Source organism: Cupriavidus taiwanensis, assembly GCF_900249755.1.
Lineage (GTDB): Bacteria > Pseudomonadota > Gammaproteobacteria > Burkholderiales > Burkholderiaceae > Cupriavidus > Cupriavidus taiwanensis_D.
Window position 1 is genome coordinate 650496 of record NZ_LT976853.1, and the last position, 56263, is coordinate 706758.

General features: G+C 68.3%; 50 protein-coding genes and 1 pseudogene (2 of these 51 only partly in view). 22 read left to right on the plus strand and 29 right to left on the minus strand.

Annotated elements, in window-relative coordinates; all coding sequences use genetic code 11:
* From hprK to CBM2594_RS03015, 8 genes are all read right to left on the minus strand, one after another.
* Positions 1-683: the 5' portion of an HPr(Ser) kinase/phosphatase gene (hprK, locus tag CBM2594_RS02980; protein WP_012351664.1), read on the minus strand. 289 nt of this gene lie to the left of the window's left edge; only the first 683 of its 972 coding nucleotides appear in the window; its start codon is at positions 681-683; its stop codon lies beyond the left edge, outside the window.
* An 81-nt stretch (positions 684-764) separates the two neighbouring features.
* A complete protein-coding gene (ptsN, locus tag CBM2594_RS02985) occupies positions 765-1220 on the minus strand; it encodes a PTS IIA-like nitrogen regulatory protein PtsN (RefSeq protein WP_010814385.1) in 456 nt (151 codons plus the stop codon).
* Positions 1221-1573: 353 nt separating this feature from the next.
* Positions 1574-1924 (minus strand): ribosome hibernation-promoting factor, HPF/YfiA family, encoded by a 351-nt coding sequence (gene hpf, locus CBM2594_RS02990; protein WP_010814386.1) that lies wholly within the window; start codon positions 1922-1924, stop codon positions 1574-1576.
* Between the two features lie 48 nt (positions 1925-1972).
* On the minus strand, positions 1973-3445 hold the full coding sequence (locus CBM2594_RS02995; RefSeq protein WP_116355535.1) for an RNA polymerase factor sigma-54: 1473 nt from the start codon (positions 3443-3445) through the stop codon (positions 1973-1975).
* A gap of 123 nt (positions 3446-3568) precedes the next feature.
* On the minus strand, positions 3569-4369 hold the full coding sequence (gene lptB, locus CBM2594_RS03000) for an LPS export ABC transporter ATP-binding protein (RefSeq protein ID WP_116355536.1): 801 nt from the start codon (positions 4367-4369) through the stop codon (positions 3569-3571).
* A gap of 8 nt (positions 4370-4377) precedes the next feature.
* The gene (gene lptA / locus CBM2594_RS03005) at positions 4378-5025 is read right to left on the minus strand and encodes a lipopolysaccharide transport periplasmic protein LptA (protein WP_116355537.1); all 648 of its coding nucleotides are present in this window, start codon (positions 5023-5025) and stop codon (positions 4378-4380) included.
* 125 nt (positions 5026-5150) lie between these two features.
* Positions 5151-5780, minus strand: coding sequence for an LPS export ABC transporter periplasmic protein LptC (lptC, locus tag CBM2594_RS03010; protein WP_116355538.1), 630 nt, complete (start codon positions 5778-5780; stop codon positions 5151-5153).
* A gap of 46 nt (positions 5781-5826) precedes the next feature.
* Positions 5827-6810, minus strand: coding sequence for a KpsF/GutQ family sugar-phosphate isomerase (locus tag CBM2594_RS03015; protein ID WP_116357666.1), 984 nt, complete (start codon positions 6808-6810; stop codon positions 5827-5829).
* A 144-nt stretch (positions 6811-6954) separates the two neighbouring features.
* On the opposite strand from CBM2594_RS03015, the gene CBM2594_RS03020 reads away from it, so the two are divergent.
* On the plus strand, positions 6955-8934 hold the full coding sequence (locus tag CBM2594_RS03020; RefSeq protein WP_116355539.1) for a monovalent cation:proton antiporter-2 (CPA2) family protein: 1980 nt from the start codon (positions 6955-6957) through the stop codon (positions 8932-8934).
* A gap of 24 nt (positions 8935-8958) precedes the next feature.
* Here CBM2594_RS03020 and CBM2594_RS03025 read toward each other — a convergent pair.
* Both CBM2594_RS03025 and CBM2594_RS03030 read right to left on the minus strand, forming a co-directional pair.
* Positions 8959-9333 (minus strand): annotated as a pseudogene (locus CBM2594_RS03025) (ribbon-helix-helix domain-containing protein).
* Between the two features lie 101 nt (positions 9334-9434).
* A complete protein-coding gene (locus CBM2594_RS03030) occupies positions 9435-10013 on the minus strand; it encodes a DJ-1/PfpI family protein (protein WP_116355540.1) in 579 nt (192 codons plus the stop codon).
* Positions 10014-10160: 147 nt separating this feature from the next.
* Here CBM2594_RS03030 and CBM2594_RS03035 point away from each other — a divergent pair, with 147 nt between their 5' ends.
* The 3 genes from CBM2594_RS03035 to CBM2594_RS03045 all read left to right on the plus strand — a co-directional run bounded on the left by CBM2594_RS03035 (position 10161) and on the right by CBM2594_RS03045 (position 13202).
* Positions 10161-10733: an adenine phosphoribosyltransferase gene (locus CBM2594_RS03035; RefSeq protein WP_116355541.1), complete on the plus strand. Its 573-nt coding sequence runs from the start codon at positions 10161-10163 to the stop codon at positions 10731-10733.
* A 40-nt stretch (positions 10734-10773) separates the two neighbouring features.
* Complete coding sequence (locus tag CBM2594_RS03040) at positions 10774-11385, plus strand: LysE family translocator (protein ID WP_116355542.1); 612 nt, start codon at positions 10774-10776, stop codon at positions 11383-11385.
* 134 nt (positions 11386-11519) lie between these two features.
* Positions 11520-13202, plus strand: a complete 1683-nt coding sequence (locus tag CBM2594_RS03045) for a Na/Pi cotransporter family protein (RefSeq protein ID WP_116355543.1) — start codon at positions 11520-11522, stop codon at positions 13200-13202.
* A gap of 260 nt (positions 13203-13462) precedes the next feature.
* Here the strand turns inward: CBM2594_RS03045 and CBM2594_RS03050 are convergent, their stop codons facing one another.
* A complete protein-coding gene (locus CBM2594_RS03050; RefSeq protein ID WP_116355544.1) occupies positions 13463-13948 on the minus strand; it encodes an adenosine-specific kinase in 486 nt (161 codons plus the stop codon).
* A gap of 142 nt (positions 13949-14090) precedes the next feature.
* Between CBM2594_RS03050 and CBM2594_RS03055 the strand changes: the two genes are divergently transcribed.
* The gene (locus CBM2594_RS03055) at positions 14091-14657 is read left to right on the plus strand and encodes a histidine phosphatase family protein (RefSeq protein WP_232346547.1); all 567 of its coding nucleotides are present in this window, start codon (positions 14091-14093) and stop codon (positions 14655-14657) included.
* 4 nt (positions 14658-14661) lie between these two features.
* Here the strand turns inward: CBM2594_RS03055 and uvrA are convergent, their stop codons facing one another.
* Positions 14662-17526, minus strand: coding sequence for an excinuclease ABC subunit UvrA (uvrA, locus tag CBM2594_RS03060; RefSeq protein ID WP_116355546.1), 2865 nt, complete (start codon positions 17524-17526; stop codon positions 14662-14664).
* A gap of 225 nt (positions 17527-17751) precedes the next feature.
* Between uvrA and CBM2594_RS03065 the strand changes: the two genes are divergently transcribed.
* From CBM2594_RS03065 to CBM2594_RS03075, 3 genes are all read left to right on the plus strand, one after another.
* Positions 17752-19002 (plus strand): MFS transporter, encoded by a 1251-nt coding sequence (locus CBM2594_RS03065; RefSeq protein WP_116355547.1) that lies wholly within the window; start codon positions 17752-17754, stop codon positions 19000-19002.
* A gap of 239 nt (positions 19003-19241) precedes the next feature.
* Positions 19242-19787 carry a single-stranded DNA-binding protein gene (locus CBM2594_RS03070; protein ID WP_116355548.1) on the plus strand — a complete coding sequence of 182 codons (546 nt, stop codon included), beginning with the start codon at positions 19242-19244 and terminating at the stop codon, positions 19785-19787.
* A gap of 261 nt (positions 19788-20048) precedes the next feature.
* Positions 20049-21293 carry a TetR/AcrR family transcriptional regulator gene (locus tag CBM2594_RS03075; RefSeq protein ID WP_116355549.1) on the plus strand — a complete coding sequence of 415 codons (1245 nt, stop codon included), beginning with the start codon at positions 20049-20051 and terminating at the stop codon, positions 21291-21293.
* Positions 21294-21339: 46 nt separating this feature from the next.
* Here CBM2594_RS03075 and CBM2594_RS03080 read toward each other — a convergent pair whose 3' ends face one another.
* The 7 genes from CBM2594_RS03080 to CBM2594_RS03110 all read right to left on the minus strand — a co-directional run bounded on the left by CBM2594_RS03080 (position 21340) and on the right by CBM2594_RS03110 (position 29748).
* Positions 21340-22431, minus strand: a complete 1092-nt coding sequence (locus CBM2594_RS03080; RefSeq protein ID WP_116355550.1) for a dipeptide ABC transporter ATP-binding protein — start codon at positions 22429-22431, stop codon at positions 21340-21342.
* Positions 22418-23395, minus strand: coding sequence for an ABC transporter ATP-binding protein (locus tag CBM2594_RS03085; protein ID WP_116355551.1), 978 nt, complete (start codon positions 23393-23395; stop codon positions 22418-22420). Before CBM2594_RS03085 ends, CBM2594_RS03080 begins: the two co-directional genes overlap by 14 nt.
* Before the next feature lie 54 nt (positions 23396-23449).
* Positions 23450-25150: an ABC transporter substrate-binding protein gene (locus tag CBM2594_RS03090; protein WP_198048146.1), complete on the minus strand. Its 1701-nt coding sequence runs from the start codon at positions 25148-25150 to the stop codon at positions 23450-23452.
* Between the two features lie 96 nt (positions 25151-25246).
* Entirely contained in the window at positions 25247-26182 is a 936-nt protein-coding gene (locus CBM2594_RS03095; RefSeq protein WP_232346549.1) for an ABC transporter permease, read from the minus strand.
* Positions 26182-27138 (minus strand): ABC transporter permease, encoded by a 957-nt coding sequence (locus CBM2594_RS03100; RefSeq protein ID WP_116355552.1) that lies wholly within the window; start codon positions 27136-27138, stop codon positions 26182-26184. The genes CBM2594_RS03095 and CBM2594_RS03100 overlap by 1 nt, the downstream gene beginning before the upstream one ends.
* A 228-nt stretch (positions 27139-27366) precedes the next feature.
* Positions 27367-28506: an acyl-CoA dehydrogenase family protein gene (locus tag CBM2594_RS03105; protein WP_116355553.1), complete on the minus strand. Its 1140-nt coding sequence runs from the start codon at positions 28504-28506 to the stop codon at positions 27367-27369.
* A 57-nt stretch (positions 28507-28563) separates the two neighbouring features.
* The gene (locus tag CBM2594_RS03110) at positions 28564-29748 is read right to left on the minus strand and encodes an acyl-CoA dehydrogenase family protein (protein ID WP_116355554.1); all 1185 of its coding nucleotides are present in this window, start codon (positions 29746-29748) and stop codon (positions 28564-28566) included.
* A gap of 532 nt (positions 29749-30280) precedes the next feature.
* Here CBM2594_RS03110 and CBM2594_RS03115 point away from each other — a divergent pair.
* Together CBM2594_RS03115 and CBM2594_RS03120 are read left to right on the plus strand one after the other, a co-directional pair.
* Positions 30281-31645 (plus strand): MFS transporter, encoded by a 1365-nt coding sequence (locus CBM2594_RS03115; protein WP_232346550.1) that lies wholly within the window; start codon positions 30281-30283, stop codon positions 31643-31645.
* A gap of 60 nt (positions 31646-31705) precedes the next feature.
* On the plus strand, positions 31706-33787 hold the full coding sequence (locus CBM2594_RS03120) for a 3-hydroxyacyl-CoA dehydrogenase NAD-binding domain-containing protein (RefSeq protein WP_116355556.1): 2082 nt from the start codon (positions 31706-31708) through the stop codon (positions 33785-33787).
* 66 nt (positions 33788-33853) lie between these two features.
* Here CBM2594_RS03120 and CBM2594_RS03125 read toward each other — a convergent pair whose 3' ends face one another.
* Positions 33854-35026, minus strand: a complete 1173-nt coding sequence (locus CBM2594_RS03125) for a GGDEF domain-containing protein (protein ID WP_116355557.1) — start codon at positions 35024-35026, stop codon at positions 33854-33856.
* Positions 35027-35452: 426 nt separating this feature from the next.
* On the opposite strand from CBM2594_RS03125, the gene CBM2594_RS03130 reads away from it, so the two are divergent.
* Positions 35453-35794, plus strand: a complete 342-nt coding sequence (locus CBM2594_RS03130) for an RcnB family protein (protein ID WP_116355558.1) — start codon at positions 35453-35455, stop codon at positions 35792-35794.
* An 83-nt stretch (positions 35795-35877) separates the two neighbouring features.
* Here CBM2594_RS03130 and CBM2594_RS03135 read toward each other — a convergent pair whose 3' ends face one another.
* Positions 35878-36126 (minus strand): hypothetical protein, encoded by a 249-nt coding sequence (locus CBM2594_RS03135; RefSeq protein ID WP_116355559.1) that lies wholly within the window; start codon positions 36124-36126, stop codon positions 35878-35880.
* A gap of 469 nt (positions 36127-36595) precedes the next feature.
* Between CBM2594_RS03135 and CBM2594_RS03140 the strand changes: the two genes are divergently transcribed.
* The 5 genes from CBM2594_RS03140 (at position 36596) to CBM2594_RS03160 (ending at position 41574) form a co-directional block, all read left to right on the plus strand.
* Positions 36596-37627: a collagen-like protein gene (locus CBM2594_RS03140; RefSeq protein ID WP_116355560.1), complete on the plus strand. Its 1032-nt coding sequence runs from the start codon at positions 36596-36598 to the stop codon at positions 37625-37627.
* 215 nt (positions 37628-37842) lie between these two features.
* Entirely contained in the window at positions 37843-38346 is a 504-nt protein-coding gene (locus tag CBM2594_RS03145) for a two pore domain potassium channel family protein (protein WP_116355561.1), read from the plus strand.
* 107 nt (positions 38347-38453) lie between these two features.
* Positions 38454-39938 (plus strand): HdeD family acid-resistance protein, encoded by a 1485-nt coding sequence (locus CBM2594_RS03150; protein WP_116355562.1) that lies wholly within the window; start codon positions 38454-38456, stop codon positions 39936-39938.
* A gap of 48 nt (positions 39939-39986) precedes the next feature.
* Entirely contained in the window at positions 39987-40334 is a 348-nt protein-coding gene (locus CBM2594_RS03155) for a hypothetical protein (RefSeq protein ID WP_116355563.1), read from the plus strand.
* Positions 40335-40635: 301 nt separating this feature from the next.
* Positions 40636-41574 (plus strand): glutamate/aspartate ABC transporter substrate-binding protein, encoded by a 939-nt coding sequence (locus CBM2594_RS03160; RefSeq protein WP_198048088.1) that lies wholly within the window; start codon positions 40636-40638, stop codon positions 41572-41574.
* Positions 41575-41589: 15 nt separating this feature from the next.
* Here the strand turns inward: CBM2594_RS03160 and CBM2594_RS03165 are convergent, their stop codons facing one another.
* Positions 41590-42498, minus strand: a complete 909-nt coding sequence (locus CBM2594_RS03165; RefSeq protein ID WP_116355564.1) for a MurR/RpiR family transcriptional regulator — start codon at positions 42496-42498, stop codon at positions 41590-41592.
* 403 nt (positions 42499-42901) lie between these two features.
* Here CBM2594_RS03165 and CBM2594_RS03170 point away from each other — a divergent pair, with 403 nt between their 5' ends.
* Genes CBM2594_RS03170 through CBM2594_RS03195 form a run of 6 tightly spaced genes read left to right on the plus strand, consistent with a single transcriptional unit; the run spans position 42902 to position 49402 of the window.
* Positions 42902-43318: a type IV pilin protein gene (locus CBM2594_RS03170; RefSeq protein WP_232346551.1), complete on the plus strand. Its 417-nt coding sequence runs from the start codon at positions 42902-42904 to the stop codon at positions 43316-43318.
* 2 nt (positions 43319-43320) lie between these two features.
* The gene (locus CBM2594_RS03175) at positions 43321-43815 is read left to right on the plus strand and encodes a GspH/FimT family pseudopilin (RefSeq protein ID WP_116355566.1); all 495 of its coding nucleotides are present in this window, start codon (positions 43321-43323) and stop codon (positions 43813-43815) included.
* Positions 43812-44444 (plus strand): type IV pilus modification protein PilV, encoded by a 633-nt coding sequence (pilV, locus tag CBM2594_RS03180; protein WP_116355567.1) that lies wholly within the window; start codon positions 43812-43814, stop codon positions 44442-44444. The genes CBM2594_RS03175 and pilV overlap by 4 nt, the downstream gene beginning before the upstream one ends.
* Positions 44441-45502 (plus strand): PilW family protein, encoded by a 1062-nt coding sequence (locus tag CBM2594_RS03185; RefSeq protein WP_116355568.1) that lies wholly within the window; start codon positions 44441-44443, stop codon positions 45500-45502. The genes pilV and CBM2594_RS03185 overlap by 4 nt, the downstream gene beginning before the upstream one ends.
* A 32-nt stretch (positions 45503-45534) precedes the next feature.
* Entirely contained in the window at positions 45535-46092 is a 558-nt protein-coding gene (locus CBM2594_RS03190) for a pilus assembly PilX family protein (RefSeq protein WP_116355569.1), read from the plus strand.
* 40 nt (positions 46093-46132) lie between these two features.
* Positions 46133-49402 carry a pilus assembly protein gene (locus CBM2594_RS03195; protein ID WP_116355570.1) on the plus strand — a complete coding sequence of 1090 codons (3270 nt, stop codon included), beginning with the start codon at positions 46133-46135 and terminating at the stop codon, positions 49400-49402.
* An 18-nt stretch (positions 49403-49420) separates the two neighbouring features.
* On the opposite strand, the gene CBM2594_RS03200 is transcribed toward CBM2594_RS03195, so the two are convergent.
* The 7 genes from CBM2594_RS03200 to ilvA all read right to left on the minus strand — a co-directional run.
* Positions 49421-50905, minus strand: coding sequence for an efflux transporter outer membrane subunit (locus CBM2594_RS03200; RefSeq protein ID WP_116357670.1), 1485 nt, complete (start codon positions 50903-50905; stop codon positions 49421-49423).
* An 11-nt stretch (positions 50906-50916) separates the two neighbouring features.
* The gene (locus CBM2594_RS03205; protein ID WP_116355571.1) at positions 50917-52074 is read right to left on the minus strand and encodes an ABC transporter permease; all 1158 of its coding nucleotides are present in this window, start codon (positions 52072-52074) and stop codon (positions 50917-50919) included.
* On the minus strand, positions 52071-53033 hold the full coding sequence (locus tag CBM2594_RS03210) for an ABC transporter ATP-binding protein (RefSeq protein WP_116355572.1): 963 nt from the start codon (positions 53031-53033) through the stop codon (positions 52071-52073). Before CBM2594_RS03210 ends, CBM2594_RS03205 begins: the two co-directional genes overlap by 4 nt.
* A complete protein-coding gene (locus CBM2594_RS03215; protein ID WP_116355573.1) occupies positions 53030-54001 on the minus strand; it encodes an HlyD family secretion protein in 972 nt (323 codons plus the stop codon). The genes CBM2594_RS03210 and CBM2594_RS03215 overlap by 4 nt, the downstream gene beginning before the upstream one ends.
* Complete coding sequence (locus CBM2594_RS03220; RefSeq protein ID WP_116355574.1) at positions 53998-54735, minus strand: TetR/AcrR family transcriptional regulator; 738 nt, start codon at positions 54733-54735, stop codon at positions 53998-54000. Before CBM2594_RS03220 ends, CBM2594_RS03215 begins: the two co-directional genes overlap by 4 nt.
* Positions 54736-55325: 590 nt before the next feature.
* Entirely contained in the window at positions 55326-56159 is an 834-nt protein-coding gene (gene queF, locus CBM2594_RS03225) for an NADPH-dependent 7-cyano-7-deazaguanine reductase QueF (RefSeq protein WP_116355575.1), read from the minus strand.
* 29 nt (positions 56160-56188) lie between these two features.
* Positions 56189-56263, minus strand: partial view of a threonine ammonia-lyase, biosynthetic gene (gene ilvA, locus CBM2594_RS03230; RefSeq protein ID WP_116357671.1) — the final stretch only. 1464 nt of this gene lie beyond the right edge of the window; only the last 75 of its 1539 coding nucleotides appear in the window; its start codon lies beyond the right edge, outside the window; the stop codon is at positions 56189-56191.

Genomic DNA, 56263 nt, shown 5'->3' on the forward strand with positions numbered 1-56263 from the left:
ACCGCGGTCTCGCCGAAGATGGTCTTGATATCGAGCAGCCCCAGGCCGCGCACTTCCAGCAGGTTCTGCAGCAGCGGCGGGCAGCGGCCTTCGATGAAATCCGGCCCCAGCCGCACGAAATCGACGGCGTCGTCAGCCACCAGCCCGTGGCCGCGCGAGATCAGTTCCAGGCCCAGTTCGCTCTTGCCCAGGCCGGACTCGCCCATGATCAGCACGCCCATGCCGAGGATGTCGAGAAACACGCCGTGCATGGTCACGCGCGGCGCCGAGATGCGCGACAGGTACAGGCGCAGGTGGTCGATCACCGCGGCGGAAGATACCGGCGTGGTGAACAGCGGCGTCGACGAGCGCGTGCAGCGCAGTTCCAGGTCGGGCGGCGGCTCCATGCCGTCGGCGATCACCAGGAACGGCGGCTCGAGCAGGATCAGCTCGCCCATCTGGCGCTTGCGGGTCTCGTCGTCCAGCCGCTGGTAGTACGTGATTTCGGGTTTGCCGAGCACCTGGATCCGGTTCGGGTGGATCAGGTTGAGGTGGCCCACCAGGTCTGCGGCGGAGGTCGCCTCGCGGGCGAATTCGACGTCAAAGGCGCGGTCCGCGCCCTCCAGGCCGGCGACCCAAGAGAGTTTGAGGTCGGCTGCGTTGTCGTCGAAGATGGACTGGGAGGTGACGCCGGTGAGTTCCATGCGGGTTGACTGGTAAGGCGGACTGCGAAGCGCGTGGCGCCTGCCCGGTCTGGTGCCGGCCGCTTCGGGGGAATCAGTGGATCAGGGATGCCATGCGATCAGCAGCTGGTGCACGGCATCGGGCGTGGGCAGGGTCGCCAGGCCCTCGCGCATGTCGCGGTCCGACAGCAATTGCGCGATCTCGGACAAAATTTCCAGGTGCTGCTGCGTGGCCTGTTCCGGCACCAGCAGGAAGATCAGCAGCGACACCGGCTTGCCGTCCGGCGATTCGAACGGGATCGGCTCGGCCAGGCGCATGAAGGCGGCCAGCGGCTGCTTGAGTCCCTTGATGCGCCCGTGCGGAATCGCCACGCCGGCGCCCAGTCCGGTCGAGCCCAGCGATTCGCGTGCGAACAGGTTGTCGGTTACGATCGCGCGCGCCACGCCGTGATTGTTCTCGAAGAGGAGCCCGGCCTGCTCGAATACACGCTTCTTGCTGGTGACGCTGACGTCGAGGGTGATGTTGCCGGGTGGCAGCAATTTGGCCAAACGATTCATGGGCGATGCGCAGGATTTCAGTTAGCGGGCGGACCGTTCCGCCGGGCAACGGCTGGCTCCCTGACCGCACTGCCGGCGCGGCAGGGAAACATCCGGCCCATTATAGAGCAGCGGCTACCCTCGCATTGTGCGGTGCAGCGCGGGCAGGCGCGGCCACGATTTCTCTCTCTTTGTATGGCGCAGCATACACCTTGGCACTGCGCTTGCGAACACCCTCGTCTTTGCATGCGCGACAGCTTTGCCCCGCTGTCACGGCCACACCGGCGGCAGGGCGCAAAAAAGCCGCGCCCGGTTGGCGCGGCTTGCCTGTGGAATCCTGGTTCAGCAGCCCTCTGCGGGGCTGCCGGGCATGGTTACTGCTGCATTTGCGCTGCGGCCATCTGGTACTTGACCGCTTCGCGGTCGTGGCCTTGCACGCGATCCTTGTAGCGAATCACCTGACGGTCCAGCTTGTCGACGAGTGCGTCGATGGCCGCATACAGGTCTTCATGATGCGCTTCGACAAAGATGTCCTTGCCCTTGAGATGCAGATTGATTTCCGCGTACTGACGCCGGTCCTTTTCCTTGTGATTGTCGACAGAGAGCAGCACGCTAACGCCAATGACTTGATCGAAATGCCTGACGATTCGCTCCAGCTTCGTTTCCACGTACTCACGCAGAGGGGGCGTGATGTCCAGGTGGTGTCCACTGATCTTGAAGTTCATAGCGCTTCTCCTTCTGAAAGAGCCTCACCAGGCAGGCGGTGGGCTCGGCTACAAAGACTTGCGGAGATTCACTGCGGGGATTTTCAGGGCTTCGCGATATTTGGCAACGGTGCGGCGTGCGACAACGAAGCCTTGCTCACCCAGCAGTTCGGCGATGCGACTGTCGGAAAGGGGATTCCTCGGGTCTTCGGCTCCTATCAGTTGCTTGATCAAGGCGCGGATGGCCGTTGATGAAGCCGCGCCACCGGTTTCGGTGGACACGTGGCTGCCGAAGAAGTACTTCAGTTCGAAAGTACCCATCGGCGTGGCCATGTATTTATTGGTCGTCACCCGGGAGATGGTTGACTCGTGTAAACCCAGTGTATCGGCAATCTCCCGCAAAACCAAGGGGCGCATGGCGATTTCACCGTGGGTGAAAAAGTTCTTTTGACGCTCGACAATGGCCTGCGAAACACGCAGGATGGTGTCGAACCTTTGCTGGATGTTCTTGATCAGCCAGCGCGCCTCCTGCAGCTTCTGCTGCAGCCCCGCGGTGCCGGTTTCGCCCTTCGCGCCGCGCAGGATCTGCGCGTACATATCGTTGATGCGCAGCCTCGGCATCACATCCGGATTGAGCTGCGCGAGCCAGCCGCCGCTGCCCTTGCGCACGAATACATCGGGCACGACGAAATCGGCCTCGGGGCGGCTGTACGCGTGCCCCGGATAGGGCGCAAGCGAGCGGATCAGGTCATGCGCGGCCTTCAGCGCGACTTCATCAACCTGCAGTGCCTTCTTCAGCCGCGTGTAGTCGCGTACCGCGAGCAATTCCAGGTGGTGGGTGACGATGGTCAGCGCCAGTTCGCGCTGCGGGTGCGTCAGGCGGCGCAATTGCAGCGCCAGGCATTCGGCGGCATTGCGCGCGCCCACGCCGGGCGGGTCGAAGCTCTGCAGCAGCGTCAGGATGGCGTGGACTTCGTCGGGGTCGAACTCGAGTTCTTCGGGCAGTTCGGTGCAGATCTCTTCGAGCGAGGCGCTCAGGTAGCCATCGTCGTCGAGGGACTCGATCAGGAAGATGGCGAGGCCCTTGTCGCGCGCCGAGATCTTCAGCGGCGTCAGCTGCTCCATCAGGTATTCGCGCAGCGTGGGCTCGGCATCGCGCAGCTGCATCGGCGTCTTTTCGTCCTCGTCGCCTTGCGGGCGGCGGGCGAAGTCGTCCAGGCTCCAGTCGCCGTTGCTGTAGTCGTCGCCGCTGCTGTTGTCGTAGCCGTCATCGGCACCGTCGGTGCGGGCGTCGCCGTTGCCCTGGGGCTCGGCGGGGGCGGGGGCGGGAGCGCTCTGGACGTTGACCGAGCCGTCGGCCGCGACCCGCAGCGGGCTTTCGATCCAGTCGTTCTCCCGCTCGAGCAGCGGGTTTTCCGTCAGCGCCTGTTCGACTTCCTGCTGCAGTTCCAGCGTGGAAAGCTGCAGCAGCCGGATCGACTGTTGCAGCTGCGGGGTCAGTGCCAGGTGCTGGGAGAGGCGGAGCTGTAGCGACGGTTTCATGCGACCTATTTTATGCGCATCTTCCCGATGTTGGAACGGAAATTGCTATCGCTGATGCGCCGTGATCGCCGCTGGCTGTCCTGGCCGCGCAGCCGGGGCTGCCCGCGCGGGGCAGCCGGCTTGTCACATGCGGAAGTTCTCGCCCAGGTAGACGCGCCGCACGGCGTCATTGGCAATGATGTCTTCCGGCTGGCCCGAGGCCAGCACCGTGCCTTCGCTGATGATGTAGGCGTGGTCGCAGATGCCGAGCGTCTCGCGCACGTTGTGGTCGGTGATCAGCACGCCGATATTGCGCGCCTTGAGGAAGCTGACGATGCGCTGGATCTCGCCCACGGCGATCGGGTCCACGCCGGCGAACGGTTCGTCCAGCAGGATGAAGCGCGGCGACGACGCCAGCGCGCGCGCGATTTCCACGCGGCGGCGTTCGCCGCCGGACAGCGACAGCGCCGGGTTGTTGCGCAGGTGCGCGATCTGCAGGTCGTCGAGCAGGGAGTCGAGGCGGCGCTCGATCTCGGCCTTGGCCAGCGGCTTGCCGTTGTTCAGCTGCAGCTCCAGCACCGCGCGGATGTTTTCCTCGACGTTGAGCTTGCGGAACACCGACGCTTCCTGCGGCAGGTACGACAGGCCCATGCGCGCGCGCTCGTGGATCGGCAGGCCGCTGATGTGGTCGCCGTCGAGCACGATGTCGCCTTCGTCCAGCGCCACCAGGCCGACGATCATGTAGAACGACGTGGTCTTGCCCGCGCCGTTGGGGCCGAGCAGCCCGACCACCTCGCCGCTCTTCACGTCGAGCGAGACGTCCTTGACCACCGTGCGCGAGCCATAGCGCTTCTTCAGGTGGCGCACGACCAGCGTGCTGCCGCCGGGCAGGACGGCGTTGGCTTCGACGGAAGGCTTGTCGGCAATGGTGGCGGTATCGGTCATGGGTACGGTCAGGGTTTGTTGGCGGGCGCGGGGGCGGGCTTCAGGTCCAGCGGCGAGCCGCCGCCCGTGCTGCCGGACTTCTGGTCCTGGCGCGGCGACAGCACCGCGCGCACCCGGCCGGACGGGTTGGCGGCCGCGGCGTCGCCGCTGCCGCCGCCGGCAGCGGTGTACAGCTCCTTGCGGCTGTCGTAGGTCAGCACCGCGCCGCGGATCTCGTCGACCACCTTGGCGCCCTGCAGCCGCGCCATGCGCGCATTGCCGATCAGCTTGGAGAATTCCTGCTTGCCGTCGTATTCGATGCGGTCGCCCCAGCCGTCGATGTATTCGTCGACGCCTTCGCGCTTCTGGCGGATATAGGCCTGCTTGCCCGGCTTCGAGGTGGCGACGGCGAACTGGTAGCCCTCGGGGTCGGTGCGCAGCTCGGCGGCGTCGGACTTCAGGATCATGGTGCCCTTGGTCAGCACCACGTTGCCGGTCAGCGTATAGATCTGCTTGACGTCGTCATAGCTGGCGTTGTCCGCCTCGAGCACCATCGGCTTGTCGCGGTCCGCGCGCTCGGCAAGGGCGGGCTGGGCCAGCAGGCCGAAGGCCAGGGCCAGCGCGAGCAGGGCCGGGGCGGTGCGTCGACGGGACGATGTCGTCAGGGAAGCGGTCATGTTGGCAGGGTTGCTTGAGGGCGTCTGGATGCGTGATGGTGCGGTTTGCGCGGCAATCGGTGCGCGCGGCGCACGGTGCGGGCCGTGCCGGCCGGCGCCGCGTGCGCCGATTGCCGGAGCGGGGCTCAGGACCCCGGCGCGCGGCCCGGCGACGGCCCGGTGATGATGGTGCCGCGTACATTGCCGAGCAATTGTACTTCGCGGGTGACGTTGTTGAAGATCAGGCCGTTGGCGGTCATCACCGACGGGCCGCGCGTCAGCCTGACCGGCTTGTCGGTCTTGACGATGTCGTCATTGACCAGCAGCTGGAAATAGCTCGACGCCGCGGTCAGCTGCGGGTCCTTGGACGGGTCCGCGCCCTGCTGGCGCAGCACGTAGCCGTTGCCGTACAGGTCGATCACCGTGCCTTCGGCGTTCATGCGGCCGAGGTCGGCGCGCGCGGTCACCGGCGGGCGGTCCGGCTCGTAGGCGCGCATCGCGGGACGCGTGACCTCGTAGGTCTGGTCGTCCTCGAAATGGACCATGCGCTCGCCGGTGAAGCGGATCTTGGTGCTGCCGTCGGGCGCCAGCTCAGTGGCCGAGAAGCGGTCCATGAAGTAGTCAGGCTCGTGCTTCTTGGTGGTCTGCGCGGCCTGGTCTTCCTTGGGCGAGTTGATCTGGACCAGCCAGAACGTGCTGCCCGCCACGATGGCCATCAGCAGCAGCGGCATCAGCCGCATGACGATGCCGCTGAGGGAGGCGAGAAGTGCCTGCATGGTGTCCTTGGCGTTGTGCTGCTTGTGCCGTCGGTGGCGCGCGCGCTCAGATGACCTTGGCGCGGGTCAGGTCGTGGATATGCAGCGCGCCGGTCAGGCGCCCTTCGTCGTCCACCACCAGCAGCTGGTTGATGCGGTTGGCTTCCATCACCTGCACGGCTTCCACGGCCAGCCGGTCCTGGTTGACCACGTGCGGGTTGCGGTGCATGACCTCGCCGATCGGCACGGTCTTCCAGTCGCGCGGGGTTTCGAGCAAACGGCGCAGGTCGCCGTCGGTGAACACGCCGATGGCGCGCCCGTCGGTATCGACCACCGCGGTCATGGCCATGCCCTTGCGCGTGATTTCCATCAGAGCCTGGGCCAGCGGCGTGCTTTCGCGCACCTCGGGCACCGCGTTGCCGGTGCGCATCACGTCGCGCACGTGGGTCAGCAGCTTGCGCCCGAGCGCGCCGCCGGGGTGCGAGCGGGCGAAGTCTTCCTCGCCGAAGCCGCGCGCATCGAGCACCGCCACCGCGAGCGCGTCGCCCAGCGCCAGCGCGGCGGTGGTGCTGGCGGTCGGCGCCAGGTTCAGCGGGCAGGCTTCTTTCTCGACCGCCGCGTCCAGGTGGACGTCGGCCAGTTTGGCAAGGTTGGACTCCGGATTGCCGGTGACCGAGATCAGGCGCGCGCCGATGCGCTTGACGATCGGGATGATCGCCAGCAGCTCGCCGGTCTCGCCGGAATTGGAGAAGGCGATCAGCACGTCGTCGCGCGTGACCATGCCGAGGTCGCCGTGGCTGGCTTCGGCCGGGTGCACGAAGAACGCGGGGGTGCCGGTCGAGGCCAGCGTGGCCGCGACCTTGCGCCCGATATGGCCGGACTTGCCGATGCCGGAAACGACCACGCGCCCGGTGCATTGCAGGATCAGCTGCACGGCATGGGCAAAGTCGCCGTTCAGGCGGCCGGAAAGTGCGGAAACCGCATCGGCTTCGATCTGGAGCGTGTCGCGGGCGAGCCTGAGTGCTCGATCCGCATCGAAATTAGCTATCATGGCGACGAAGTATACCAACGAATGCGATGGCCCCTGGGACGACCCACGGCGCGCGTCGTGCTCGTCCTTGCCCGCCGTATGTCCGCCGGCAGGGTGCCCGTGCCGGGTCGGCCGCGCGCCTTGCCGGTCACCCCTGACCGCCTGATGCATTCTCCGCTGGAACTGACCCTGGTGCTGCTGGCCGCCGCCGTGTTCGGCGTGGTCGCGTTCCGCATGCTGCAATTGCCGCCGATGCTGGGCTACCTGGCGGTGGGCATCCTGATCGGCCCGCATGCGCTGGGGCTGGCCAGCGATACCGCGCAGACCAAGTACCTGGCCGAATTCGGCGTGGTCTTCCTGATGTTCTCGATCGGGCTGGAGTTCAGCCTGGCCAAGCTGCGCGCGATGAAGCGGCTGGTGTTCGGCCTGGGCGGCTCGCAGGTGGTGCTGTCGATGCTGGCGGTGGTGCCCGCCAGCTGGGCCTTCAACTGGCTGTTCCCGTTGTCGTGGCAGGCCTCGGTGGCGCTGGGCGGGGCCCTGGCGATGTCTTCCACGGCGATCGTGTCCAAGATGCTGTCCGAGCGCATGGAGCTGGAGAGCGAGCACGGGCGCAACATCATCAGCATCCTGCTGTTCCAGGACCTGGCGGTGGTGCCGCTGCTGATCGTGATTCCGGCGCTGTCGCGCGACCCCGGCGACCTGATGATGGCGCTCGGCCTGGCAGTGCTCAAGATCGTGGTCGCGCTGGGCGCCATCTTCTTCCTGGGCCAGCGCCTGATGAGCCGCTGGTTCCATGTGGTGGCGGCGCGCCGCTCGCAGGAACTGTTCATGCTGAACCTGCTGCTGGTCACGCTGGGCATGGCGGCGCTGACCGAGCGGCTGGGCCTGTCGATGGCGCTGGGCGCCTTCATGGCGGGCATGCTGATCTCCGAGACGCCGTACCGCCACCAGGTGGAGGAAGACATCAAGCCGTTCCGCGACGTGCTGCTGGGGCTGTTCTTCGTCACCATCGGCATGCTGCTCAATATCCGCGTGGTGCTGGACCATGCCTGGCTGGTGCTGGCGCTGCTGGTGGTGCCGGTGCTGTTCAAGCTGGTGCTGATCGCGGCGCTGGCGCGCGTGTTCGGCTCGCGCCAGGGCGTGGCCATCCGCACCGGGCTGGGACTGGCGCAGGCGGGCGAGTTCGGCTTCGTGCTGCTGAACCAGATCGACGGCCTGAACCTGGTCGACCCGGTGCTGATCCAGGTGATCCTGGCGTCGATGCTGCTGTCGATGCTGGCGGCGCCCTTCCTGATCCAGTACAGCGACGCCATCGTGCTGCGCTTCGCCGCCAACGAATGGCTGATGCAGTCGCTGAACATGACCCGCATCGCCGCGCAGAGCCTGCAGACCGAGAAGCACGCCATCATCTGCGGCTTCGGCCGCAGCGGGCAGAACCTGGCGCACATGCTGGAGCGCGAGGGCATCAACTACGTCGCGCTGGACCTGGACCCCGACCGCGTGCGCGAGGCCGCCGCCGCCGGCGATACCGTGGTCTACGGCGACGCCGGCCGGCGCGAGGCGCTGATCGCCGCCGGCATCCACCGCGCCGCCGCGCTGATCGTCACCTATGCCAACACGCCATCGGCGCTCAAGGTGCTGCACCACGTGCAGGAACTCGCGCCGGCGCTGCCGGTGATCGTGCGCACGGTCGACGATTCCGAGCTGGACACGCTGCAGAAGGCTGGCGCCACCGAGGTGGTGCCGGAGATCATCGAGGGCAGCCTGATGCTGGCCTCGCACGCGCTGGTGCTGCTGGGCGTGCCGATGCGCCGCGTGGTGCGCGGCGTGCAGCAGGCGCGCGACGCGCGCTACAGCCTGCTGCGCGGCTATTTCCATGGCCGCGACGATGATGAAGACATGATCGAGCGCGACTCGGTGCGGTTGCACTCGGTGTCGCTCGGGCCGCAATCCACCGCGGTGGGCAGGCGCCTGGGCGTGCTCGGGCTGGAGCGCATCGGGGTCGAGGTAACGGCGGTGCGCCGGCGCGGCATCCGCGCCTTCGACCCGCAGCCCGAGACCGTGCTGGAGCCGGGCGATATCGTCGTGCTGCGCGGCCCGCCCGAGGCGCTGGAAGCCGCCGAGATGCGCATCCTGAACGGCTGAGCGCCGGCGGCGGCGCGCCGGGCTTCAGTGCCGCCGCGGCTCGACCCAGGATTCCGGCAGGTTGTCGAGCACCGCGCGCGGGTCCAGCGAGCGGATCGGCACGTCGCGGTCGGCCGGAATGCGGCCCTCGCCCTGCAGCATCAGGTAGCGCAGGCAGCACACCCGCAGGAAGGACGAGAAATTGCCCGCCACCGCCTCGCTGCCGCGGTGTTCGCTCAGCTCGTCGTGCAGGCGCGTGATCAGCTGGTTGACGGTCATGCCGTCGCGCTGCGCCAGTTCTTCCAGCACTTCCTAGAACAGGCTTTCCAGCCGGATGCTGGTGGCGGCGCCGTGCAGGCGCAGCGAGCGCGACTGGCTCTGGTAAGACGCCGGGTTGGCGCGGATAAAGATTTCACACATGAAGGGCTCCCTGGCGGGCGGCGCGGCCGGCAGGCCTGTGCATGGGCCGGCCGGGTCGGCCAGCCATGCATCACGCGTGGGGGCGCCGCGTGCGGAAAGCACTAATGTACGATCCGCGTGCCCAGCACGGCAAGGAACTGCGCCAGCCAGGCCGGATGCGCCGGCCACGCCGGGGCGGTCACGAGGTTGCCGTCGGTGTGGGCCTGGTCGACCGGAATCTCGGCATAGGTGCCGCCGGCCAGCTTCACTTCCGGCGCGCAGGCCGGGTAGGCCGAGCAGGTCTTGCCTTCCAGCACGCCCGCGGCGGCCAGCAGCTGGGCGCCGTGGCACACCGCGGCAATCGGCTTGCCGGCCTGGGCGAAGTGCCGCACGACCTCCAGCACGCGCGCGTTCAGGCGCAGGTATTCGGGGGCGCGGCCGCCGGGGATGACCAGCGCGTCGTAGCCGGCCGGGTCGATCTCGGCAAAGGTGGCGTTGAGGGTGAAGTTGTGGCCGCGCTTTTCGCTGTAGGTCTGGTCGCCCTCGAAATCATGGATCGCGGTGGCGCACGCGTCGCCCGCCCGCTTGTCGGGGCACGCGGCGTGGACGGTGTGGCCCACCATCTGCAGCGCCTGGAACGGCACCATGGTTTCGTAGTCCTCGGCGTAGTCGCCCACCAGCATCAGAATCTTTTTCGCCATCGTGGTCTCCTGTATGGTTACGGGTGTTCCGGCAGGGCCATTGTGCTGGTCGCCCCGGCGGCGCGGGTGGTAACTGGTTACCGCGCCATCCGCATGCCGCTGCCACCGCTTTCTTACCGGCGCCGCGCGCCCATCTCCCCGATCCCTATGGCTGATTCCCTGATCCAGTCCCCCGAGCTCGGCGACGTCACCGGCTACCTGCGCGAGCGCATCCGGACCGTGCCGGACTGGCCCCAGCCGGGCGTGATGTTCCGCGACATCACGCCGCTGCTGCAGAACCCCAAGACCCTGCGCGTGCTGATCGATGTCTTCGTGCACCGGTATATGGACGCGCAGCTGGACCTGGTCGCCGGCATCGATGCGCGCGGCTTTATCCTGGGCGCGATCGTTGCGTATGAGCTGAACCTGGGCTTCGTGCCGATCCGCAAGAAGGGCAAGCTGCCGTTCCAGACCGTGGCCGAGGAATACGAACTGGAATACGGCAGCGCCACTGTCGAGATCCACGCCGACGCCTGCCAGGCCGGCGACCGCGTGCTGCTGGTCGACGACCTGATCGCCACCGGCGGCACCATGATGGCCGGACGCAAGCTGCTGGAGCGCCTGGGCGCGACGGTGGTGGAGGGCGCCGCCATCGTCGACCTGCCTGAGCTGGGCGGATCGAAGCTGCTGCACGACGCCGGGCTGCCGCTGTTCACCGTGTGCAAGTTCGAGGGGCACTGAGCCATGCCCGCCCGCAAACAGATCCACGCCAGGAGCGCCCATGCCTGACCTGCTGCTGTTCCTGCTGGCCTCCGTCGCCGTGACCGTGGCCCCGGGGCCTGACAACCTGCAGGTGCTGGCGCGCGGCATGGCGCAGGGGCGCCGCGCGGGGCTGGTGGCGGCGCTGGGCTTTTCGGTCGGCTGCCTGTTCCATACCGTGATTGCCGCGGTCGGGCTGGCCGCGGTGCTGCGCTCGTCGCCGCTGGCGTTCCAGCCGATCAAGTACGCCGGCGCCGCCTACCTGATCTGGATCGGCATCCAGGCGCTGCGCGCCAGGGGCGGGCTGGCGCAGGGCGGCGCGGTCGACGCGGTGCCGCTCGCGCGGGTATTCCGCCAGAGCGTGCTGGGCAACATGCTGAACCCCAAGGTGACGCTGTTCTTCCTGGTGTTCCTGCCGCAGTTCGTGCGCGCCGATGCCGCGCATCCGGGGCTGCAGTTCCTGCTGCTGGGCGTGGTCTTCATGCTGCAGACCGCGGTGGTGTTCTCGCTGTTCGGGCTGTGCGCGGGCTGGCTGGGTGCCTGGCTGCGCCGGCGGCCGGCCACCGGGCGCTGGCTGGACCGGGCGGCCGGGGCCATCTTCGTCGGGCTCGGCATCAAGGTCGCGCTGCCCTGATCCGGGCCTTCGCAACGCCGCACCATGCCGTTGCCGGTGCCGGGGGCCAGGCGCATAATGAGCCCTTGACAACGACACGATGACCGGGCGGAGCCTCGATTCAATTTTCGGCACCGGTCACACAAAGGCGCACCATGGGCGTACTCCTTCACCTGTTATCGGGCGTTGCCCTGCTCGTCTGGGGCACCAACATCGTCAAGGTCGGCATCCTGCGCGTCTACGGCGCCAACCTGCGCCATGTGCTGTCGACCAGCGTCTCCAACCGCTTCACCGCCTTCCTCGCCGGCCTGGGCGTCACCGGGCTGGTCCAGAGCAGCAACGCCACCGCGGTCATCGTCAGCTCCTTCGTCGGCCAGGGCCTGATCGCCGTGGCGCCGGCGCTGGCGATCATGCTGGGCGCCAACGTCGGCACCGCGCTGATGGTGCAGGTCTTCTCGCTGGACCTGTCGTGGCTGTCGCCGCTGCTGATCTTCGTCGGCGTGATCTGCCACCTGACCTGGAAGGGCAGCAAGCCTGGCCACGTCGGGCGCGTGCTGATCGGCCTGGGCCTGATCACGCTGGCGCTGGAGCTGATCTCGATCGCGACCCGGCCGGTGGTGCAGGCCGCCGGGGTCAAGGTGCTGTTCGCCTCGCTGACCGGCGATGCGGGGCTGGACATGCTGGTCGGCGCGTTCCTGACCATCCTGTGCTATTCCAGCCTGGCGGTGGTGCTGTTCTGCGGCGCGCTGGCGTCGGCCGGGGTGGTGTCGATCCACGTGGCGCTGGCGCTGGTGCTGGGTGCCAACCTGGGCTCGGGCGTGTCGGCGCTGCTGACCACCTCGGGCAACAACCAGCCGGGCAAGCGCGTGACGCTGGGCAACCTGCTGTCGCGGCTGCTGGGCTGCCTGATCGCGCTGCCGCTGCTGGGCCAGGCCGAGGAACTGCTGGCGCTGGTCGACCATGAGCCGCAACGGCTGATCGTCAACTTCCACCTGCTGTTCAACGTCGCGCTGGCGCTGCTGCTGCTCGGCGCCACCGCGCCGCTGGCGCGCCTGTGCGAGAAGGTGCTGCCCGGGCGCAATACCGGCGACAGCCAGGTCACGCCGCGCCATCTCGATACCGCCGCGCTGTCCACGCCCGCGCTGGCGCTGTCCAACGCCGCGCGCGAAGTGCTGCGCATCGGCGACCGCATCGAGCAGATGCTCGACAACATGCTGCGCGTGCTGCGCACCAACGACGCCAAGCTGGCCACCGCCACCTGCCGCATCGACAACGAGGTCGACGACCTCTACACCGCGATCAAGCTCTACCTGACCCGCATCAGCCTGGAAGCGCTGGACGAGCGCGACGGCCAGCGCTGGACCGAGATCATCTCGCTCACCATCAACCTGGAGCACGCCGGCGATATCATCGAGCGCATCCTGCTCGACACCAAGGACAAGAAGATCGCCCACAACCTGATGTTCTCCGAGGCGGGCATGCAGGAGATCGCCGAAATGCATGCGCGCCTGGTGGCCAACCTGCGGCTGGGCTTGTCGGTGTTTCTCAATGGCGATCTCAAGAGCGCTCAGGCGCTGATGGCGGAGAAGGCCAACTTCCGCGAACTCGAGCGCAAGTACGCGCGCACCCATCTGCAGCGCGTGGCGGTGCAGACCGCGGAAAGCATCGAGACCAGCTCGCTGCACCTGGACGTGATCAGCGAGCTGAAGCGGCTGAATTCGCTGTTCTGCGCGACGGCCTATCCGGTGCTGGAGCAGGCGGGGGTGCTGAATCGCAGCCGGATGAAGGAAGACGAGGTGCCGGCGGTGTCGGCGACGGTGCAGGCGGCGCAGCACTAAGCTCTGGCCTGCCGATCCCCGCTTGTTTGCTCCCCTCTCCCGCCTGCGGTAGTGGGGCCGGGGGTGAGGGCAGGAGGGTCAAGGGCTGACGCTAGTGGGTTAAAACCGTTGGCCCTGCTTGATGTGGTTCCTTGCTAGCCCACCCCTCACCCCGGCCCTCTCCCCATGAGGGAAGAGGGAGAACACCTTGCTTGGGCGAGTTCGGGCGGCTTTGGGGCACCCGACACCGCGCTCCTCTTTTGTGTTTGTGGGGGGCGCGTTCAAAGCTTGTACCCGAACTTCCGCAGCAACGCCTTTCGTTCCGCCACATCGGCTTCCGTCTCGATCCCCAGCGGCGAAGCGCCGTCGATCACCCCCACCACGCCGCGCCCGGCATCGGTCTGCGCGATGATCACCTGCGTCGGGTTCGCCGTCGCGCAGTAGATCCGGCACACTTCCGGCACCGCGCGCACCGCGCCCAGCACGTTCACCGGAAAGAAGCCGTCGCCCAGGAAGATCAGGAAGCTGTGGCCCGCGCCGATGGCGCGCGCGTTCTCGCAGGCCATGTCGATCAGGTGCTCGTCGGTGCCCGACCATCGCACCAGCCGCTTGCCCGAGGCCTCGCAGAACGCCAGCCCGAAGCGGATGCCGGGCACCGTGCCGACCAGCGCCTCGTGCAGGTCTTCCACGGTCTTGATGAAGTGCGACTGGCCGAAGATAAAGTTGGTGGCTTCCGGCTTGGTGACCGGTACGACCGTCAGTTCCATGGCGTGGCTCCTGTGCGATGGGGTATCGCTGTCCGCTTCATGGTAGGGCGCGAGGTAGCGAAAGCAAGCCGGCGCCTGCTATACCGGAGGGGTTGGCCCACCACCGGAGCCGCCCATGGCCGCCTTTTGCAGATGGCTGTCTGTGCTTGCCATCGTCCCCCTGCTTGCCGCCGCACAGGTCGCTGCGGCATCACAACGCGAGATCGCGGTCAGCGAGCTGCGGCATCCGAACGTCGTGGTGGTATTGCGCCATGCCAGCGCACCCGGCGTGGGCGACCCGCCCGGGTTCCGGCTGGCCGATTGCGCCACCCAGCGCAACCTCGACGCGCGCGGACGCGAGCAGGCGGCGCGCCTGGGCGCGAGCTGGAAGGCAGCCGGCTTCCGGCCGACGCAGGTGTGGAGCAGCGCCTGGTGCCGCTGCCAGGACACGGCGCGGCTGATGGGCGTGGGGCCGGTACAGGTGCAGCCGCTGCTCAATTCGTTCTTCGGCGCCGACGCACAGCGCCGCGACGCGCAGGTCGCGCAGCTGTCGCGGCTGATCGACGGGCTCGACCCGCGCGGCGGTCCTTACCTGATGGTCACGCACCAGGTGGTGATCACCGCGCTGACCGGCCATGGCGCCGACAGCGGCGGCGGCGTGGCAATCGAGTTGCCGCAGGGTGGCACGGCGCGGCGCACGCGCGTGCTGCCGGCTGCGGGGCTGGACTGAAGCTTCAGGCGCGCTTGAGCAACGGCTTCAGGTACTTCCCCGTAAAACTCGCCTTGTTCCGGGCGACATCCTCCGGCGTGCCGCGCGCAATCACCTGGCCGCCGCCGGCGCCGCCTTCCGGCCCCATGTCGATCAGCCAGTCGGCGGTCTTGATGACGTCCAGGTTGTGCTCGATGATGACGACGGTATTGCCCTGGTCGCGCAGCTTGTGGATGACCTTGAGCAGCAGTTCGATATCGTGGAAGTGCAGGCCCGTGGTGGGTTCGTCCAGGATGTAGAGCGTGCGCCCGGTATCGCGCTTGGACAGCTCCAGCGACAGTTTCACGCGCTGCGCCTCGCCGCCGGAGAGCGTGGTCGCCGACTGCCCCAGCCGGATATAGCCCAGGCCCACGTCCAGCAGCGTCTGCAGCTTGCGCCGCACCACCGGCACCGCGCTGAAGAACTCGTGCGCCTGCTCGACGGTCAGGTCCAGCACCTCGGAGATGTTCCTGCCCTTGTACAGGACTTCGAGCGTCTCGCGGTTGTAGCGCTTGCCGTGGCAGACGTCGCAGGGCACGTAGACGTCCGGCAGGAAGTGCATCTCGACCTTGAGCACGCCGTCGCCCTGGCACGATTCGCAGCGCCCGCCCTTGACGTTGAACGAGAAGCGGCCCGGGTCGTAGCCGCGTTCCTTGGCCGCCGGCACGCCGGCGAACAGCTCGCGGATCGGCGTGAACAGGCCGGTGTAGGTGGCCGGGTTGGAGCGCGGCGTGCGGCCGATCGGGCTCTGGTCGACATTGATGACCTTGTCGAAATGCTCCAGTCCCTCGATGCGGTCGTGCGCCGCCGGCTCCGGGGTCGAGCCGTACAGGTGGCGCGCCACGGCGTGGTACAGCGTGTCGTTGATCAGCGTCGACTTGCCCGAGCCCGACACGCCGGTGATGCAGGTCAGCAAGCCCACCGGCACTTCGGCGGTGACATTGCGCAGGTTGTTGCCGCTGGCGTTGACGATGCGCAGCAGCCGCTCTTCGTCGGGCGCGGTGCGCTGCTTCGGCACTTCGATGCGGCGCTGGCCCGACAGGTATTGCCCGGTCAGCGAGGCCGGCGCAGCCTCGATCTGCTGCGGCGTGCCCTCGGCCACGATCATGCCGCCGTGCACGCCGGCGCCTGGCCCGATATCGACCACGTAGTCGCAGGCGCGGATCATGTCCTCGTCATGCTCGACCACCAGCACCGAGTTGCCAATATCGCGCAGGTGCTTGAGCGTGCCGATCAGGCGGTCGTTGTCGCGCTGGTGCAGGCCGATCGACGGCTCGTCCAGCACGTACATCACGCCGGTCAGGCCCGAGCCGATCTGCGACGCCAGCCGGATGCGCTGGGCCTCGCCGCCCGACAGCGTATCGGCGCTGCGCTCCAGCGACAAATAGTCCAGCCCCACGTTGTTGAGGAAGTTCAGCCGCGCGGTGATCTCCTTGACGATCTTGTCGGCGATCTCGCGCTTGGCGCCGTGCATGTCCAGCGTCAGGAAATAGGTCAGCGCATCGCGCAGCGGCCAGCCGTTGATCTCGAAGATCGCGCGCGCCTGCTCGCCGTCGCCCAGCTTGACGTGGCGCGCCTCGGTGCGCAGCCGGGTGCCGTGGCAGGCCGGGCAGGGCTGGTTGTTCTGGTACTTGGCCAGTTCCTCGCGCACGGCGACGGAATCGGTCTCGCGGTAGCGGCGTTCCAGGTTGGGGATGATCCCCTCGAACACATGCTCGCGCACCGTGGTGCGGCCGCGCTCGTTGATATAGGTGAACGGGATTTCCTGCTCGCCCGAGCCGTGCAGCACCACCTGCTGCACGTTCTCGGGCAGCTCTTCGAACGCGGTGTCGGTGTCGAACTCGTAGTACGCCGCAAGGCTTTGCAGCATCTGGAAGTAAAACTGGTTGCGGCGGTCCCAGCCCTTGATCGCGCCCGACGCCAGCGACAGGTTGGGAAACGCCACCACGCGCCTGGGATCGAAGAACGTGATCTGCCCCAGCCCGTCGCAGCTCGGGCACGCGCCCATCGGGTTGTTGAACGAGAACAGCCGCGGCTCCAGTTCCTGCAGCGAATACGAGCAGATCGGGCAGGCAAAGCGCGAGCTGAAGGTGTGCTCCTTGCCGCTGTCCATCTCCAGCGCCAGCGCGCGGCCGTCGGCCAGGCGCAGCGCGGTCTCGAACGACTCGGCCAGGCGCTGCTTGATGTCGGCGCGCACCTTGACGCGGTCGACCACCACGTCGATGCTGTGCTTCTCGGTCTTCTTCAGCTTGGGCAGCGCGTCGACCTCATAGACCCTGGCCTGCGCCTCGTGCGCGGTGCCGCCGCCGGAGCGGATGCGAAAGCGCACGAAGCCCTGCGCCTGCATGCTGTCGAACAAATCCGAATGCTCGCCCTTGCGGTCGACCACCACCGGCGCCAGGATCATCAGCTTGGTGTCTTCCGGCAGCGCCAGCGCCGCGTCGACCATCTGCGACACGCTCTGCGCCTGCAGCGGCAGGTTGTGGTCGGGGCAGTAGGGCGTGCCGGCGCGCGCGTACAGCAGGCGCAGGTAGTCGTGGATCTCGGTGACGGTGCCGACCGTCGAGCGCGGATTGTGGCTGGTGGCTTTCTGCTCGATCGAGATCGCCGGCGACAGCCCTTCGATCAGGTCGACATCGGGCTTCTCCATCAGCTGCAGGAACTGGCGCGCGTAGGCGGACAGCGATTCCACGTAGCGGCGCTGGCCCTCGGCATAGAGCGTGTCGAAGGCCAGCGAGGACTTGCCCGAACCGGACAGCCCGGTGATCACGATCAGCCGGTTGCGCGGCAGGTCGAGATTGATGTTCTTCAGGTTGTGGGTACGCGCCCCACGGATCTTGATTTCTTCCATATGCCGAAAAGTCGTCGCCAGGCAGGCCGCCCCGGCCGGAATGCGCGCCCGGGCGCACCTCCGGGGGGCAGCCGGCATGGCCAGGTGACCCGGGAAGCGCGAAGGAGCAAACCTGTTAATATACCCAACTTCGGTTTCCGGGGTTGTCCGGCCACCAGCGGACCCGACCATTGCCGCCCACCGGCAACCAGCCCGACCCCGAATCCACACGATCCCACGATCGCAATGCCGTCGATCCAGTCTTCTTCCCCGGATACGGGTGCCGCCGACGCATCCCAAGCCCCCGCGCGCGAACGCATGACGCGCGCCGAACTGCGCGCCGCGGTGTCGCTGGCCAGCATCTTTGCGCTGCGCATGCTGGGCCTGTTCCTGATCCTGCCGGTCTTTGCCGAATACGCGCGAACGCTGCCCGACGGGCAGGACGCCCAGCGCGTAGGCCTGGCCATGGGCATCTACGGCCTGATGCAGGCCTTCCTGCACATCCCGCTGGGCTGGCTGTCCGACCGCGTCGGGCGCAAGCCGGTGATGGTGGGCGGCCTGCTGCTGTTCATCGCCGGCGGCCTGGTTGCGGCGTTTTCCGACACGCTGACCGGCATCATCGCCGGGCGCGCGCTGCAGGGCATGGGCGCGATCTCCGCGGCCATCACCGCCTGCATCGCCGACCTGACCCGCGAGCGCCATCGCACCAAGGCCATGGCGATGGTGGGCGGCAGCATCGGGCTGACCTTCGCGCTGTCGCTGGTGATTGCCTCGCCGCTGCTGCACAGCATCGGCATGTCCGGCATCTTCGGGCTGATGTCGGTGCTGGGCCTGATCGCCATCGGCGTGACCGTGTTCCTGGTGCCGACCCCGCCGCCGCCGCACCCGGTGCGGCTGCCGTTCCGCAAGGTGCTGCTCAATGGGGACCTGGCGCGGCTCAACGTCGGCGTGCTGGCGCTGCACGCCTCGCAGGTGGCGATGTTCATGGTGGTGCCGGCGATGCTGGCCGATGCCGGCATGCCGCTGGACCAGCACTGGAAGGTCTACCTGCCGGTGGTGCTGGTGTCCTTCGTGCTGATGCTGGGGCCGATGATGGCGGCCGAGCGCTATGGCCGCGTGCGCCCGGTGCTGCTGGGCGCGGTCGCGCTGATGACCGCGGTGCAACTGCTGTTTGCCGCCGTGCACGGGCTGTGGGCGATCGTCGGGGTCTTGCTGCTGTTCTTCGTCGCCTTCAACGTGCTGGAGGCGATGCAGCCTTCGCTGGTGTCGCGCTACGCCGCGGCCGCGCGCGGCGCGGCGCTAGGCGTCTACAACACGACCCAGGCGCTGGGCCTGTTCCTGGGCGGTGCCGTCGGCGGCTGGCTGCTCAAGCACGAGGGCCGCAGTGCCGTGTTCGTGGGCTGCGCGGCGGTGCTGTTGCTGTGGCTTATAATCGCCTGGAGCATGAAGGCGCCGCCGGCGCGCGGGCAGGAAGCCGCACCGGCTCCCGCGGCCTGAGCCGGCAGCTGGTTTCGCATCATTTGGTAAAGCATTTGGGCTGGAAAGCGGCCTAGTATCATCGCGCCACCCGGCATCCTGGCGGGGGCGCGATGTTCGTTTACGTGGCCGGCCTATAGCGTCAAACTACGGCGTCAAACCACGGCGTCAAACCACGGCATCACCCCTGCAACCCGCTTTTACCGTCATCGTATTGCCACGCTTTTCAACACAGCGCGTGGCTTTTGGAGAACATTCACATGGCATCGGTCAACAAAGTCATTCTCGTCGGCAACCTCGGCGCAGACCCGGAAACGCGCTACATGCCCAGCGGCGACGCCGTCACCAACCTGCGCCTGGCCACCACCGACCGCTACAAGGACAAGCAGTCCGGCGAGATGAAGGAAGCCACCGAATGGCACCGCGTGGCGATGTTCGGCAAGCTGGCCGAGATCGCCGCGCAGTACCTGCGCAAGGGCTCGTCGGTCTATATCGAGGGCCGCATCCGCACCCGCAAGTGGCAGGACCAGTCCGGCCAGGACAAGTACTCCACCGAGATCGTCGCCGACCAGATGCAGATGCTGGGTTCGCGCCAGGGCGGCGGCGGTGGTGGCGGTGACGAAGGCGGCTTCGGCGGCGGCGCGGGCGGTGGCGGCGGCTATAGCCGCGAAGCGTCGGGCGGTGGCGGCTATGGCGGCGGCCGTGGCGCACAGGGCGGCGGTGGCCAGCAGGGCGGCGCCGCGCGCCGTCCGCAGCAGCCGGCGTCGAACGGTTTCGAGGATATGGACGACGATATTCCGTTCTGACCCGCCTCTCCGGGAAACCGGAGAGAAAGACCCACGCATGGCCCTCTTTACAGAGGGCTTTTTTGTTTTCCCGTGGACGGGGCCGCAGCCCGGCCCATCGATCGATTTCCCGTTCCGCAGCCGTTTCCCGGACGCTTCGGTCATACGGTACGTGCGGCAAAGCGGGAACATCCCAATGTCTCTCGCGCCATACCCGCGCCTATAATCGCTGGCCGGATCTTCGAAAAACCCGGTTCGCACACCCGCGCAGCCGGACCCCTCATGCTCACGGACCAGTCGGAAGCCAGGCAGACCCGCCGTTATGTCGAAAAGCGCGAAGGCATCCTCGATGCCGCCGCGGCGCTGTTCAACCGCAAGGGCGTGCGCGGCACGACCCTGTCGGACGTCGGCCAGCTGGTGGGGCTGAACACCAACAGCATCACGTACTACTTCCGCAAGAAAGAAGACCTGGTGCTGGCCTGCCTGATGCGCACCATCGAAGAGATGCGCGCCCTGGCCGGCGCGGCTTCGCAGCACGGCAGCGCCGGCGAGCGCGTCGCCGCCTTTATCGCGCTGTTTGTCGCGCGGCTGGCGCGCACCGCGGCGCTCGAGCGGCCCGAGCTGATGAGTTTCCGCGAGATCCGCGCGCTGCCGGCCAGCCATGCCGACGTGGCGTTCTCCGCCTACAACGACATGTTCCGGCAGATCCGCGGGCTGCTGCGCGATGCCGCGCCCGCCGATCCGATACAACACCCGGCACAACGCAGCGCGCTGAGCGCCCGGGCCCACCTGCTGCTGTCGCTGACCAGCGGCGCGATGAGCTGGATCGAGCGCTACGAGCCGGCGGACTACCCAAAGGTCGCGCAGACGCTGGCGGACATCGTGCTCAACGGCATTGCCGCGCCCGGCACCGCGTGGCAGCAGGAACTGGATGTCGACGCGCTGCTGCCGGCGCTGGGGCAGCCCGAAACGACGCAGCAGGCGTTCCTGCGCGCTGCCACGGAGCTGCTCAATGAGCAGGGCTACCGTGGCGCCTCGGCGGACCGGATCTCGGCCCGGCTGAACCTGACCAAGGGTGCGTTCTACCACCACAACGAGAACAAGGACGACCTGATCTCCGCATGCTTCGATCGCATGTCTGCGGTGATCCGCGACACCCAGGCGCTGGTCGACGAGATGCCAGCCACCGGCTGGGACAAGCTGTGCGCGGTGTCGCGCGCGCTGGTGCATTACCAGTTCTCCAGCCAGGGGCCGCTGCTGCGGCTGACCATCTACGGCGCGCTGCCGGAAGAGATGCGCATCGCCAAGATGCAGGACATGGCGCGGCTGTCCACGCGCTTTGTGCGCTTCCTGGTGCAGGGCATGCAGGACGGCTCGATCCGGCCGCTGGACCAGTCGATCGCGGCGCTGCAGGTGCATGGCATGATCAACGCCGCGGTCGAGCTGCGCCGCTGGGTTCGCGACGCCACCTCGGACAATGCCGCCGAGTTGTTCGTGCGGCCCATGATGATGGGACTGCTGAGCTGAACCGCGCTGGTCGCGAGCCTGCTGTCTGCCGTACGTCAGCCGTACGTCAGCCGTCCAGGTGGCAGGCCACCATCTGCCCGTCACCGTGGTCGCGCAGCACCGGGTCGGCACTGCGGCACTGGGGCATGGCCGAAGGGCAGCGCGTATGGAAGCGGCAGCCCGAAGGCGGATGCATCGGGCTGGGGACTTCGCCCTGCAGCACGATGCGCTGGCGCTGGCGTTCGGCGCGCACGTCGGCCACCGGCACGGCGGACAGCAGCGCGCGCGTGTACGGGTGGCGCGGCTGCGTGTAGAGCTGGTGCCGACTGGCGATCTCGACGATGCGGCCCAGGTACATGACCGCGATGCGGTCGCTGATATGGCGCACCACCGCCAGGTCATGGGCGATGAACAGGTAGGACAGGCCCAGGCTGCGCTGCAGCGCCATGAACACATTGACCACTTGCGCCTGGATCGACACGTCCAGCGCCGACACTGGCTCATCGCAGACGATCATGCTCGGTTGCAGCGCCAGCGCGCGCGCGATGCCGATGCGCTGCCGCTGGCCTCCCGAGAATTCGTGCGGGTAGCGGTCGGCCATGTAGGGCAGCAGGCCGACCATGTCGAGCAGCTCGGCCACGCGCGCCTGCAGCGCGGTTCGATCGCCGGCCAGGCCGTGCACCTGCAGCGGCTCGGCGATGATGTCGCGCACCTTCATGCGCGGGTTCAGCGACGCGAACGGGTCCTGGTAGACCATCTGCACGCTGCGGCGGAAGCGTTTTTCGCGCGCGCCGTTGAAGCCGGCCAGGTCTTCGCCGTCGAAGGCGATCCGTCCCGCGCTGGCCGGCAGCATCTTCATGATGGCAAGCCCGGTGGTGGACTTGCCGCAGCCGCTTTCGCCCACCAGTCCCAGGGTCTCGCCGCGGCGCAGCGTGAACGAGACGCCGTCGACCGCCTTGACCGAGCCGACCTGGCGCTTGAACAGCACGCCGCGCGTCACGGGGAAATGGACCTTCAGGTCTTCGACCTTCAGGATCAGGTTGTCGGCCTGAGGCGGTTGGCGCGTTTCCGGCGCCTCGGCGCCTGCGCTGCCATCGGTGCGATCCGGGCGCTCAGGCGGCGCGACGCTGCGCGCCAGGGGCGTGTCAATGTGCGTCATGGAGAAAGCAGGCCTTGAGATGTTGGTCGGAAACCGCGCGCAGTTCGGGAGGCGCCTGCCGGCATTGGTCCTGCGCCAGCCGGCAGCGCGGCAGGAAGGCGCAGCCCGGTCCCAGCGCGGTCAGGTCGGGCGGCTGGCCGTCGATCGGCACCAGCGGCTGGCTGGTGTCGCCGTCCAGGCGCGGCACGCACGCCATCAGGCCGCGCGTGTAGGGATGCGCGGGATGGCGGTACAGATCGTCCGCGGTCGCCGTCTCCACCAGCCGCCCGCCGTACATCACCGCGACCCGGTCGGCATAGCGCGCCACCACGCCCAGGTCGTGCGTGATCAGGATCAGCGCCGTGCCCGCCTGCTGCGCAAGCCCCTTCAGCAAGTCCAGGATCTGCGCCTGCACGGTGACATCGAGCGCGGTAGTCGGTTCGTCCGCGATGATCAGCTTCGGCTTGCAGGCCAGCGCCATCGCGATCATCGCGCGCTGCCGCATGCCGCCCGAGAACTGGTGCGGATAGGCATGGACGCGGCTGCGCGGCTCCGGGATCTGTACCTGCGCCAGCAGTCCGGCGGCCTCTTCGTAGGCGTCGCGCCACGCGCGGCCCTGGTGCACGCGGATCGGCTCGGCGATCTGCTTGCCCACCGTCAGCGCCGGGTTCATCGACGACATCGGCTCCTGGAACACCATCGCGATGCGGTTGCCGCGGATAGCACGCATGGCCGCCGGCCTGAGCTTGAGCAGGTCCTGTCCTTCGAAGCGGATCTCGCCGGACTCGATGATGCCGGGCGGCCGCGGAATCAGGCCGAGGATCGACAGCGCGGTGACGCTCTTGCCCGAACCCGATTCGCCGACGATCGCCAGCGTCTCGCCGGCGGCCACGTCGAACGAGACCCGGTCCACCGCGGTGACCACGCCGCGATCGGTGCGAAAGCGCGTGGTCAGGTTCCTCACCTGCAGGAGTGGCTCTGTCATGGCTGCATCCCGGTTGACGGTGCGCGTTGATGGTGCGGACTGACCTTGCGGAGGTCAGAACCCGAGCTTCTTCTTCATCTCCTGGTCGATCCATGCCCTGGCATAGATGGGCCCGTTGCGCACGGCGCCGGCACGCAGCTCGCCGTCGTAGTTCTTGACCCACGGCCACCACGCGGTGAACAGGTAGGGCGTGGGCAGCCAGATATACGGGGCTTCGGCCAGGATGTCGCGGGTCATGGCGCGCAGCGCTTCCTGGCGCTTGCCCAGGTCGCGCATCTGGAAGGCCTGGTTGACGCGGGCATCGAACCTGGGATCGTTCCACTGCGAGGCGTTCCACACCTGTCCCGCGACAAAGCTCTTGCGGATCGTCGTGGTCGGGTTGGTGTGGCCGTTGCTCATCATGTAGCCCGGCGCATTGGTCTTGGTGGTCATTGCCGACAGGAAGGCGCCGTACTCCATCGGCTGGATCTCGATGCGCACGCCGACCTGCTCCAGGTAGGCGCCGATCAGCGGCAGCATCTCCATATGGTCCTGGCTGCAGGCGCAGACCTGGACCTTGAACTTGAAGCCCTTCGGGTAGCCCGCTTCGGCCAGCAGTTTCTTCGCCTTCTCGGGGTTGTAGGTGAACAGTTCCCTGACCGATTCCGGCATCGCGCTCAGCGGCTCGAAATAGCCGGTGTAGTCCGGGTGCTGCGGATAGGCGAACAGCTCGGCATTGCCGCCGTAGTACTGCTTGACGATCTCCTGCTTGTTCACCGCCATGTTGAGCGCGCGGCGCACGCGGATATCGTTGAACGGCTTGGTGTCGACGCGCAGCGCCAGGTACTGCCCGGTGTAGGACAGCCAGCGCGACCACTTGAGTTGCGGCGCGCTCTTCTTCAGTTCATCGACGGCGGTCCAGCGCACCATTTCCAGCACGTCGAGCTTGCCGGTGCGCAGCATGGTGTTGCGGGTGGCCTCGTCCTTGACGGTGCGCAGCACGACCTTGTCGGCAAAGGGCAGCTTGTAGTCCTTGCCGCCGATCTTCTCGGTGTCCCAGTACTGCGTGTTCTTCGCATACGTGCTGGAGTTGCCCTGCACGAACTGACTCAGCGTGAACGGGCCGGAGCCGGTGACGTTCTTCCAGTTCGCGGCACCCGCGGCGGCAACCTCCTTGGGCATGATGCCGGAGTAGTAGCCCCAGCCGAAGCGGTAGTCCCATTCCGCATTGAATTCCTTGAAGCGGAATACGACCGTATGCTTGTCCACGGCCTCGACCTTGCTCAGGTGGTCGAAGTAGGTGGGGATTTTCTTGGCGCTGGCGTTCTGGCGGCTGTAGCTGAAGACCACGTCTTCAGCAGTCAGCTCGCGCTCTTCCATCACGCCCGGCTTGGCCGGGAAGCGGACGTTCTTGCGCAGCTTGACCTCGAGCGTGAGCGGGTCGGTCCATTTCCAGCTTTCGGCAAGTTCGCCGCGTATGGCATCCTCGGGCAGCCAGGCGTCGGCCTGGAAGGCGTACTTGCCGCCGTTGCGGCGGGCCTTGGACAGGTCGGCGGCGAAGAGCTGCTCATAGACCTGTCCGGTGTCATAGTTCTGCTTCCAGTTCCAGTCGCCCAGGTCCCACGACAATGCCGAGATGGTGGGGTAGACCGAGCCGACTTCGATGGTGCCGCCATACTTCGGCGCTTCCGCCTGCGCGGCCGCCGTGCCGCAGGCGAAGGCCGCGGCCATCGCCAATGCCGTCGCCGCCATTGCCAGGGACGCCTGCCCCGGCATCGTGCCGTTCGTGTTCACGCTGCGCACCATCGTCTGCTCCTTTGGGGATCATGATGTGCCGGCTCGTCATGCCGGCCGCTCGTCAATCTGCTGTTCTCAGCGGCTGCCCCGCATGCGCGGGTCAAGCAGGTCGCGCAGCGCATCGCCGTACACGTTGATCGCATAGACCACGATCGTGAGGCAGGCGCCCGGCGCCAGCGCCAGCCACGGGCCCTGGAACATGAAGGTGCGGCCGTCGCCCGACAGCATCCCGCCCCAGGTCGGGGCCGGCGGCGGCACGCCGAGGCCGAGGAAGGACAGCCCGGATTCGGCCAGGATCGCGGTGCCCACGCGCGTGGTGAACAGCACGATCACCGGCGGCAGCACATTGGGCAGGATGTGGCGCCACAGGATGCGGCCGGTCGACGCGCCCATCGACTGCGCCGCATGCACGTACATGTTCTCGCGCACCGACACCACCGCGCTGCGCACGATGCGCGAGCCGCCGATGCCCAGCAGCAGGCCGAGCGTGCAGACGATCTGCCAGCTGCCCGGGCCCAGCACCGACACCACCACGATCAGGATCACGAGGTCGGGAAAGCTCATCCACGCATCGACCATGCGCTGCACGACCAGGTCGAACTTGCCGCCCAGGTAGCCGGTCAGGATACCCAGCACCAGCGAGATCGCCGTGGCCAGCGTCGCCGCCGACAGCCCGATCACCACCGACAGCCTGGCACCGTACAGGCAGCGCGAGAACATGTCGCGGCCGAGGTTGTCGGTGCCGAACGGATGCGCCCACGAGGGCGGCTGCAGCCGTGCCATCATGTTGATCTCGTTCATGCCATAGGGCGCAAGCAGGTCGGCGAACACGCCGCAGAACAGGAACACCGCGCAGATCACCGCGCCGGCGGCGCCCAGCGGCTTGTCGCGGAACAGTCGCCGCAGCAGCGCAAAGCGAGGCTGGCGTTGCCGGTCGGAGCGGGGCAGGGCGCCAGGCAGCGTGGCGGGCAAGGTGGCGGCGGCTTGCGGATCGACGGTCTGGGGTGCCATCAGCGGTGCCTCACTTTGGGGTCGAACAGGCCATAGCTCAGGTCGACGAGCAGATTGATCAGCATCACCGCGACGCCGACCACGAGGAAGACGCCGGTGATCAGCGGATAGTCGCGCTGGTGCACGGCATCGAGCAGCAGCAGGCCCATGCCCGGCACCACGAAGATCTGCTCGATCACCACGGCGCCGCCGATCAGCAGCGGTGCCTGCAGGCCGATCAGCGTCACCACCGGGATCAGCGCATTGCGCAGCGCATGCCGCAGGATCACCAGCGGCTCGTTCAGGCCCTTGGCCCAGGCGGTGCGGATATAGTCCTGGCGCAGCACTTCCAGCATCATGGTCCGCGTCATGCGCATGGTGATCGCCGACAGCGCCATGCCGAGCACGATGGCCGGCACCAGCATCTGCCGGACATGCTGCACGGGATTTTCCAGGAAGGGGACGTAGCGCACTTCCGGCGACCAGCCCCACCAGACCGAAGGGAATACCATCACCATGGTGCCGAGCCAGAAGCTGGGCACCGCCAGCATCAGGATCGAGAAGGAGCGCGCGACATAGTCCGCCGCGGTGTCCTGCCGGATCGCCGACAGCACGCCGATCGGCAGCGCCACCGTCAGCGCCACGGCCAGGGCCAGCACGCCCAGCGAGAAGGTCGCGGGGATGCGCGCCATCACCATCTTCAGCACGGGTTCGCCTTGCCACAGCGACTGGCCCAGGTCGCCGTGCAGCACGATGTTGCCGGCCCAGTGCAGGTACTGTTCCCACATCGGGCGGTCGAGACCGAGCGCACGCACCAGGTCTTCACGGGTGCGCGTATCGGCGCTGATGTCGTTCTGGCTCAGCATCAGGTCGACCACGTCGCCCGGCACCAGCCGCACGATGGCGAACACGATGATGCTGGCGAAGACCAGCGTTGGCAGCAGCGCCAGCAGGCGGCGCAGGACATAGGCACTCATGGCCGGCCTCCGTGCGCATGCCGGCCACGTGGCCTGCCGGCAGCCGCTGCGGTCGCTGTCGAAAATGCGGGGAATGCGGGTACCCAGGGACTTGCCGACATGCTGCCTCCTTGCTGGCGGTCGGTCCGGTGCGCGCGCGTGGCGCCGCAACCGGGGCATCCGTTGCCGCCTCGGTGTTGCGTGATGTCTTGCAGGCCCCTGCGGACGGGGGCCGCCTGTCTCAGTCGCTCAGTAGCCGCGCAGCGTGGCCCAGCGGTCGAGCTGCCAGTTCGAGTCGCCCAGCCATTCCTGCGCGGTGCGGGCGCGCTTCATGAAGAAGCCGATATCGAATTCGTCGGTCATGCCGATGCCGCCGTGCATCTGCACGCCCTCCTGCACCGCCAGCGTGGCGGTATCGCCGGCCTTGGCCTTGGCCATGCAGACCAGGGGCTCGGGGCCGTCGGCATCGCCTTCTTCGAGCCGCTGCTGGCAACGCAGCACGGCGGCGCGCGCCAGTTCGATCTCGGCAAAAAGATGTGCGGCGCGGTGCTGCAGGGCCTGGAATTCGCCGATGGCCTTGCCGAACTGCCTGCGCTCCTTCAGGTAGGCCAGCGTACGCGCGAAGCTGGCATCGGCAATGCCGAGCAGCTCGGACGACAGCACCGCGCGGGCGATGTCGAGCACGCGCTCCAGCATATGCGCACCGGAGCCCTGGCGGCCCAGCAGCGCATCGGCCGGCACCCTGGCGCCGTCGAAAGTGATGCGCGCGGCATTGGTGGCATCGGCCAGCACGCAGCGCTCTACCTGTACGCCGGCATGGCCGCGCGGGACCAGGAACAACGAGACGCCGTCGCTCGCGCCGGCAGCGCCGGTGCGCGCGGCGACCACCAGCGTGTCGGCCACATGGCCATCGACCACGAAGACCTTGGTGCCGTCGAGCACATAGCCCCCGGCATCGCGCCGCGCCTGCGTGGCAATGCGCTCGGGCCGGTGCCTGGCGGTTTCGTCCAGCGCCAGCGCCACCAGGTGCCGGCCCGCGGCGATTTCCGGCAGCAACGCGCCACGCTGGCCGTCGCTGCCGTACCGGCCGATCAGCGCAGCGCCCAGCACGGCGGTGGACAGGAAGGGCAGCGGCGCCAGCGTGGTGCCGATCGCTTCGGCGATCACGCCGGCCTCGACCGCGCCGAGGCCGCTGCCGCCGTACGCCTCGTCGATCATCACCCCGGCGAAGCCAAGCGCGGCGCAGCCCTGCCACAGCTCGCGCGAGAAGCCAACGGGGTCGCGGTTGTCGCGCAGCGTGCGCAGCGCGGAGATCGGGGCGTTCTCTTGCAGGAACGTCATGGCGCTGTCGCGCAACATCTCCTGCGTGTCGGTCAGTACGATGGGCATGGCGGCGTGCGGCAGGTGTGGGGTGGTGGAGGGTTGCGCGGCAATTCAGGCGGCAATTCAGGCGCCGGGCAGGCCGAGCAGGCGCTTGGCGACGATATTGAGCTGGACCTCGCTGGTGCCGCCCTCGATCGAATTCGCCTTGGTGCGCAGCCATGCCCGCGCCAGCGCACCGTCCTGGCTGCGCGCGCCTTCCCACTCCAGCGCATCGGTGCCGCCGGCCGACATCAGCAGCTCATAGCGCCGCTTGTTCAGTTCCGCGCCGTAGTACTTCAGCACGGAAGAGAACGCGGCCATGCCTTCGCCTTGCCGCGCCAGGTCGCGGGCGCGCTCGCCGGCCGCGGCGAAGGCGGCCTCGTCGACCTCGAAGCGCGCGATCTGCGCGCGCAGCATCGGGTCGTCGAGCCGATGGCGCTCGTCCACGCCGATGACCTTCGCGGCATGGCGCCCCAGCGGCTGGCGGAAACCGCGGCTGCCGATCGCGCTGATCATCTCGCGCTCGTGCGTCAGCAGGTACTTGGCGATGTTCCAACCGCCGTTGAGCTCGCCGACCAGCTGGTCGCGCGGCACCTTCACGTCGTCGAAGAAGGTCTCGCAGAACGGTGACTTGCCGGAGATCAGCACGATCGGGCGGGTGGAGACGCCCGGCGACGCCATGTCGAACAGCAGGAAGCTGATGCCGGTGTGCTTCTGCGCCGCGAAATCGGTGCGCACCAGGCAGAAGATCCAGTCGGCCTGGTCGGCATACGAGGTCCAGATCTTCTGGCCGTTGACGACAAAATGATCGCCGCGGTCTTCGGCGCGTGTCTGCAGCGCGGCCAGGTCGGAGCCGGCGTTGGGTTCGGAATATCCCTGGCACCAGCGGATCTCGCCGCGGGCGATCTTCGGAAGATGCTCCTGCTTCTGCGCCTCGGTGCCATATTTCAGCAGCGCAGGCCCAAGCATGGAGATGCCGAAGCTCTGCAGCGGCACGCGGCAGTTCAGCCGCTGCATCTCGGCGCGCAGCACCCGTGCCTCGGCCGCGCTCAGTCCGGCGCCGCCATACTCGCGCGGCCATTCCGGCACGGTCCAGCCCTGTGCGGCCATCCGTTGCAGCCAAAGCCGCTGCGCTTCAGACCGGTAGCGGAACTTGCGGCCGCCCCAGCAGATGTCTTCCTCGTCCTGCGTCGGCAGGCGCATCTCGGGTGGGCAATTGGCCTCCAGCCAGGCACGTGCCTGCTGCCGGAACGTTTCCAGTGCGTCCAAGCTCGTCTCCTTGTTGTGCGCCTGTGGGCCCCCGTCCTGCGCTGGTGCCCGGCGGCGGGCAGGATCAGGGGCACTGCAACAGCAGTCTTACTTTTCGAAAAAGGTCGACGGCCACGCAGCGGCAGGAACTTTTATACAAGCGACATCTGGCATCGTCAATACTCCAGAACCTAAGGCGGACAGCAGCGAGCTGTCATCCGGAGCCGGACGGAAACGCCGGGATTGAATGTCTGCAGCCGCCGCCAAGGCTTGGCCGGACTAGTGCGGTGCAGCAAAAAAGCCTGCAAGTATGCGGAATTTTCATGGCTTGTATGGTTGAAACGGTAGGGCCTGCACCGCATTGCCGCAGTCCCGGCCGGGATTGCCCGATGGCCGCCGCTGCTGGCCTGCCGTTTCGATTGCCGGGTTTCGAAACCATGCCACTTCGCCGCTCTCAAAAAAAGAACGCCTGTGCTAGCATTCTTCGAATCCATACCGAAAACACGAAAAAGTATCCGGCGTCGCACTGGGACCGGATCCATAGGGGGACGACGTGACGACGCAGGCCGGCATGAGCGGGGCGCTGCTGGGCGAAGCCGCGGAGGTGGAGCAGCAACGGGCCGAACAGCATTTCCGCGACCATGTCGACCGCCACCTGGCGCGCAATGCGAAGGCATTCCTGCTCCACGGCATGCTGGGCATGACCGGCTTCCGGCTGGTGACCGCGCCCACCTTCGTGCCGGCCTACCTGTACCTGTTGTCCGGCTCGAAACTCACAGTCGGGCTCGTGCTCGCCGCGCAATATGCCGGCATGGCCGCCTCGTCGATCTGGGGTGCGACGCTGGTCGAGCATCGCCAGCGTGTGATGCCGCTGATCTACGTGGTCGGCTGGCTGGTGCGCGGCCAGATCCTGGGGCTGGCGCTGTCGGCGCTGTGGCTGAGCGGGCGCGGCGCGCTGGTGGCCGCGGCATTGTTCCTGCTGCTGTTCGGGCTGCTCAATGGCGTGCAGAACGTCAGCTTCAACTATCTGACTTCCAAGATCATCCCGCTGGCTCGGCGCGGGCGGCTGACGGCGCTGCGCAATTTCTTCGGCGGCCTCACCGCGGCGGCGGTGGCCTGGATGGGCGGGCGCTACCTGGTCGGCAACGACGTGTTCGGCAACGGCTATGCCGCCACTTTCCTGGCTGCCTTCGTGCTGACCAGCCTTGGGATCTCGGCGCTGGCGGGCATGCGCGAACCGGCGCTGCACGACGTGCGCATGCGCGCCGGCTTCGGCCGGCGCGTGCGCGAACTGCCGGCGCTGCTGGCGGCCGACCGGGATTTCGTGCGCTTCTTCGTGGCGCGGGCACTGGTGGCGCTGGGGATGATGGCGATGCCGTTCTATGCGATCTACGCCGGCCGGCTGCTGGGACTGGATGGCGCCACGCTCGGGTACCTGAGCCTGGCCTACCTGCTGGCGCAGACGGGCAGCAACCTCGCCTGGGGCCGCGTCGCGGACAGGCATGGCTACCGGGTGGTGTTCCTGGCCAGCATCGCCACGTGGATCGCCGCCACGGCATGGCTGCTGGCGTGCGCCACGCTGCCGGGCTTCCTGCTGGCGTTCTGCGGCCTGGGCGCGGGCTTCGGCGGCTTCTTTATCTCGGCGGACAACCTGGTGATGGAATTCGGCGCACGCAAGGACCGGCCGATGCTGCTCGCGGTATCCGACACGGCCACGTTCGGCATGATGGCCGTCGGGCCGGTGATCGGCGGGCTGCTGGCGCAGTCGGTGCACTTCCCGCTGGTCTTCGTCGCTGCCATCGCGGTCAAGCTGGCCGCCTTCGTGCTGGCACTTCGCATTGCCGATCCGCGCTCGCGCCGGACCGGATCCGAGCGCGCTGTCGCACACGCCGATGATGTCGCGGGCCTGCAGGACTGAGGCATCCATGGCCGGGCGATCCCGCTATTTCGTTTCTCCCCGAACGTAAAAGGAGCTTGCATGACCGCCATCAACGCAGTCACCAGCCTGGCCGTGGACGGCAATATCGCCGTGCTGACCGTCGACTCGCCCCCCGTCAACGCGCTGTCCGCCGCCGTGCGCGCTGGCATCCTGCAGGGGGTCGAGCGATGCATCGCCGATCCGGCGGTGCAGGGCATCGTTCTGGCCTGTGCCGGCAAGACCTTCATTGCCGGTGCCGATATCACCGAGTTCGGCAAGCCGTTCGTGCCGCCCGGGCTGCCCGAGGTGCAGGCGGCCATCGAAAACAGCGCCAAGCCGGTGGTCGCCGCCATCCATGGCACCGCGCTCGGCGGCGGACTGGAGGTGGCGCTGGTGTGCCATTACCGCATTGCCGCGCGCAGTGCGAAATGCGGCCTGCCCGAAGTGCACCTCGGGCTGTTGCCGGGCGCCGGCGGCACGCAGCGGTTGCCCCGGCTGGTCGGCGTGGAAAGGGCGCTGGAGATGGTCGCCTATGGCACGCATGTGCCGGCGCCCGAAGCGGCCGAGACAGGCCTGCTCGATGCGCTCGCCGACGATGCCACGCTGCGCGCGGATGCCATCGCCTTTGCGCGCCTGATCGTTGAAGAGAAGCGGCCGCTGCGCAAGGTGCGCGACCTTGACGACAAGATCGCACCGGCGCGCGGCAATGGCGAACTGTTCGCCGCCTTCCGCAAGGCCAACGCGCGCCGTTTCCGCGGCTTCGAGGCGCCCGAGGCCAATATCCGATGCATCGAGGCCGCGGTCGGACTGCCCTTTGACGAAGGCCTGCGCCGCGAGCGCGAACTGTTCCAGGGACTGATGGCAGGATCCCAGTCGGCGGCGCAGCGCTACGTCTTCCTCGCCTCGCGCCAGGTGTGGAACGTGCCCGACATCGGCGCCGATGTGCCGTCGATCCCTGTGGCCAGGGTCGGCATCGTTGGCGCAGGCACCATGGGCGGCGGCATCGCGATGAATTTCCTCAACGCCGGCATGCCCGTCACCATCGTCGAAACCTCGCAGCAGGCGCTCGAGCGCGGACTGCGCACCATCCGCGCGAACTACGACAACACCATGAAGAAGGGGCGCCTCAGCGCCGCCGATGTCGAGGCGCGCATGGCGTTGCTGACGCCCACGCTGGACCTGCAACAGCTGGCCGACGCCGACCTCGTGATCGAAGCCGTGTTCGAGAACATGGAAGTCAAGCAGGCGCTGTTCGGCCAGCTCGACCGCATCGTCAAACGTGGCGCCATCCTGGCCACCAATACCTCGGCGCTGGACGTCGACGAGATCGCCGCGGCCACGTCGCGCCCCGAGTCCGTGATCGGGCTGCATTTCTTCTCGCCAGCCAATGTGATGAAGCTGCTCGAAGTGGTGCGCGGCGACAAGACCGCAAAGTCCGTGGTCCGGACCTCGATGGAGCTGGCCCGCAAGATCGGCAAGGTCGCGGCACTGGTCGGCGTGTGCCCTGGCTTCGTCGGCAACCGGATGCTGGCGCAGCGGCAGCGCGAGGCGCAACGCCTGGCGCTGGAGGGGGCGCTGCCCTGGGACATCGACCGCGTGCTGTATGACTTCGGCTTCCCGATGGGCCCATTCGCGATGAGCGACCTGGCGGGACTGGACCTGGGCTGGGTGCGCGAGCGTTCGACCAGCTCGACGCTGCGCGAGATCCTTTGCGAAATGGACCGGCGCGGCCAGAAGACCGGCGCGGGCTATTACGACTACGACGCGCAGCGCAACGCGCGGCCGTCGCCGGTGGTGGAGCAGGTGATCCGCGACTTCGCCGCGCGCCAGGGGCGTACCCGCCGCGCGGTATCCGACCAGGAAATCCTGGAGCGCTGCATTCTCCCAATGATCAACGAAGGCGCAAAGATCCTGCAGGAAGGCAAGGCGTTGAGGGCGTCAGATGTCGATGTCATCTGGACCAACGGTTATGGCTGGCCGGTGTACCGGGGCGGCCCGATGTTCTATGCCGACACCACAGGGCTCGACAAGGTGGTGCGGACATTGCAGCAGTACGAGGAAACGCACGGCGAGGAGTTCCGGCCCGCGCCGTTGCTGGCAGACCTGGCGGCGCGCGGCAAGCGGTTTGCCGATCTGAAGTAGGCAGCGGGGCGCGACACGGCACTGCTGCGGCGCAGCGCTGGCACATGCAGGCACCCGCCCGCGCCCTCACGCCAGCGCCGCCAAGCCGGCCTCCCGCTCAAACTCGACGCAGTTCCTGCCGTTGTTCTTGGCCGCGTAGAGCACGTTGTCCGCGCGCATCAGCAGCGCTTCCAGGTGTTCGCCGGGCCGCAGCGTGGCCACGCCGAAGCTGGCGGTGACGTTGCGCATGCCCGGCAGCGCCTCCATGCTGGTCTGCTCCAGCGTCTGGCGCAGTCGCTCGGCGAGCTGCAGCGCCGCGTCGTGCGGGGTGTCGGGCAACAGCACGACGAATTCCTCGCCGCCCAGGCGCGCGGCGATATCGCGGCGGCGAATGCCCGCGGCGATGATGCGGCCGACCTGCGTCAGCACCGCATCGCCCGCGCTGTGGCCGTAGTTGTCGTTGATGAACTTGAAGTAGTCCAGGTCGCACAGCAGTACGCTCAGCTTCTCGCCGGGGCGCGGCGGGATCTGGTGCGCCGCCAGCGCTTCGAGGCTGCGGCGCGTGTGCAGCTGGGTCAGCGGATCGGTATCGCGTTCATGGCGCAGGTCGTCGATCACGTCCTGCGCGGTCGCCGCCAGCAGCGCCAGCGCCAGCGTGAGCAGCAGCAAGGTCAGCGTGGCCTGCAGCCAGAGCCAGTAGGCGGTGCGCGGCAGCACGGCGGGGTCCTGCAGGCCGGGCGGCGCCGCCGTCAGCAGCGTGCGCGGCAGGAACTGGAGCGCGAACACCACGAACACCCAGAACAGCACGCGGTCCACGGTGCGGCCGGTGCGCAAGGGGGCCAGCGGCGCAAGCGCCGGCAGCAGGATCAGCGCGACGCCGACGTTCAGGATGTAGACGCGGGCGAGCAGGCTCGGCTGGACCAGGTCGAACCACGCCAGCATGCCGAACAAGGCGAGCGGCAGCGCCACCGCCGCACAGCGGTCGGGGCGCGCGCCGATGCGCGCCAGCATGGCGTGCAGCAGCAGCACGGCACTGCCCAGGTAGAGCGCGCCGATGATCGTGGCGGGGCCACCCGCGTCGCGCGGCGGCAGCAGGACTTGCATGCCGATCGCCGCGGCGTACAGCAGGTAGCAGGCGCTCGCCTGCAGCAGGTGGGACCGCGCGCGCTCGTGGTGCCATGCGAACAGGAAGCAGAGCGCAAGCAGCAAGGCAATGGCGGGATTGACCAGTGCCAGGAATCGACCGGCATCGTGCAACACGAAAGAGTCCCCTGTCTTGGTGTTCTCTGGCAGGGATGAAACCCGCGTGCAAAGCCGCCTCAAAGCTCGTTAAGGCGCGTAAGCCAGGGAACATGGAAAGCGGCATGCGCCCGCACGCGCGCTGTGTCGCGCCGTCGAAGGGGCCCGCAGTGCGGCGCGCAGCCAGAGAACTGGACGGCAACCGCTCGTAACAAATTGTTTCTGTGCAGGCATTCTAGACACCGGTGGCGCCAGCGGCGCCCCCCCAATGGGGGCCTGCCAGGCAAACAATTGTGAACAACCAGCCCCGCGGCGTGCCGGCATTGCCGTGCGCGTCCGAAGGGGCCTCGCGCCGCGAAGCGCCCGCTTGCCGGCATTTGTGACTAATCTGGTAGATGCTGTCGGATCCTCCGGCAGTTCGGTTTTCCCGTACGCAAGGAGATCACGATGAAGACCAAGAAAGCGATGCCAGTGCTGTTGCTGGCGGCAAGCGTGCTGGCGGCGCCGTTCGCGATGGCGCAGGGCGGTGCCAGGTCGTCCAGGCCGATGACCGATCCCATGGCGGCGTCCGCGCCGGCGGCGCAGAGCTCACCGTATGTGCAGGTGCAGCAGTGGAAGAAGGGCGACCGGCTGCCCACCGAGTTCCGGGACCGCCAGTATGTGATCGACGACTACAAGCAGTACAACCTGCCGGCGCCGCGCAAGGGTACGCGCTGGGTCGGGATCGGCGCGGAATATTACCTGGTGGCGCCCAACGGCGTGATCCAGCAGGTCGGGTCAGGCTCCTGAGGCCGTTCCCGCATCCGCGGAAAAAATGAAAAACCGCCACGCCTGGACGCGTGGCGGTTTTGTCTTGCAGCGGGCACCGGCTGTCAGATGCCCAGGATTTTCTTCGCCTCGAGCAGCGACTTCATCGATTCATCATGCTTGCCGGCCTTGTGATAGGCCTCGCCGTCGGCGCGCAGCCTGGAGACCTTGGCGGCGTCTTCGGGCGAGAGCGCCGGCTTGGTCGACAGCTTGGCGTCGATGGCTTTCATCTCGTTGGGACAGTTGTGGGCGAATGCCATGCCGGTGGCGCCGCACAGCACGATGGCCGTGACGATGGGAAGGAACTTGCGCACAGTGGCCTCCACGCAGAGCGGTTGGAGTCTTCAGCATAGTGCATGGCCCCCGCCGTCGCCGGCACGCCGGCCGATGCCGACAGGGCCGGATTCCGGCGGCGCAGGACATAACCCCCTTGAAGGGGTAAATCGCGATTATTTGTTTCTTTCCTGAACGCTGCCGCGCCGGTCGTCCACGGGTCATCCCATTCGCAATTCATCCTTTATTCAACCGTTTGGGCGAAGCCAGCGCCGGCGCCGGATGCGGGCGCTCCGATGGCATTTTCCCGCATTTTCACGGGTATTTCCGCAAGCCGGCCCGGCTGCCGGGCATGGCCATGCCGCGGCATTTTTGCTGTTTGCGCTGGCGCTTCAGGGTTGAAACAGCCCATGCCAATGCCCGATTTATCGCAGTCGCTTCGCTTTCTAGATTGGAGCTACCCGGCATCGCACCGGGAATTCCATCGATGAAAACCGGGGGGCTTCCACCATGCAACATCTCGACCTGAAACGCGCGGCGATTCCGCTCGCCTGCCTTGCCATGCTGCTCGCCGGTTGCGGCGGCGGCGGTGGCGATTCCAACACCGCCGGGGCTGGCCCGGCGGCCAGCGTGCCCGGACCTGCGGGCGCCAATGGCAAGACCATCCTGTCCGGCACCAATGCGCCGACCGCGGACATGGGCACGGATGGCGATTTCTACCTCAATGTCTCCAGCTCGACGCTCCACGGCCCCAAGGCCGGCGGGGAGTGGCCCGCCGGCGTGTCGCTGGTCGGCCCGCAGGGCGTGGCCGGGGCGCCGGGCGCGACGCTGCTGCATGGCGCGGCCGATCCGACCGCCGCCGACGGCGGGGTGGGCAGCTTCTACCTGAATACCACCACCAATACGCTGTTCGGCCCGAAGACGGCCGAAGGATGGCCCGCCGGGATCTCGGTGGTCGGCCTGACCGGCCCGGTCGGGCCCGCAGGGCCTGCCGGAGAGACAGGCGGGCAGGGCGAGAAGGGCGAGAAGGGAGAAAAGGGCGACCCCGGCGACCCAGGCGATCCGGGCCCGCAAGGCGAGACCGGCGAGAAAGGTGAGCCGGGCGAGCCCGGCAAGGGCGGCGCCGTCTATACCGCCAACTTCGCCGTCACGGCCCCGCCGGGCGGCGTCGGCACCTATGTCATGACCGGTTCCGGGCTGACGCTGCAGAGTACCGACCCGTACTTCGGCGCGGTGATGCCGGTGGCCTGCGAGGGCGGCTTCACGCTGACCGCGATCCTGGCGGGCGAGGTGCCGTCCCACGCGCAGTACACGGTCACGGCGCACCGGGTGGCGAGCGGCACGGCGCTGGACCAGGTCAGCGTACAGCCCATCACCGACGCGACCCAATGCGTGCTCGACAACGACACGCGCAGCTGCTCCGCGCCGGCCACCACGCCGGTGGCGGCCAACGACGTGGTCCAGGTGCAGGTCAGCGGCAACAAGGCCTTCAACTGGAACGGCGGGCTGTACGTGAACCTGTCGTGCAAGCCCTGCGACTGAACCACGGCCCCGCACCGCGCCCTGCCTGACAGCGCGGCCGCCAGGCCGCCCAGACCCTCTGCCAGGGCCGCCGGCGCACGACGCGCGCGGGCCACGTAGCGCGTCCTGGTTTTCTCCCACGCCCTCTGGTGTTATTTTGGAGGGCGTCATTTTTTTGCCCGGCCTGATCCGTATCATCCCGATTGCACCGACGCCATACGGGAGCGCCCCCGCGCATGGAAACCTCCGCCGAACATTATTCGCTGGCCCTGCTGTGCGCCGCCGTGCTGACCGTGACCGTGGTCGGCATCCACTACGAGGCGCTGCGCCTGCTGTCCGCGATGCACCCGCGGCGCTGGAGCGGGCGCATGAATATCGGCGTGCTGATCGTCTGCATCATCCTGGTCCATTGCCTCGAGGCGCTGCTGTTCGCCGCGGGCTTCTGGTTCGCCGACCGCGTGCTGGGCCTGGGCGGACTGGTCGGCGTGGCGGTGCCAGGCGTCGACGCCTCCGGCGTGCGCGCGCAGCCGGGCGCGCTGCTCTATGCCTATTTCGCCCTGGAAACCTTTACCACGCAGAGCCTGGGCGATATCGTTCCGGTGGGCGCCACCCGCCTGATCGCCAGTATCGAGCCGCTGGTCGGCCTGATCCTGATCGGCTGGTCGACCTCGTTCACCTACGTCATGATGCGCCGCGACTGGGAACTGGAAGACGAAGGCGGCAAGCATCGCCGCGGCTAACGTCTGGCGCCATCGTTCCGGCTTTCCTCTGCGCCGCTGCGCATTGGGTCTGTACTCAAACCAGGAGCCGCCCGCCGCGGCCAACAACAAAAAGGGGATAAACGGACATGGCAAGACTGGTAATGATTTTGCTGGGCGTGGACTACCTGCGCACGCGCTGGCGCGGCCTGTTGTGGCTGGGATGCGCCAGCGTGCTGCTGGGCATCGTGCTGTTTGTCGATGCACTGGACAACGCCATCTACTTCCCGATGACGCCGTTCGCGGTGGTGCTGCTGCTCGAAGGACTGGCCACGCTGGTGGTGGCGCGCAGCGGCATCGGCGGGCAGCGCACGCTGCGCCAGGTCAAGGGCGCGGCGTTCTGCCTTGCCGCGGTGCTGATCCTGGCCGGCCACCATCACGGCCACTTCCTGCTGTCGATGATCTTCGCCACGCTGTTCCTGGCCGACGGCGTGCTGCAGATCGTGTCGGCGCGGGTGGTGCGCTTTCGCACCTGGCGCCTGGCGATGGCCGTCGGCGTGTTCGAGATCGTGGTCGCGATCTTCTTCTACCAGCCGTACCCTACCCACTACGTCGGCACCGTGCCGTATTGCCTGGGCCTGGGACTGATCTTCGGCGGCTGGAACCTGCTGCTGCTGGCGTCGCGCCTGCGCCGGCTGGACCATAACCCCGGCATGGACCCGGCCGATGGGGCGCAGGAGAATGCCGCGCAGGCTTCCGACGCCGCCGGCGACGCGCCCGAACTGACCCTGTGGGACGGCCCGCCGGGGCCCGGCGAGCATGCGCTGACGGTGCACGTGTGGACCCCGGTCGGCTCCGCGCGCGGCGAGGCGCGCCGCCAGCCGCTGGTGGACCGCTATATCGCCGCGGTGGACCGCGACGGCGTTATCTCCACCGGCCATGCCGCGCTGGAATCGCCCGAGGGCATCTACATCAGTCTGTACCCGGCCGAAGAGATCGACCGCTCGCCTGCCGACTTCACCCGCATCCTGCGCGCCACCCGCGAGAACGACGTGCCAGGCAAGTTCCAGCCGGACTACCCGACCGAGGCGCGCGCCTGGTGCCCGTCGACGGTACAGGTGCGCATCCGCAACTACGATCCCGGGCGCCTGCGCCGCTTCTGGGACGCGTATCGCCAGGACACCACCTACAACCTGACCTACCGCAATTGCTCCAGCACGGTCTCGCACGCGCTGGAAGCGGCGCTGGAAGGCGCTTCGGCCCGGGTCTGGCGCCAGGCCAGGGGCTGGCGGCCGCTGTGGCGCTTGCTGGCCACGCCCGAGCTATGGGTGGCGGCGCAGATCCGCAAGCGCGCCAAAACCATGGCGTGGACTCCCGGCCTGACGCTGGATTACGCGCGCGCGCTCAGCATGCTGGCCGATCCGCGGCCGTCCGGGTGGGCCAGCATGACCCGCATGGCGCTGGGGCAGATGCGGCGCCAGCGCCAGGACTGGCGCCACGCGGCGCAGGCCGGCGCGGGACGCAGCCACGCCGCCAATGCCGCCAATGCCGCCAATGCCGCCAATGCCGCCAATGCCGCCAATGCCGCCAATGCCGGCAACGCAAATAGTGCCAGGCCGGGCGCGAACGATTAAGCTCGCGGTGTTTGCCTGAACCCGTCGAGCCAGAGGAGACCATGCATCATGCCGAGACCCCAGCGAACCCTGATCCGTATTGCCGCCATTGCCGCCCTGGCGGTGGCGTGCGGCGCGCATGCGCAGCGGCAGGACCAGGGCGGCGCCGCCGCTGCGATCAATGAAGCCGTGCAGCAAGGCACCACCCCTTACCGTCCCGACCCGTCCGCGACGCCGGGCAGCATCCAGTCGGACGAATGCCGCGCGCTGGCCGAGCAGATCGCGCAGGCACCCAAGCGCGAATACCGCGCCACCCAGCCGTCCATCGAGACCGCGCAGGGCCGCAAGCTCCCTGAACTGGAGCGCGACCGGCCGAAGAAGTCGCTGCAGCAGGCGTACCGGGAGAAGTGCACGTAAGCCGCACGGGGTTCGCTGCAGCAGGCCATAGCTGACAATACATAGCGCGGGCGGCCTACAGCCGCCCGTTGCCTTTTCCGCCTTCCCTTCCTTCGCCCGTTCCGGGCCCGCCTTTTCCCTACACAGATCGTTCGCCATGCACCGGTGCGGCGCAGGCCGCCCCATGGCCATGCACCCACCTGCCGCCAGGCCCGCCTGTTTCACCGTGCCGGGGAAAATACAACTGTTTCATGGTTATCCATGATGGAACACTTGTTGCTATTTGCCTAGCATTCCGAAACGCTATCCAAGGAGCCCTGATATGAAAGCAGCACGAGTGACCTGGCCGCGCAGTTCCCGGCGCCCGCTTGCGGCGCCGCTAGCCGCCGCCGTACTGGCGTTATGCGCAGGCGCGGCCGGTGCCGCCGACGTGGCGGCCAGCCCTACGCTCAGCAAGGTCAAGTCGTCGGGCACGATCGTCATCGGCCACCGCACCTCGTCGATTCCGTTTTCGTACTACGACAGCAACCAGAAGGTGATCGGCTTCTCGCAGGACATCTGCGACCGTGTCGTCGATGCGGTCAAGCGCGAGACCGGTGTGCCCGGCCTGCAGGTGCGCATGGTGCCGGTGACCTCGCAGAACCGGATCTCGCTGGTGCAGAACGGCACCGTCGACCTGGAATGCGGCGTCACCACCAACCTGAAGTCGCGCCAGCAGCAGGTAGCGTTCTCGACCACCTTCTTCGTTGCGGGCACGCGCTTGCTGGTAAAGAAAGGCAGCCTGGTGCGCGACTTCACCGACCTGTCCGGCAAGGCGGTGGTGACCAACGCGGGTACCACCTCCGAGCGCATCCTGCGCCGGCTCAATGACGAGAAGCAGGCCAATATCACCATCCAGAGCGCCAAGGACTATGGCGAGTCCTTCCTGATCCTGCAGTCCGGGCGGGTGGCGGCATTCATGATGGACGACGTGCTGTTGTCCGGCGCGCGCACGCTCGCGGCCAATCCCGCGGAGTGGGCGGTGGTGGGCACACCGCAGTCATTCGAGGCCTACGCGTTCATGATGCGCAAGGACGATCCCGGCTTCAAGCAGGTGGTCGACGGCGCCATCACCGGGCTGATCCGCAGCGGCGAGATCAACAGGCTCTACGCCAGGTGGTTTGCCGCGCCGGTGCCGCCCAAGCATGTGAACTTCGAGCTGCCGATGAGCGAGCCGCTGAAGAAGGCCTACGCCAACCCCAACGACCAGGCATTCGACTAAGCGCGGCGGGCCGGCTCAGCCGCGTCCGGCGGTCACATACGCCCCGGTCCGGTGCAGTTCGCCCTCGGCCTGCTCCAGCGCGCGGATCGCGCCCTTGCCCTTGCGCGCCAGCAGTTGTTCGACCAGCGCCTCGACCACGGCCACGCCGGCCGTGATCGACGGGAAGAACGACGGGCTTTCCACGGAGAACAGCAGTGTGCAGTCCGCCGCCAGCGCGATCGGCGCCACCGTGCTGTCGGTCAGCGCGATCACCTTGCAGCCGCATGCGCGCGCGGCCTCGGCCACGCGGATGCTTTCCTGCGAGTACGGGGCGAAGCTGACCACCACCACCGCATCCTTGGGCGCCAGGCCGCGCAACTCCATCTCCAGCGTGCCGGCATCGGCGCGGATCAGGTGGACGGTGCTGCGGAACAGCCGGTAGACATAGTGGAAGGTGAACGCGATCGGGAAGCACGAGCGAAAACCGGCCACATGCACGCAGGCCGCGTGCGACAGCAGCTCGGCCGCCTGCGGCAGCGTCTTCTCGTTGCTGGCGGCGATCCGGTCCAGGTTCTGGTGCTGCGCTTCAAGCATCTCGCCCAGCATGCGTCCGGCGCTGCTTTCGCGCACTACCTTGCGCGCACGGCGTGCATACGGCTGGGTGCCGCCGCGCAGCGCGTCGACGAACAGCTCGCGCATGGCCTGCCAGCCCTCGAAGCCCAGATGCTGCGACAGCCGCACCAGCGTGGCCGGCTGCACCCCTGCGCTGGCCGCGATCTTGCGCATCGACAGCACCGGCACGTCCTGCGGATGGTCGAGCAGGTAGCGGGCGCCGCCCTGGAATTGCGTGCTGAGCGTGGGGAAGCTGCTGCGCAGCAGCGCCAGCAGGGCGTCCAGGTCCTGCGGCGGCGCTTGCGGCGATGGGGTTAGGCTGTCGGGCGGCATGGGCATTCCGGATTCGGTCTTTGTAACGATTGTTGCACAGGTGCGCCCGTCCGCGTGCCGCGCCGGTGTGGGGGCTGGCGGGGTTAACGTCGCGCGCGGGCCGAAGCTGTATGCCCGGGATGCGGCCGGCCTGCGCGACTGTCTGTTCGCTACAACGCCGACCCGTCGGCATCGCAATTTCCTTACCCGCTTAACAGATCGTCACTTACACTCCGCGCCATAACCTCCGGAAATAGGTCGTCCGGAACATAATGAGTATCGGAGCGCGAGCATGGGACACAGAAGCCCGGCAGTGCGACACGGCGGGAGGGTCAACTCGCCGTTTCGGGTCATATTCAGGGTCATCCCGGGGGTCGGATCCGCAATCGGAATCCAGCCCGGCGGGGTTCAGGGGGCTGCCGGCATGCCATGCCGGGGCAGGCCGCCGCATGGCTTCACGCTGATCGAGCTGATGATCACCGTGGCGGTCATCGCCATTCTGGCCGCCGTTGCCATTCCCAACTACAGCCGTTACGTGGTGCGCTCCAATCGCGCGGCGATCGAGTCGTTCATGCTCGAGGTCTCGGGCGCGCAGGAGCGTTTCCTGGTCGACAACCGCGCCTATGCCGCCAGCCTCGGTGCGCTCGGCATGTCGGTGCCCGCGGGGCTGGATACCCGCTACGACGTCGCCGTGACCCCCAATGCGGCGCCGCCGCCCGGCTACCGCATCGTCGCGGCGCCCAAGGGCAGCCAGCTCAGCGACACCGATTGCGGCACGCTGACGCTGACCAGCGCGGGCGCCAAATCCGCGTCCGGCGCCGGCACCGGCTGCTGGAACTGACCATGCGGCCCACTCCTTCCCGCGCCAATGCCCGGCGCCGGCCCGCCTGCCGCGGCTTTACGCTGATCGAGCTGCTGTGCGCCCTGTCGGTGCTGGCGATCCTGGCGGTCGCGGCGGCGCCTTCCTTTGCCGCGCTGATCGCCGGCCAGCGCGTGCGCAGCGCCTCGCTCGACCTGGCCTCGGCGCTGGTGCTGGCGCGCAGCGAGGCGGTCAAGCGCAATGCCACGGTCGCGCTGGCACCGGCCGGCGCCGCCTGGACCGCCGGCTGGACCGTGAGCGCCGGCGCCGAGACGGTACGCTCGTTCGGTCCCTATGGCGGCCTGACCATCACGCCCAGCGCGGCCGGCGGCCTGGCGCTGGGCAACGACGGCCGGCTGACCGGCGCGGCGATGACCTTCGAGCTTGCGCCCAGCGGCGAGACCGCGGCCACGGCGCGCGTGTGCGTGCAGGTCAGCGAGACCGGCCGCATCGCCTCCACCACCGGAGCCTGCACATGACGCGCATCCTTTCGCGCACGCCTTCGCCGCGGCGGCGCCCGCGTGCGCGCCGCGCGCAGGCCGGCTTCCTGCTGATCGAAGTGCTGGTGGCGGTGGTGATCCTGCTGGTCGCGCTGCTGGGCACCGCCGGACTGGTGGCGCGCTCGGGGCAGACCGAGATGGAGTCCTACCAGCGCGTGCAGGCGCTGGCGCTGCTGCAGGACATGGCGGCGCGCCTGAATGCCAACCGCCAGGTGGCGGCGTGCTATGCCAACGGCGCCGCCGGCATGCAGCTGGGCAGCGCGGCCGCGCCGCCGGCCGCGTGCACGCAGGGCAGCGCCGCGCAGAACGCCACCGCCAACGCCGACCTGCAGGCGTGGAACGCGGCCCTGCTCGGCAGCGCCGAGATGCGCCCGGGCGCCAGCGCCGGCAATCCCGCACAGGCCGTCGGCGCGATGATCGGCGCGCGCGGCTGCATCGACACCGTCGACGCCATCAACCAGGTCTACCGCATCACCGTGGCATGGCAGGGGCTGGCCACTACCGGCGCGCCGGCGCTGGCGTGCGGCAAGGACCAGTACGGCAACGACGCCTATCGCCGCGCGGTCAGCACGCAGATCCGCATCGGCACCCTCGGGACCGTGTCATGACCGCGCTGCGTTCGCCCGTGCCTGCATCCCGGCGCCGCGCCACGCGCCTGCGCCAGCGCGGCATCTCGCTGGTCGAGCTGATGATCGGCATCACCATCGGCCTGGTGCTGCTGACCGCGCTGGCCAGCCTGTATTACGCCAACAGCCTGTCTCGCACCGAGTTCGCCAAGTCGGCCGAACAGGTCGAGAACGGGCGTTACGCGCTCGAGCAGATCCGGCGCGAAGTGGAGCTGGCGGGGTTCTTCGGCGTGGGCAATATCGCGCGCGGCAACAAGGCCGCTGAGCCGGCGCTGTGCGCGACCGACCCGGCCGCGCTGGGCTTCTCGCCCGCCGCCGAAACCGTGCCGGTGGCGCTGGCCGGCTATGCGCCCGGCGTCGCCGCCCCATGCCTGCCGGACCTGGCGCCGGGCTCCGAGGTGCTGGTGGTGCGGCGCGTGTCGACCACGCCGGTGGCGGCGCCGGCGCCGGGATCGGCCTACCTGCAGGTCTCGGCGTGCGCGCAGGACGCGCAGGGCTTTGTTTTCGATGCCAGCGGCGCGGCGGCCTTCGGGCTGCGCACCAAGGCTTGCGATGCGGCGCAGCCGGCCGAACTGCGCCGGGCCATGGTGCGCATCTTCTACCTGGCCGGCTGCGACCGCTGCAGCAACGGCGGCGACGGCATTCCCACGCTGAAGATGGCCGAGCTGGTCAACGGCGCGTTCCAGTCGCGCTCGGTGGCGCAGGGCGTGCAGGACCTGCATGTGCAATACGGGGTGGACCAGGACAGCAACGGCTCCGCCGACTGCTATGTGACCGACCCGCGCGCCGACAACAGCGCGGTGTGCACCGCCGTGCCGGGCTATGACTGGGGCGTGCCGATCAACAACCTGGCCAATGTCACCACCGTGCGCGTGCACCTGCTGGCGCGCACGCTCAAGCCCAGCGGCGGCCATACCGACAAGCGCACCTATGAACTCGGCCGCGCGGCGGCCGCGGGGCCGTTCAACGACGGCTACAAGCGCCACGTCTACGCCCAGGTGGCGCGGCTGGTCAACGTGGCCGGGTTGCGCGAGCAATGACGCCGCACCGGCACCACACTGCGAAGAGAACCATGATGAAGTCAGGCGACGGCGCGCTGTGCCGCAGGCAATCCGGGGTCACGCTGGTGGTGACGCTGGTGTTCATGGTGATGTTCCTGCTGATCGCGGTGGCGATGGTCAACTCGGGGCTGATCAACGTCAAGGTGGCGGCCAACCAGCAGCACAGCGCCGAGGCGCGCGACGTCGCGCAGCAGGCGATCGAGCAGGTGATCAGCGACGACTTCACCAAGTCGCCGGTGGCGGTGGACGTGCCGGTCGACGTGACCGGCGACGGCACCGCGGACTACGTGGCGCAGGTGGCCGCGCCGACCTGCGTGACCAGCAAGCCGGTGGCCAAGGTGATCGACCCGGAGAAGCACCCGGAGGATGCCGAATGCACGCTGGGCAGCAGCACCGGCAACGGCAACCTGGTCGAGGGCCCCGGCGGTGCCAGCGTGGTCAGTTCGCTTTGCAACGATACGCAGTGGGACGTCGCCGCCACCGTCAACGACGCCAACAACACCGGCACGGTCGCGACGGTGCACCAGGGCGTGGCGGTGCGCACGCTGTATGGCTCCACCTGCCCCTGATGCCACGGGCAAGACCCAGATCCTGAAAGGAAGAACCAGCATGCCCATGCCCGCCCGCCGGCTTCGCGCCTACGCTGCCTGTGCCACGGCCCTGCTCGGGCTGGCCGCCGCACCCGCGGCGACGGCCGAAGACATCGACCTGTTCACCGGCCTGCAGAGCAACGCGGGGGCGCGCCCGAACGTGCTGCTGATCCTGGACAACGCGTCGGCGTGGAACGCCAATGCGCTGGTCGAGTGCGAAACGCCGGGCGTGGTGGCGCCGAACAACGCGAACAGCAACGTCGGCGCCGAGCAGTGCGCGCTGTACAAGGCGGTGTCGGATTTGATCAGCGACCCCAATACCACCGGCAAGATCAACCTCGGCGTGATGATGTTCGGGAGCAGCAATAACACCGGCGCCCAGTTCCGCTTCCCGAGCGTCACGCCGCCGACCGCACCGTCCGGGCTGGTGCTGCTGGACCAGGCGGGGGGCGAGCAGATGCTGGCGTTCATCAAGAGCATCGACCGCAGCAAGGACAGCTCCAACAACTCGCAGGTGGGTGGCGCCATGCAGGAAGCGTGGGCGTTCTTCTCCGGCAAGACCGGGCTGTCCGGCACCACCTACAAGTCGCCGATCAGCAATCCGTGCCAGAAGAACTTCATCATCTACATCGCCAACGCGCTCAACAACGGCAAGCCGCAGGACACCGGGCAGGACGCCTACAACAAGCTCAGGGAGGCGGGCGCCAGCGCCGCGCAGCTGACGCCGATCCCGCTGTCCAGGGGCAACAACATCGACAACTGGGGCGATGAATGGGCGCGCTTCCTCAACGGCATCGACCTGAACGCCGCCAACAACGCGGGCTCGGCCACCGCGACGCGCCAGAACATCATCACCTACACCATCGGCGTCACTGACGGCAGCAAGCAGAGCCTGGACTACCTGGAGTTCGTCAACAGCATGGCGACCAAGGGCGGCGGCGGCAACTTCACGGTGCGGGCCGGCGACGACGACGCGCTGGCCAAGGCGCTGAAGGACATCTTCAACGAGATGCAGGCGGTCAACAACGTGTTCGCCTCGGTCAGCCTGCCGGTCAGCGTGAACGGGCAGGGCTCGTACCTGAACCAGGTCTATATCGGCATGTTCCGCCCGGACGGCAAGGCACGGCCGCGCTGGGTCGGCAACCTCAAGCAATACAAGCTGGGTTACGACACCAATGGCAACCTGGTGTTGCTCGACGCCGGCGTGCCGGGCGGCACCGAGCAGACCTCGAAGAACGCGATCAGCAATGCCAGCACCGGCTTTATCTCGCCCAATGCGCGCAGCTACTGGACCGAGGATCCGCCAAAGCAGGTAGGCAGTTCCAGCATCGTCACGGACTGGCCCGCCGACGGCTTCTGGAAGAATGCCTCGGCGCAGCTGCGCAACGCCAAGGACGCGCCCGACGGCGAGGTCGTCGAGAAGGGCGGCGCCGGCGAAATGCTGCGTGCCGACTACCTGACCAGCCAGAGCGCGCGCCGGCTGCTGACCTGCGCCAATGCCAAGTGCAGCAAGAGCACGGCGCTGACCGGCTTCAATACCGCCAACAAGGCGCTGACCGAGGGCGCCGGGCCGTCGCTGTTGAAATCCACCGCGGCGGACGTGGCCAACATGATCGAATGGGTGCGCGGCAAGGACGTCTTTGCCGCGTTGACCGGCACCGACCCGAAGAAGGAGGCCGAGCCCGGCCCCGGCGGCAACGTCACGGTGCGCGGCTCGATCCACGGCGACGTGCTGCACTCGCGCCCGGTGGTGGTCGATTACGGCGGCAGCACCGGCGTGGTGGTGTTCTACGGCGCCAATGACGGCGTGTTCCATGCCGTCAACGGCAACCGCACCGGCGCGATTTCCACCAGCGCCGGCACGGTGCGCGCCGGCGGCGAACTGTGGGGCTTCGTCGCGCCCGAGTTCTACGGCAAGCTGGCGCGGCTCTACCACAACTCGCCCGAGGTGCGGCTGACCGGCAGCCCGCAGGACACCGCCGAAGTCCAGTTCGCGCCGCGCGACTATTTCTTCGACGGCACCACCACGGTCTACCAGAACCTGAGCAACCCGGCCGCGCCGGAAGTGACGATCTACCTGACCGCGCGGCGCGGCGGCCGGCTGATCTATGCGCTGGACGTCAGCGATCCGGCGCAGCCGAAGTACCTGTGGAGCAAGACCAGCGCCGACATCCCGGAGCTGGGCCAGACCTGGTCGCAGCCGCGCGTGATGCGCGTGCGCGGCTACCCCAGGCCCGTGCTGATCATGGGCGCGGGCTACGACCCCGACGGCGAAGACTCGGACCCGGCGCTGGGCGGCAATGCCGGCGCCACCAACCGGCAGGGCCGCGGCGTGATCGTGCTCGACGCCGCGAGCGGCGACGTGGTCTGGGCCGCGCTGGCCAGTTGCGCCGGCATTGCCACGGGCACCTGCGTCACCATCGACAGCCGCGCGATCCCGTCCGACGTTGCCGTGGTCGACCGCAACGGCGACGGCTATGCCGACAAGGCCTACGTCGGCGACGTCGGCGGCAATCTCTGGCGCATCGACTTCGGCGCGCTGGCGACCGACGTGCCGTCTACATGGACCGTCGGCAAGCTCGCGCAACTGGGCGGCGCGGTGAACACCAACGACGCGCGCAAGTTCCTCTACCCGCCCGATGTGGTTGCCACCGGCAAGTACGACGCGGTGATGATCGCCTCGGGCGACCGCGAGAAGCCGCTGTATTCGCTGAGCCAGACCCCGGGCGCGGCGCAGAACGTGCGCAACCGCTTCTTCATGGTCAAGGACCCCAACGTCGACGGCAGGCTGCCTTCGACGTGGACCGCGGTCCAGGCGGCCGATCTCGTCGATGCGACCAGCGTGGCCTATCGCGATACGGCGACGGCGAGCGGCTTCTACCTGTCGCTGGAATTCGGCGAGAAGGCGGTCAATGCGCCGCTGACGGTGGCGGGCTATACCTACTTCGGCACCAACACGCCTTCGAAGATGCTGCCCGGCGCCTGCTACCCCGACCTGGGCGTGGCGCGCGGCTACGCGGTGTCGTTCCTGACCGGGCTGGGCATGAACAACGGGCCGCGCTATGTCACCTTCGACAACGGCGGCCTGCCGCCGTCGCCGGTGTTCGGCATGGTGTCGGTCACGCAGACCGATGGCTCGACCCGGCTGGTGCCGGTGCTGATCGGCGGCGGCAAGGCGGGCGGCGCCGGCGGCGACGACAAGTCTTCGCTGGGCGGCCAGGAAGTGAAGCCCGCCAGCGCCGGCAAGCGCAAGCGCACCTACTGGTACACGCAGAGCGACAAGACTTAAGCCTGGATTTGCGCGCCGCTAGCGCGGCGCCGCCGCCATCGCGGCGTCTTCCTGCCACCACCCGCCCCCCAGCGCCTGCAGCAGCGCCGCCGAATCCGCGAGCCGGTCGGCGCGCGCCTGCGCCAGTTCCAGCGCGGCCTGGCGCGACTGCCGCTCGGCATCGAGCAGCGCCAGCTGGCTGACGCCGCCAAGGCGGTACTGCTCCGACACCACCGCCAAGGTATCGCGCGCCTGCCGCGCGCTGTCGGCGCGTTCGCGCAGCGCGGCGGCGTCGGCTTCGAGCGCGCGCAGCGCATCGGCGACGTTCTGCAGCCCCTGCAGCACGGCTTGCCGATAGGCTGCCAGCGACTGCTCATAAGCCGCTTGCGCCGCGCGCTTGCGCGCCCGCAGCTCGCCGCCGCGGAACACCGGCTGCGCCAGACCAGCGGCCAGGCTCCAGACGTTGACGCTGCTGAACAGGTCGCGCGCCGCGGTGGCCTGCGTGCCGGCGCTGGCGCTCAGCGTGACCTGCGGATAGAGGTTGGCGGTGGCCACGCCGATATTGGCCGAGGCCTGGTGCAGCAGCGCCTCGGCCGCGCGGATATCGGGGCGGCGCCGCGCCAGCGTGGCGGGCAGGCTGAGCGGCAGCGTATCGGGCAGGTGCAGGGCGTCGAGTTGGAATTCCGGCAACGCGGCCGACGCCGGGGTCTGTCCCGTGTAGACCGCGAGCTGGTGCCGGGTGGCATCGAGCTGGCGCTGCAGCGCCGGCACCAGCGCGCGGGTTTGCGCCAGCTCGGCGCGCCGGCGCTGCACCTCGACGCGCGCGACCCCGCCCGCGCGCAGCCGGGCCTCGGTGATGCCGAGCTGGCGCTGCTGCGCCGCCACCACCGCGGCGGTATCGGCCAGCTGCGCGCGCAGGCCGGCTTCGCGGATGGCGGCGGTGGCGACGTTGGCGGCCAGCGCCAGGCGCGCGGCTTCCAGTTCGTAGCGCTGGTAGTCCACCACGGCCTGCAGGCCTTCCAGCTCGCGCCGCTGGCCGCCAAACAGGTCGAGCGCGTACGACACCTGCACGGTCGCGCCGTAAAGCGTGAACGGGCCGGGGCTGGGGATCGCGGTGATGCCCATCGACTGGAAATCGACCTGCTGGCGCGCGGTGTCCAGCCTTGCGTCGATCGCCGGCCAGCGCGTCGCGCCGGTGCGGGCGGCCAGGTTCTCCTGGGCCTCGAGCAGCCGTGCGCGCGCCTGCGCCAGCGTCGGGCTGGCCGCCAGCGCGGCGCGGATGGTGGCGTCCAGCGCCGGGCTGCGGAACAGCGTCCACCACTGCGCCGGGACGTCGGCGCCGGCAGCCAGCGCCTGCGCGTGAGCCTGGCCCGACGCGTCGGCACCGTCGGCCGCCACCGTCGCCACCGGCTGCGGCCCCGGCACGTAGCCGGCGTCGTCCACCGGCGCAGGCGCGCGAAAATCGGGGCCGACCGCGCAGCCGCACAGCAGCGCGGCGGCGAACAGGGACGTGAGTCGTTGCATGGCCAGCTCCTTCAATCGAGCGTGCGCCGGTAGAAGCGCACCGCGATCGCCATCACCACCACGATAAACAGCGCCATCGGCCACACATTGGGCCATAGCTCGTACCAGCCGTTGCCCTTGAGCAGGATGCCGCGCACCATGCGGTGGAAGTAGGTCATCGGCAGGATGTTGCCGATCGCCTGCGCCCAGCCCGGCATGCCGGCAAACGGGAACATGAAGCCGGACAGCAGGATGTTGGGCAGGAAGTAGAAGAAGGTCAGCTGCATCGCCTGCAGCTGGTTATGCGCCAGCGACGACAGCGTGATGCCGACGGTCAGGTTGGCCGCGATAAACAGCAGCGCCGCCAGGTACACCGCCAGCACCGAGCCGACAAAAGGCACGCTGAAGATCCAGCGCGCGGCCAGCAGCACGATGGTCGACTGGATCAGGCCGATGAAGATGTACGGCACGATCTTGCCGGTCATCACCTCGATCGGCCGCACCGGCGTCGCCAGCAGGTTCTCCATGGTGCCGCGCTCGCGCTCGCGCGTCATCGCCAGCCCGGTCATCATCACCATGGTCATCGACAGGATCACGCCCATCAGCCCGGGAATGATGTTGTACTGCGTGATGCCTTCGGGGTTGTAGAGCCGCTGCACCTGCACCTCGAACGGCGCCTTGCCGCCAGCCAGCGGCGCCAGCGCGCCCTTCAGGTCGTGCGCGGCGACGCGGTAGGGCAGCTGCGCCAGCGCGGCGATGGCCTGGCCGGTGGCGCCGGGGTCGGTGGCGTCGGCCTCGACCAGCAGCGCGGGGCGCTCGCCGCGCAGCAGCCGGCGCGTGAAGTCGGGCGGGATGGTCAGCACGAACTGCACCTCGCCCTTCATCAGCGCCTCGCGCCCGGCCTGCTCGTCCGGCAGCGTGCCGACCACGCGGAAGTAGGTCGACTGCTCCATGGCGGCGATGAACGAGCGCGTGAATTCGCTCTGGTCGGCGGCGATCACCGCGGTGGGCAGCTGGCGCGGGTCGGTGTTGATGGCAAAGCCGAACAGCAGCAGCTGCATGATCGGCAGGCCGACGATCATGCCGAAGGTGACGCGGTCGCGCCGCAGCTGCAGGAATTCCTTCAGCACGATGCTCCACCAGCGCTGCAGCGAGAAGCGTGGCGATGTTGACGAAGCGGCCGGCGTCATGACGCCTCCCTGGCCTTGCGCGCCGCCATGTTGTCTTCGGCCCCGCTCATCATGTGGATGAACACGTCTTCCAGGCTGGTCTGGGTCGGTTCGATGCGCCGGCCCGGGCCGGCCAGCCGCGCCAGGGTGTCGGCCAGCGCCTGCGCATCGCGTCCGGTCACGTGCAGCGCGGTGCCGAAGGCCACGGTCTGCTCCACGCCCGGCGCGCCCTGCAGCTGCGCCGACAGCGCCGCGAGGTCGTCGCCCGCCACGCTCCAGGTCGACAGCCGCTGGCTTGCCACCACTTCATCGGCGGTGCCCTGCGCCAGCAGCGTGCCGTAGGCGATATAGGCAAGCTTGTGGCAGCGCTCGGCCTCGTCCATGTAGTGCGTGCTGACCAGCACCGAGATGCCGCGCGCGGCCAGCTGGTGCAGCTGCTCCCAGAAGTCGCGCCGGGCCTTGGGGTCGACGCCGGCGGTGGGTTCGTCGAGCAGCAGCAGTTCGGGCTGGTGCAGCAGGCAGGCCGCCAGCGCCAGGCGCTGCTTCCAGCCGCCCGACAGCGCCCCGGCCAGCTGCGCCGAGCGCGACTGCAGGCCCAGGTCTTCGAGCGCGCGCTCGACCGCCTCGCGCCGGTTGGGCATGCCGTACACGCGCGCGACAAAGTCCAGGTTCTCGCGGATCGACAGGTCTTCCCAGTACGAGAACTTCTGCGTCATATAGCCGACGCGGCGCTTGATCTCGTCGGACTGGGTCAGGATGTCGTAGCCCAGGCAGGTGCCGGTGCCGGAGTCAGGCGTCAGCAGCCCGCACATCATGCGGATCGAGGTGGTCTTGCCGCTGCCGTTGGGACCGAGGAAGCCGAAGATCTCGCCGCGCGCCACCTGCATGCTGAGGTCGTTGACCACGTGCTTGTCGCCGAAGTGCTTGTTCAGCCCGCGCACGTCGATGGCGAGGCCGTTACCGTTGGCGGTCGGGTTCATTGCCGCACCACTTCCACTGGCTGGCCGGGCCGCAGCTTGGGCGCATCGGCGGCCGACGGGCGCGCTTCGACCAGGAACACCAGCTTGCGCCGGGTCTCGTTGCTGTAGATCACCGGCGGCGTGTATTCGGCCTCGTTGGCGACATAGCTGATGGTGGCGGCCACCGGCGCGGCACAGCCGTCGCAGCGCACCTGCACCGCCTGGCCGTTGCGCAGCGCGCCGACCACGGTTTCCGGAACATAGAAGCGCACCTTGACGTTGCCCGGCGGCAGCATGCGCACCACCGGGCTGCCGGCCGGCACCCATTCGCCCAGCCGGTAGGGCATGTCGTAGACCAGCCCGGCCTGCGTGGCGGCAACCGTCTTGCGCGACAGCTTCCATTGCGCCTGCGCCAGCGCCGCGCGTGCGGCGGCCACTTGCGCGGCCTGGGCGGCCTGCTGCGCCTCGCGTCCCGGCAGCCGCGCCACGTCGATATCGCGCTGCAGCTCGCGCACGCGCGCGGCGTCGCTGCTGGCCTGCGCGCGCGATTCGTCCAGCTGCGCCTGGGCGATGCCGCCGATCTCGTACTGGCGCTGGTCGCGCCGCAGCGCCGCCGCGCTGCGCTGCGCCTGGGCCTGCGCCTGCGCCAGCTGGGCGCGGCTGACTTCGACTTCGACCGGGCGCTTGCCGGTCTTCAGGTCCTGCAGCGTGGCTTCGGCGGCGCGCAGCTGGTCTTCGGCCTGCTGGCGCGCGGCGCGCTCGTCGTCGGCTTCGAGCGCGAACAGCGCGGCGCCCTGGCCGACCTGCTGGCCGCGCTGCACCGACAGCGCATCGAGGCGCCCGGCGAAGGGCGACGCCACGCTGACGAATTCGCCTTCGACGTAGCCTTGCCAGCTATCGGTGCGCGGGTTGCCGCAAGCGGCGACCAGCAGGGCGGCCAGCAGCGCCGTGCACGGCAACGAGGGGCGGGTGGAAGCAGCGTGGTTCATGCGGACTCCGGGGAATGCCTGGCCGTGCGGCCCTTCCTTGCGGCGGCGCCCGCGCGCGTCGTCGGGCCCGCGGCAGCCGGTGCAGCCGCCAGCCCATGCGTCAGCAGCGCCGTGACATGGCGCACCAGCGCGTCGGTATCGACCGCGTCGGCGCCGGGCAGCCGGCGCCAGATATGCGTGGTGGCCAGCGGCAGCAGCGTCAGCCCGATCAGCGACGGCACCACCAGCGCCGGCTCCAGTCCGGGATTGAGCTGCCCGCGCGCAATGGCCGCCGCCAGCGGCGCCGTCAGCGCGCCGGCGCGTTCCAGCGCAAAGCGCCTGAGCACGCGCTCGCGCAGCGCGCCGTCGTCGCTGGCCACTTCGCGGATCCACAGGCCCGGAAACCACGGCGCTTCGGCCACGGCGCGGATCAGCCGGGTGGCGATGCCGACCAGCATCGCCAGCGGCTCGTCGCCGGGCTGGCTGCCGGCAAAGAAGCGCGCCACCAGCGGCTGCACTTTCTCTTCGATCACCGCATCGAGCAGCTGGTCGCGGTCGCCGAAGTAGTAATGCACCAGTGCCGGGGTCACGCCGGCCAGCGCGGCGATCGCCTTGACCGGGGTGCCGGCGATGCCCTGCCGCGAGAACAGCTCGGTGGCCGCGTCGAGAATGCGCTCGCGCTGGCCCGGCTGGCCCGCCGCCGGTCGGCCCGGGCTGCGCCGGGGCGGTTTGGAGGGCGCGGGTTTGCGGGGCATGGGTCGGTCAGCGGAGGGCGTGTGTTGGTCTTATATTAATTTTTGCGTTAATTAATTCAAGGGCGGTTACAACTCGGCCGGGCGCGAGGGTGGCGGGGTCGGGAGGATGTATCGGGGGGATTTTCTTGACCGGGCTAGCAAGCAGCGTTGCCGCGGCAAATACCGCAAGCCGGTCCCCTCTCCCGCTTGCGGGAGAGGGTTAGGGTGAGGGGCGGGCGCGTCGCAGCCTGATGCCGCTTGTCGCGAGGCAAGCGCCTGGCCCTCACCCCCGGCCCCTCTCCCGCGGGCGGGAGAGGGGAGCAAACCGGCAGCAATCACGGTTACAACTCGGCCGGGCGCGAGGGTGCCGGGGTCGGGAGGATGTATCGGGGGGATTTTCTTGACAGGGCTAGCAAGCAGCGTTGCCGCGGCAAATACCGCAAGCCGGTCCCCTCTCCCGCTTGCGGGAGAGGGTTAGGGTGAGGGGCGGGCGCGTCGCAGCCTGATGCCGCTTGTCGCAAGGCAAGCGCCTGGCCCTCACCCCCGGCCCCTCTCCCGCGAGCGGGAGAGGGGAGCAAACCGGCAGCAGTCGAGCCTGCTACCAGCGCCTTTTACTGCCGCGCATTCCGCTTGTTATCCGGCCACGCCGTATTGAAGTTGGTGCGGAACGGATTGATATCCAGCCCGCCACGCCGCGTGTAGCGCGCATACACCGCCAGCTTGACCGGCTTGCACTGGCGCATCACGTCCATGAAGATGCGCTCGACGCATTGCTCGTGGAACTCGTTGTGGTTGCGGAACGAGATCAGGTACTTGAGCAGGCCTTCCTGGTTGATCGGCGCACCCACGTAGCGGATCTGCACGCTGCCCCAGTCGGGCTGGCCGGTGACCAGGCAGTTGGACTTGAGCAGGTGCGACACCAGCGTTTCTTCCACCGGCGTTTCTTGCTGGTCGGCGCTGAGCAGTTCCGGCGCGGGCTCGTAGCGGTCCACCTCGATGTCGAGGCGGTCCAGCAGCAGGCCGTCGAGCTCGCCCATCTTCTGCGTGCCCAGTTCGGCCTCGGTCACCAGCCGCACCTGCACAGTGCCGCCGGTGGCTTCGGACAGGTCGTGGTGCAGCAGCTGCTGCAGCGCTTCCGGCGAAGCGATCCGGGTCTGGTTGAACGAGTTCAGGTAGAGCTTGAACGACTTGGACTCGATGATGCTGGGCGTGTCCGACGGGATGATGAAGGTCGCCAGCGCGACCTGCGGCTTGCCCTTCAGGTTCAGCCACGACAGTTCGTACGCGTTCCAGATGTCGACGCCGAAGAACGGCACCGGCTTGCCCTCGGGCAGGCCGATCTCGGTGCGCTTGGGCTGGCGCGGGATCGGGAACAGCAGGGTGGCGTCGTACTCGGTCTTGTAGGCCGAGGGCTTGCCCAGCGGCGAGTGTTCGGGAAGGCTCATGGGGCGCTCGGCGGAAATCGGCACAGCAATCAGGACAGGAACAGCTTGTACACCGGATTGTCGGTCTCGTCCCAGTGTACGTAACCCAGCGTCGAAAGGAAGGC

What these genes read in the sequence shown, in the direction of transcription:
- CBM2594_RS03200 (WP_116357670.1), bottom strand. Translation starts at nt 50,905, where the DNA reads ATGCAACGACTCACGTCCCTGTTCGCCGCCGCGCTGCTGTGCGGCTGC.
- CBM2594_RS03105 (WP_116355553.1), bottom strand. Translation starts at nt 28,506, where the DNA reads ATGCCCATCGTACTGACCGACACGCAGGAGATGTTGCGCGACAGCGCC.
- CBM2594_RS03015 (WP_116357666.1), bottom strand. Translation starts at nt 6,810, where the DNA reads ATGATAGCTAATTTCGATGCGGATCGAGCACTCAGGCTCGCCCGCGAC.
- CBM2594_RS03205 (WP_116355571.1), bottom strand. Translation starts at nt 52,074, where the DNA reads ATGACGCCGGCCGCTTCGTCAACATCGCCACGCTTCTCGCTGCAGCGC.
- CBM2594_RS03080 (WP_116355550.1), bottom strand. Translation starts at nt 22,431, where the DNA reads ATGACGCACATTGACACGCCCCTGGCGCGCAGCGTCGCGCCGCCTGAG.
- ptsN (WP_010814385.1), bottom strand. Translation starts at nt 1,220, where the DNA reads ATGAATCGTTTGGCCAAATTGCTGCCACCCGGCAACATCACCCTCGAC.
- lptC (WP_116355538.1), bottom strand. Translation starts at nt 5,780, where the DNA reads ATGCAGGCACTTCTCGCCTCCCTCAGCGGCATCGTCATGCGGCTGATG.
- CBM2594_RS03195 (WP_116355570.1), top strand. Translation starts at nt 46,133, where the DNA reads ATGCCCATGCCCGCCCGCCGGCTTCGCGCCTACGCTGCCTGTGCCACG.
- CBM2594_RS03050 (WP_116355544.1), bottom strand. Translation starts at nt 13,948, where the DNA reads ATGGAACTGACGGTCGTACCGGTCACCAAGCCGGAAGCCACCAACTTT.
- CBM2594_RS03210 (WP_116355572.1), bottom strand. Translation starts at nt 53,033, where the DNA reads ATGAACCCGACCGCCAACGGTAACGGCCTCGCCATCGACGTGCGCGGG.
- pilV (WP_116355567.1), top strand. Translation starts at nt 43,812, where the DNA reads ATGACGCGCATCCTTTCGCGCACGCCTTCGCCGCGGCGGCGCCCGCGT.
- CBM2594_RS03075 (WP_116355549.1), top strand. Translation starts at nt 20,049, where the DNA reads ATGCTCACGGACCAGTCGGAAGCCAGGCAGACCCGCCGTTATGTCGAA.
- CBM2594_RS03155 (WP_116355563.1), top strand. Translation starts at nt 39,987, where the DNA reads ATGCCGAGACCCCAGCGAACCCTGATCCGTATTGCCGCCATTGCCGCC.
- hpf (WP_010814386.1), bottom strand. Translation starts at nt 1,924, where the DNA reads ATGAACTTCAAGATCAGTGGACACCACCTGGACATCACGCCCCCTCTG.
- CBM2594_RS03095 (WP_232346549.1), bottom strand. Translation starts at nt 26,182, where the DNA reads ATGGCACCCCAGACCGTCGATCCGCAAGCCGCCGCCACCTTGCCCGCC.
- lptB (WP_116355536.1), bottom strand. Translation starts at nt 4,369, where the DNA reads ATGACCGATACCGCCACCATTGCCGACAAGCCTTCCGTCGAAGCCAAC.
- CBM2594_RS03175 (WP_116355566.1), top strand. Translation starts at nt 43,321, where the DNA reads ATGCGGCCCACTCCTTCCCGCGCCAATGCCCGGCGCCGGCCCGCCTGC.
- uvrA (WP_116355546.1), bottom strand. Translation starts at nt 17,526, where the DNA reads ATGGAAGAAATCAAGATCCGTGGGGCGCGTACCCACAACCTGAAGAAC.
- lptA (WP_116355537.1), bottom strand. Translation starts at nt 5,025, where the DNA reads ATGACCGCTTCCCTGACGACATCGTCCCGTCGACGCACCGCCCCGGCC.
- CBM2594_RS03130 (WP_116355558.1), top strand. Translation starts at nt 35,453, where the DNA reads ATGAAGACCAAGAAAGCGATGCCAGTGCTGTTGCTGGCGGCAAGCGTG.
- CBM2594_RS03030 (WP_116355540.1), bottom strand. Translation starts at nt 10,013, where the DNA reads ATGGCGAAAAAGATTCTGATGCTGGTGGGCGACTACGCCGAGGACTAC.
- queF (WP_116355575.1), bottom strand. Translation starts at nt 56,159, where the DNA reads ATGAGCCTTCCCGAACACTCGCCGCTGGGCAAGCCCTCGGCCTACAAG.
- CBM2594_RS03040 (WP_116355542.1), top strand. Translation starts at nt 10,774, where the DNA reads ATGCCTGACCTGCTGCTGTTCCTGCTGGCCTCCGTCGCCGTGACCGTG.
- CBM2594_RS03020 (WP_116355539.1), top strand. Translation starts at nt 6,955, where the DNA reads ATGCATTCTCCGCTGGAACTGACCCTGGTGCTGCTGGCCGCCGCCGTG.
- CBM2594_RS03145 (WP_116355561.1), top strand. Translation starts at nt 37,843, where the DNA reads ATGGAAACCTCCGCCGAACATTATTCGCTGGCCCTGCTGTGCGCCGCC.
- CBM2594_RS03160 (WP_198048088.1), top strand. Translation starts at nt 40,636, where the DNA reads ATGAAAGCAGCACGAGTGACCTGGCCGCGCAGTTCCCGGCGCCCGCTT.
- CBM2594_RS03190 (WP_116355569.1), top strand. Translation starts at nt 45,535, where the DNA reads ATGATGAAGTCAGGCGACGGCGCGCTGTGCCGCAGGCAATCCGGGGTC.
- CBM2594_RS03065 (WP_116355547.1), top strand. Translation starts at nt 17,752, where the DNA reads ATGCCGTCGATCCAGTCTTCTTCCCCGGATACGGGTGCCGCCGACGCA.
- CBM2594_RS03220 (WP_116355574.1), bottom strand. Translation starts at nt 54,735, where the DNA reads ATGCCCCGCAAACCCGCGCCCTCCAAACCGCCCCGGCGCAGCCCGGGC.
- CBM2594_RS03090 (WP_198048146.1), bottom strand. Translation starts at nt 25,150, where the DNA reads ATGCCGGGGCAGGCGTCCCTGGCAATGGCGGCGACGGCATTGGCGATG.
- CBM2594_RS03215 (WP_116355573.1), bottom strand. Translation starts at nt 54,001, where the DNA reads ATGAACCACGCTGCTTCCACCCGCCCCTCGTTGCCGTGCACGGCGCTG.
- CBM2594_RS03140 (WP_116355560.1), top strand. Translation starts at nt 36,596, where the DNA reads ATGCAACATCTCGACCTGAAACGCGCGGCGATTCCGCTCGCCTGCCTT.
- CBM2594_RS03120 (WP_116355556.1), top strand. Translation starts at nt 31,706, where the DNA reads ATGACCGCCATCAACGCAGTCACCAGCCTGGCCGTGGACGGCAATATC.
- CBM2594_RS03185 (WP_116355568.1), top strand. Translation starts at nt 44,441, where the DNA reads ATGACCGCGCTGCGTTCGCCCGTGCCTGCATCCCGGCGCCGCGCCACG.
- CBM2594_RS02995 (WP_116355535.1), bottom strand. Translation starts at nt 3,445, where the DNA reads ATGAAACCGTCGCTACAGCTCCGCCTCTCCCAGCACCTGGCACTGACC.
- CBM2594_RS03100 (WP_116355552.1), bottom strand. Translation starts at nt 27,138, where the DNA reads ATGAGTGCCTATGTCCTGCGCCGCCTGCTGGCGCTGCTGCCAACGCTG.
- CBM2594_RS03165 (WP_116355564.1), bottom strand. Translation starts at nt 42,498, where the DNA reads ATGCCGCCCGACAGCCTAACCCCATCGCCGCAAGCGCCGCCGCAGGAC.
- CBM2594_RS03035 (WP_116355541.1), top strand. Translation starts at nt 10,161, where the DNA reads ATGGCTGATTCCCTGATCCAGTCCCCCGAGCTCGGCGACGTCACCGGC.
- CBM2594_RS03170 (WP_232346551.1), top strand. Translation starts at nt 42,902, where the DNA reads ATGCCATGCCGGGGCAGGCCGCCGCATGGCTTCACGCTGATCGAGCTG.
- CBM2594_RS03085 (WP_116355551.1), bottom strand. Translation starts at nt 23,395, where the DNA reads ATGACAGAGCCACTCCTGCAGGTGAGGAACCTGACCACGCGCTTTCGC.
- CBM2594_RS03070 (WP_116355548.1), top strand. Translation starts at nt 19,242, where the DNA reads ATGGCATCGGTCAACAAAGTCATTCTCGTCGGCAACCTCGGCGCAGAC.
- CBM2594_RS03045 (WP_116355543.1), top strand. Translation starts at nt 11,520, where the DNA reads ATGGGCGTACTCCTTCACCTGTTATCGGGCGTTGCCCTGCTCGTCTGG.
- CBM2594_RS03150 (WP_116355562.1), top strand. Translation starts at nt 38,454, where the DNA reads ATGGCAAGACTGGTAATGATTTTGCTGGGCGTGGACTACCTGCGCACG.